This is a genomic window from Nocardiopsis trehalosi NBRC 14201 (assembly GCF_001552555.1).
GTDB classification, from domain to species: domain Bacteria; phylum Actinomycetota; class Actinomycetes; order Streptosporangiales; family Streptosporangiaceae; genus Nocardiopsis_B; species Nocardiopsis_B trehalosi.
In genome coordinates, this window is sequence record NZ_BCRK01000010.1 from 1 (window position 1) to 57,202 (window position 57,202).

General features: G+C 70.1%; 53 protein-coding genes and 1 pseudogene. 19 read left to right on the plus strand and 35 right to left on the minus strand.

Going from position 1 to position 57,202, the window contains the following annotated elements; translation table 11 throughout:
• Positions 1–67: 67 nt before the first annotated feature.
• The 16 genes from NT8_RS29735 to NT8_RS03245 form a co-directional block, all read right to left on the minus strand.
• Positions 68–757: a helix-turn-helix domain-containing protein gene (locus tag NT8_RS29735; RefSeq protein ID WP_067964047.1), complete on the minus strand. Its 690-nt coding sequence runs from the start codon at positions 755–757 to the stop codon at positions 68–70.
• A gap of 113 nt (positions 758–870) precedes the next feature.
• Entirely contained in the window at positions 871–1,488 is a 618-nt protein-coding gene (locus NT8_RS29740) for a hypothetical protein (RefSeq protein WP_067964049.1), read from the minus strand.
• 119 nt (positions 1,489–1,607) lie between these two features.
• On the minus strand, positions 1,608–2,246 hold the full coding sequence (locus tag NT8_RS03175) for a hypothetical protein (protein WP_157515482.1): 639 nt from the start codon (positions 2,244–2,246) through the stop codon (positions 1,608–1,610).
• 92 nt (positions 2,247–2,338) lie between these two features.
• Complete coding sequence (locus NT8_RS03180) at positions 2,339–2,704, minus strand: hypothetical protein (protein WP_067964053.1); 366 nt, start codon at positions 2,702–2,704, stop codon at positions 2,339–2,341.
• 948 nt (positions 2,705–3,652) lie between these two features.
• Positions 3,653–6,271 carry an OmpA family protein gene (locus NT8_RS03190; protein ID WP_067964056.1) on the minus strand — a complete coding sequence of 873 codons (2,619 nt, stop codon included), beginning with the start codon at positions 6,269–6,271 and terminating at the stop codon, positions 3,653–3,655.
• A 24-nt stretch (positions 6,272–6,295) separates the two neighbouring features.
• Positions 6,296–6,694, minus strand: a complete 399-nt coding sequence (locus NT8_RS03195) for a pilus assembly protein TadG-related protein (RefSeq protein ID WP_067964058.1) — start codon at positions 6,692–6,694, stop codon at positions 6,296–6,298.
• Positions 6,691–7,128 (minus strand): TadE family protein, encoded by a 438-nt coding sequence (locus NT8_RS03200; RefSeq protein ID WP_245646011.1) that lies wholly within the window; start codon positions 7,126–7,128, stop codon positions 6,691–6,693. The genes NT8_RS03195 and NT8_RS03200 overlap by 4 nt, the downstream gene beginning before the upstream one ends.
• The gene (locus tag NT8_RS03205; protein WP_245646012.1) at positions 7,125–7,463 is read right to left on the minus strand and encodes a pilus assembly protein; all 339 of its coding nucleotides are present in this window, start codon (positions 7,461–7,463) and stop codon (positions 7,125–7,127) included. Before NT8_RS03205 ends, NT8_RS03200 begins: the two co-directional genes overlap by 4 nt.
• Before the next feature lie 38 nt (positions 7,464–7,501).
• Positions 7,502–7,690 carry a hypothetical protein gene (locus NT8_RS03210; protein ID WP_067964062.1) on the minus strand — a complete coding sequence of 63 codons (189 nt, stop codon included), beginning with the start codon at positions 7,688–7,690 and terminating at the stop codon, positions 7,502–7,504.
• A 45-nt stretch (positions 7,691–7,735) separates the two neighbouring features.
• Positions 7,736–8,620: a type II secretion system F family protein gene (locus NT8_RS03215; RefSeq protein WP_067964064.1), complete on the minus strand. Its 885-nt coding sequence runs from the start codon at positions 8,618–8,620 to the stop codon at positions 7,736–7,738.
• Positions 8,617–9,477 carry a type II secretion system F family protein gene (locus NT8_RS03220; protein ID WP_067964067.1) on the minus strand — a complete coding sequence of 287 codons (861 nt, stop codon included), beginning with the start codon at positions 9,475–9,477 and terminating at the stop codon, positions 8,617–8,619. Before NT8_RS03220 ends, NT8_RS03215 begins: the two co-directional genes overlap by 4 nt.
• Positions 9,477–10,847: a CpaF family protein gene (locus NT8_RS03225; protein WP_084468602.1), complete on the minus strand. Its 1,371-nt coding sequence runs from the start codon at positions 10,845–10,847 to the stop codon at positions 9,477–9,479. Before NT8_RS03225 ends, NT8_RS03220 begins: the two co-directional genes overlap by 1 nt.
• 5 nt (positions 10,848–10,852) lie before the next feature.
• The gene (locus NT8_RS03230) at positions 10,853–11,710 is read right to left on the minus strand and encodes a P-loop NTPase family protein (protein WP_067964068.1); all 858 of its coding nucleotides are present in this window, start codon (positions 11,708–11,710) and stop codon (positions 10,853–10,855) included.
• A complete protein-coding gene (locus NT8_RS03235) occupies positions 11,707–12,246 on the minus strand; it encodes an SAF domain-containing protein (protein WP_169805183.1) in 540 nt (179 codons plus the stop codon). The genes NT8_RS03230 and NT8_RS03235 overlap by 4 nt, the downstream gene beginning before the upstream one ends.
• 184 nt (positions 12,247–12,430) lie before the next feature.
• Entirely contained in the window at positions 12,431–12,922 is a 492-nt protein-coding gene (locus tag NT8_RS31170; RefSeq protein WP_281203373.1) for a hypothetical protein, read from the minus strand.
• Positions 12,923–13,284: 362 nt separating this feature from the next.
• On the minus strand, positions 13,285–13,803 hold the full coding sequence (locus tag NT8_RS03245) for a hypothetical protein (protein ID WP_157515483.1): 519 nt from the start codon (positions 13,801–13,803) through the stop codon (positions 13,285–13,287).
• Between the two features lie 594 nt (positions 13,804–14,397).
• On the opposite strand from NT8_RS03245, the gene NT8_RS03250 reads away from it, so the two are divergent.
• The 9 genes from NT8_RS03250 to NT8_RS03290 all read left to right on the plus strand — a co-directional run bounded on the left by NT8_RS03250 (position 14,398) and on the right by NT8_RS03290 (position 20,085).
• Positions 14,398–14,598: a hypothetical protein gene (locus NT8_RS03250; RefSeq protein ID WP_067964074.1), complete on the plus strand. Its 201-nt coding sequence runs from the start codon at positions 14,398–14,400 to the stop codon at positions 14,596–14,598.
• A 3-nt stretch (positions 14,599–14,601) separates the two neighbouring features.
• A complete protein-coding gene (locus NT8_RS03255) occupies positions 14,602–15,129 on the plus strand; it encodes a DUF6879 family protein (protein ID WP_067964076.1) in 528 nt (175 codons plus the stop codon).
• Positions 15,126–15,968 (plus strand): helix-turn-helix domain-containing protein, encoded by an 843-nt coding sequence (locus NT8_RS03260; protein ID WP_067964077.1) that lies wholly within the window; start codon positions 15,126–15,128, stop codon positions 15,966–15,968. The genes NT8_RS03255 and NT8_RS03260 overlap by 4 nt, the downstream gene beginning before the upstream one ends.
• Positions 15,969–16,193: 225 nt before the next feature.
• Positions 16,194–16,619, plus strand: a complete 426-nt coding sequence (locus tag NT8_RS03265; protein WP_067964079.1) for an ATP-binding protein — start codon at positions 16,194–16,196, stop codon at positions 16,617–16,619.
• 5 nt (positions 16,620–16,624) lie between these two features.
• Positions 16,625–17,074: a hypothetical protein gene (locus NT8_RS03270; protein ID WP_157515485.1), complete on the plus strand. Its 450-nt coding sequence runs from the start codon at positions 16,625–16,627 to the stop codon at positions 17,072–17,074.
• A 279-nt stretch (positions 17,075–17,353) separates the two neighbouring features.
• Complete coding sequence (locus NT8_RS03275; protein WP_084468611.1) at positions 17,354–17,578, plus strand: helix-turn-helix domain-containing protein; 225 nt, start codon at positions 17,354–17,356, stop codon at positions 17,576–17,578.
• A gap of 95 nt (positions 17,579–17,673) precedes the next feature.
• Positions 17,674–18,288 carry a DUF6879 family protein gene (locus tag NT8_RS03280; RefSeq protein WP_067964084.1) on the plus strand — a complete coding sequence of 205 codons (615 nt, stop codon included), beginning with the start codon at positions 17,674–17,676 and terminating at the stop codon, positions 18,286–18,288.
• 124 nt (positions 18,289–18,412) lie between these two features.
• Complete coding sequence (locus tag NT8_RS03285) at positions 18,413–19,270, plus strand: radical SAM/SPASM domain-containing protein (protein WP_067964087.1); 858 nt, start codon at positions 18,413–18,415, stop codon at positions 19,268–19,270.
• A gap of 26 nt (positions 19,271–19,296) precedes the next feature.
• The gene (locus tag NT8_RS03290) at positions 19,297–20,085 is read left to right on the plus strand and encodes a hypothetical protein (protein ID WP_067964090.1); all 789 of its coding nucleotides are present in this window, start codon (positions 19,297–19,299) and stop codon (positions 20,083–20,085) included.
• Between the two features lie 161 nt (positions 20,086–20,246).
• On the opposite strand, the gene NT8_RS28305 is transcribed toward NT8_RS03290, so the two are convergent.
• From NT8_RS28305 to NT8_RS03345, 11 genes are all read right to left on the minus strand, one after another.
• Positions 20,247–20,438, minus strand: coding sequence for a DUF397 domain-containing protein (locus NT8_RS28305; RefSeq protein WP_084468603.1), 192 nt, complete (start codon positions 20,436–20,438; stop codon positions 20,247–20,249).
• Positions 20,439–20,627: 189 nt separating this feature from the next.
• Positions 20,628–21,506 carry a helix-turn-helix domain-containing protein gene (locus NT8_RS03300; protein WP_084468604.1) on the minus strand — a complete coding sequence of 293 codons (879 nt, stop codon included), beginning with the start codon at positions 21,504–21,506 and terminating at the stop codon, positions 20,628–20,630.
• Positions 21,507–22,891: 1,385 nt separating this feature from the next.
• Positions 22,892–23,944: a C40 family peptidase gene (locus NT8_RS03305; protein ID WP_067964096.1), complete on the minus strand. Its 1,053-nt coding sequence runs from the start codon at positions 23,942–23,944 to the stop codon at positions 22,892–22,894.
• Positions 23,945–23,991: 47 nt separating this feature from the next.
• A complete protein-coding gene (locus tag NT8_RS03310) occupies positions 23,992–24,810 on the minus strand; it encodes a replication-relaxation family protein (RefSeq protein WP_067964098.1) in 819 nt (272 codons plus the stop codon).
• A gap of 17 nt (positions 24,811–24,827) precedes the next feature.
• Positions 24,828–27,152, minus strand: coding sequence for a type IV secretory system conjugative DNA transfer family protein (locus tag NT8_RS31175; RefSeq protein ID WP_281203374.1), 2,325 nt, complete (start codon positions 27,150–27,152; stop codon positions 24,828–24,830).
• Positions 27,149–28,945 carry a VirB4 family type IV secretion system protein gene (locus NT8_RS03320; RefSeq protein ID WP_281203375.1) on the minus strand — a complete coding sequence of 599 codons (1,797 nt, stop codon included), beginning with the start codon at positions 28,943–28,945 and terminating at the stop codon, positions 27,149–27,151. The genes NT8_RS31175 and NT8_RS03320 overlap by 4 nt, the downstream gene beginning before the upstream one ends.
• Positions 28,942–29,853: a PrgI family protein gene (locus tag NT8_RS03325; RefSeq protein WP_067964101.1), complete on the minus strand. Its 912-nt coding sequence runs from the start codon at positions 29,851–29,853 to the stop codon at positions 28,942–28,944. Before NT8_RS03325 ends, NT8_RS03320 begins: the two co-directional genes overlap by 4 nt.
• A gap of 2 nt (positions 29,854–29,855) precedes the next feature.
• On the minus strand, positions 29,856–31,706 hold the full coding sequence (locus NT8_RS03330) for a hypothetical protein (RefSeq protein WP_067964103.1): 1,851 nt from the start codon (positions 31,704–31,706) through the stop codon (positions 29,856–29,858).
• A gap of 2 nt (positions 31,707–31,708) precedes the next feature.
• On the minus strand, positions 31,709–32,107 hold the full coding sequence (locus tag NT8_RS03335) for a pilin (protein ID WP_245646013.1): 399 nt from the start codon (positions 32,105–32,107) through the stop codon (positions 31,709–31,711).
• Positions 32,108–32,276: 169 nt separating this feature from the next.
• Positions 32,277–33,092 (minus strand): hypothetical protein, encoded by an 816-nt coding sequence (locus NT8_RS03340; RefSeq protein WP_067964105.1) that lies wholly within the window; start codon positions 33,090–33,092, stop codon positions 32,277–32,279.
• A 406-nt stretch (positions 33,093–33,498) separates the two neighbouring features.
• The gene (locus NT8_RS03345) at positions 33,499–33,780 is read right to left on the minus strand and encodes a hypothetical protein (RefSeq protein ID WP_067964157.1); all 282 of its coding nucleotides are present in this window, start codon (positions 33,778–33,780) and stop codon (positions 33,499–33,501) included.
• Between the two features lie 447 nt (positions 33,781–34,227).
• Here NT8_RS03345 and NT8_RS31525 point away from each other — a divergent pair.
• A pseudogene (locus tag NT8_RS31525) lies at positions 34,228–34,314 on the plus strand (IS5/IS1182 family transposase); the annotation flags it as partial.
• Between the two features lie 269 nt (positions 34,315–34,583).
• Here the strand turns inward: NT8_RS31525 and NT8_RS03350 are convergent.
• On the minus strand, positions 34,584–37,427 hold the full coding sequence (locus NT8_RS03350; protein WP_169805185.1) for an N-6 DNA methylase: 2,844 nt from the start codon (positions 37,425–37,427) through the stop codon (positions 34,584–34,586).
• Positions 37,428–38,138: 711 nt separating this feature from the next.
• Here NT8_RS03350 and NT8_RS03355 point away from each other — a divergent pair.
• From NT8_RS03355 to NT8_RS03375, 6 genes are all read left to right on the plus strand, one after another.
• The gene (locus NT8_RS03355) at positions 38,139–39,731 is read left to right on the plus strand and encodes a site-specific DNA-methyltransferase (RefSeq protein ID WP_169805186.1); all 1,593 of its coding nucleotides are present in this window, start codon (positions 38,139–38,141) and stop codon (positions 39,729–39,731) included.
• The gene (locus NT8_RS03360; protein WP_067964111.1) at positions 39,728–42,151 is read left to right on the plus strand and encodes a DEAD/DEAH box helicase; all 2,424 of its coding nucleotides are present in this window, start codon (positions 39,728–39,730) and stop codon (positions 42,149–42,151) included. Before NT8_RS03355 ends, NT8_RS03360 begins: the two co-directional genes overlap by 4 nt.
• Before the next feature lie 727 nt (positions 42,152–42,878).
• Positions 42,879–43,247 carry a hypothetical protein gene (locus NT8_RS03365; protein ID WP_067964113.1) on the plus strand — a complete coding sequence of 123 codons (369 nt, stop codon included), beginning with the start codon at positions 42,879–42,881 and terminating at the stop codon, positions 43,245–43,247.
• Positions 43,248–43,312: 65 nt separating this feature from the next.
• Positions 43,313–45,181, plus strand: coding sequence for a polymorphic toxin-type HINT domain-containing protein (locus NT8_RS03370; RefSeq protein ID WP_067964114.1), 1,869 nt, complete (start codon positions 43,313–43,315; stop codon positions 45,179–45,181).
• An 86-nt stretch (positions 45,182–45,267) separates the two neighbouring features.
• Positions 45,268–45,741: a hypothetical protein gene (locus NT8_RS29110; protein ID WP_157515486.1), complete on the plus strand. Its 474-nt coding sequence runs from the start codon at positions 45,268–45,270 to the stop codon at positions 45,739–45,741.
• The gene (locus NT8_RS03375; protein ID WP_084468607.1) at positions 45,693–46,217 is read left to right on the plus strand and encodes a CPCC family cysteine-rich protein; all 525 of its coding nucleotides are present in this window, start codon (positions 45,693–45,695) and stop codon (positions 46,215–46,217) included. The genes NT8_RS29110 and NT8_RS03375 overlap by 49 nt, the downstream gene beginning before the upstream one ends.
• An 852-nt stretch (positions 46,218–47,069) precedes the next feature.
• Here the strand turns inward: NT8_RS03375 and NT8_RS03380 are convergent.
• From NT8_RS03380 to NT8_RS03395, 4 genes are all read right to left on the minus strand, one after another.
• Positions 47,070–47,330, minus strand: a complete 261-nt coding sequence (locus NT8_RS03380; RefSeq protein WP_157515487.1) for a hypothetical protein — start codon at positions 47,328–47,330, stop codon at positions 47,070–47,072.
• A gap of 91 nt (positions 47,331–47,421) precedes the next feature.
• Positions 47,422–49,101, minus strand: coding sequence for a polymorphic toxin-type HINT domain-containing protein (locus tag NT8_RS03385; protein WP_067964118.1), 1,680 nt, complete (start codon positions 49,099–49,101; stop codon positions 47,422–47,424).
• Between the two features lie 33 nt (positions 49,102–49,134).
• A complete protein-coding gene (locus NT8_RS03390; protein WP_067964120.1) occupies positions 49,135–49,491 on the minus strand; it encodes a hypothetical protein in 357 nt (118 codons plus the stop codon).
• A gap of 203 nt (positions 49,492–49,694) precedes the next feature.
• The gene (locus NT8_RS03395) at positions 49,695–51,008 is read right to left on the minus strand and encodes a hypothetical protein (protein WP_067964122.1); all 1,314 of its coding nucleotides are present in this window, start codon (positions 51,006–51,008) and stop codon (positions 49,695–49,697) included.
• A gap of 378 nt (positions 51,009–51,386) precedes the next feature.
• Between NT8_RS03395 and NT8_RS03400 the strand changes: the two genes are divergently transcribed.
• The gene (locus NT8_RS03400) at positions 51,387–51,704 is read left to right on the plus strand and encodes an ArsR/SmtB family transcription factor (RefSeq protein WP_067964124.1); all 318 of its coding nucleotides are present in this window, start codon (positions 51,387–51,389) and stop codon (positions 51,702–51,704) included.
• An 89-nt stretch (positions 51,705–51,793) separates the two neighbouring features.
• Here the strand turns inward: NT8_RS03400 and NT8_RS03405 are convergent, their stop codons facing one another.
• Positions 51,794–52,207 carry an arsenate reductase ArsC gene (locus tag NT8_RS03405; protein ID WP_067964125.1) on the minus strand — a complete coding sequence of 138 codons (414 nt, stop codon included), beginning with the start codon at positions 52,205–52,207 and terminating at the stop codon, positions 51,794–51,796.
• A gap of 160 nt (positions 52,208–52,367) precedes the next feature.
• Here NT8_RS03405 and arsB point away from each other — a divergent pair, with 160 nt between their 5' ends.
• Positions 52,368–53,465 carry an ACR3 family arsenite efflux transporter gene (gene arsB, locus NT8_RS03410; RefSeq protein ID WP_067964127.1) on the plus strand — a complete coding sequence of 366 codons (1,098 nt, stop codon included), beginning with the start codon at positions 52,368–52,370 and terminating at the stop codon, positions 53,463–53,465.
• A 72-nt stretch (positions 53,466–53,537) separates the two neighbouring features.
• Here arsB and NT8_RS03415 read toward each other — a convergent pair whose 3' ends face one another.
• Positions 53,538–54,581 carry a flavin-containing monooxygenase gene (locus NT8_RS03415; protein WP_067964128.1) on the minus strand — a complete coding sequence of 348 codons (1,044 nt, stop codon included), beginning with the start codon at positions 54,579–54,581 and terminating at the stop codon, positions 53,538–53,540.
• Between the two features lie 257 nt (positions 54,582–54,838).
• The gene (locus NT8_RS03420; RefSeq protein ID WP_067964130.1) at positions 54,839–56,179 is read right to left on the minus strand and encodes an FAD-dependent oxidoreductase; all 1,341 of its coding nucleotides are present in this window, start codon (positions 56,177–56,179) and stop codon (positions 54,839–54,841) included.
• Positions 56,180–56,272: 93 nt separating this feature from the next.
• Here NT8_RS03420 and NT8_RS03425 point away from each other — a divergent pair, with 93 nt between their 5' ends.
• Positions 56,273–57,124, plus strand: a complete 852-nt coding sequence (locus tag NT8_RS03425) for a helix-turn-helix domain-containing GNAT family N-acetyltransferase (protein WP_067964132.1) — start codon at positions 56,273–56,275, stop codon at positions 57,122–57,124.
• Positions 57,125–57,202 lie beyond the last annotated feature (78 nt).

The window sequence follows — 57,202 nt, forward strand, 5'->3', positions numbered from 1 at the left end:
CGCTTGTGGCGGGCCGTGGATGTGCGGCCCGCCACGAGGGTTAGCGTCCTCGGTGAAGTGCGCGTGGTCAGGTGGTGATGCGGTAGCGGCGCGGGGCCTCGCAGGTGAGTTCGGCTTCGCCGGTCTTGACCATGGAGGTCAGGGCGTTCTGGATGGCGCCGACCGACCGGCGCAGGGTGTGGCCGATCTCGGTGGGCCCGAACTCGAGGTCGGGGTTGTCGCTGAGGACCGCCTTGACCATCAACCGCAGCTCGCCCGGCTGGAGGCGCCGCGTTCGGCTGACCGGGTTGATTTGCGAGGGCACCGGCGCCTCGGGGTCGGAGAAGCTGTCAGGCCGTTCGGTCCGACCCGCAGGGGCGGGGGCGTTCGCCTCACCCGAGGTGGACGAGGACTGGCTCGCGGTTCCGGCCGGTGCCGTCTCGTCGTCGGCGCCGGACGCACCGCTGTTGACCGCCGCGTCACCGGTGGAGACGGAAGGTACCGGGTCGGCGGGGGCGGCACTCTCAACAGCGGCAGCACCGCCGGCCTGGGCGGCCGCCCAGGTGTCCGGCAGGCGCCGGTTGCCCTCGCGGCCGCCGGGGGCCCGATGTGTCGCGCCCTCGGCTTCCAGCGCCGCCAGGTGCTTGGCGACGGTCGAGCGGTTCAGTCCGGTGGCTTCCGCGAGGTCGGCCACGGTCGCCCCGGCGGTGTGCGTGGCCAGAAGGGCAGCGATGCGGGCTCGGGTCTGCGCGGCAGCGGATCGGATGGTCTCGGTCATGGTGGTGCCTTTCCGTGGAAGTCGTTGGCCGGCGGGGCGTCGCGCACGTGTGTCGGCGCCCCGGTGAGGGTGCGCAGCCGGGCGCGGCACGTACCGCGCCCGGCTGCGGCGCGTCAGGACGGTGCGGCGTTCAAGGCGGCGGTCATCGCGGCGCCCATGGCTGCGGTGATCCCGCTGATGTTCCGGGCGCTGAGGTTCAGGGACATGCGCCACAGCAGGGCGTCGGTACCGGTGTCGGCGACGGCGACCTCGACCGGCCTGGTGTGGGCGAAGGTCACGGTGACGATGGCGGCCAACCCGGGGTTGCGTACGGCGCAGAAGTGGTCCCGTAGCCGAGGAAGTCCGTCGCGGCCCGTCAGGTACACCGGCGCCTCGTCCAGGTACACCTCGGCCGAGGCCAGGCGCTTCCGTAGCGGCAGGGCCAGTTGCGTCATGGCCTGGATCTCCGGCCATTCCGCCAGGGACTCCGTGGCGAAGCCGGTCACTGCCTGGGCGAGGTAGGCGTCGTCGCAGGGGTGGCCGCTGGCTGCGGCCATCTCGGTGATCATCACGAGTTCGCCGTGCCCCGCGATGATCATCCGCTCGGTGTCATAGGTCCCCGGAGCGAGGACCGTGACGGTGGCGGACGCGTCGTCCCAGGCGAGGAGGCTTCCCTTCGCGGCACGGCGCAGGCAGGCCACATGCTCAGGGGTGATGCGGATCCGAGGCTTGTCGGGCATAATCGTGCTCACAGCACGCTCCTAACTACAGACGGTTATGTCGTGCGGCCCGCGCCCACCCCGGCTTCGAGGTGGAAGTCGCGCCGGCGTTCAGGCGCGGGCACTTTCGTCGTGGGCGGGCAGGCGCCGGATCAGGGGCGCTGGGTATGTGCGGTGACGAACCAGCCGATCTCAGCGGCGCACATTCCGCCGTTGAATCGGTAGGGGTACTTGGCGATCCAGCTCTTCACATGGCCGTGCCCGTCGAAGACCCGCACGAGGAGTCGCCGCTGCCCGTGCTCGACCAGTTCGAGTTTGGTCGTGACCCTGACCTCGGGGGCGGCGGCGAAGGTGTAGTGGTCGCGGATGGCGTGCCGTCCCCCGACCATCAACCGGTCCGGGCGCCCGTTCAGGTGGAAGCGGTGGCGCGCCATCGCGTCGCGCATCCCCCGGATGCTCGGAGTCGGAGCGGGGTGCTCGGTCCACTCCTGGATGAGGTCGCACGCGGTCTCATCGATCGCCTCCGCCAGCTCAGCCGAGGAGAGGTCGCCGGCGTAGAAGACTTCATCGTGGAGAAGGTCACCGTGCCCGTAGACGATGACCTCGGTCCGCTCGCTGAAAGCGACCGCATTGCCATGGGTGACGCGGTAGCGCCACATCTCCAGGTCGAACACGATGAGCGCCCCCGGTCCGGACTTGCGGAGTTTTGCGATCATCTGCGGGGTGACCTCGTTGTACGGCTCTCCCCGCAGGCAGAGACGGTCCGGAACGAGCATGGGTCCTGTGGTCATGATGTGCTGCTCCTGATTTCGTCGTGGTGGCGTGGCCGCCCCTCCGCACTGTCGTGCGGCGCGGTCCTCTGCTTCTGGTGATTACGTCCAGGTCAGCCCTGTTGGGCGCCCGGCTTGTAGTGGTGGCGCACCGCGATGACCGCCTTGAGCGCATCCCGGAACGCCGACCGGGCCTCGTCGAGGCGTTCGGTGAGTTCGCGGACGCGCGCCTGGGGCTCGCTGACTCCGCCGAAAGGGCCGGTCGCCCATCCCCCGTCGCGCTGATGGCGGGTTTGATGCCGGGCGGTCTCCCGCGCCACTTCGAGGCGCTGCTCGGCGACGCTCACCGCGCATTCCCGGTTGGCCAGGAGCCGTGCGAGCGGGGTCAGTACCGGGTCCTGGTGGTGGACATAGGGGTCATAGGCGCCGTTGAGGTGGGTGTTGACGAGCAAGGCGCAGTACGTGCTGGTCATCGCCATGGGCTTCTCCTTCGGATTGCGGTGTTGCAGGTCAGGCGCGGTAGTCCAGGTCGTGCGGGCATCCGGTCGGGCACGCGTCCGACTCGTCGTCGCGTACGCAGGGCGCGTCTTCGGCTTCCACCGGGCGGGATGGCCGGTAGCCCTCGATGCCGTCGGTCGGGCACAGCGGTTCACCGTCGAGGTGGCTGTGGCGAGGCCGCCGGACGATGGGGTTGATCCAGGAACGGGGAGGCACGTCCCGCGCGGGCTCGCCGCACACAGGGCAGTAGATTCCGGGGCGCAATTCAGGCATGCCGAATAGACCTTTCTTCTCATGGTTGACAATGGCGTCTGATTCACCTTTGCGGTGTCGACCTTCGCTTGGGTTGTCCCGCCCAGTCAAGTCGCGGCGCGCTATTCCTACGCGGCGTCTTTCCGGCGGCACTTCCCGGCGACGAACCCAATAGGAACTTGGGTTCAGCGAGAAGTCAAACGGTTCGGCGAAACTTCTTTGGATTCCGTCCGACAAAGGGAGGAGATGCGCGTGCGCGAGGAAGGCCGGCGGACCGTTCCTTTCTCCGAACACCCGTGAGTTGGGAGATCTCGAAGAATGGAGGATGCCCTTTATGGCCGGTTTGCGGCACCGCGGGCCGGGACGGTGAAGGCGGAGACCAGACGGAGCACGGGGAGAAGGGGAAGGAGGAGAGGACGAGGAGGAGGAAGACGGCAGAGCCAGGCGAGCGGCCGGCAAGGGCAGGCGGGCCACGAGGAGGCCGCCGTCCGCCCTCATACGCGAGCAGGGGACACCTTCCGTGTCCAGTCGGGGTTTCGACCGGAGCAGGGGTCAGCACGTTGGCCTGCGGTGCAACCCCCAGTGGAGCAGCTCCGATTCAAGACCGGAGCGGCAACCGGAGCAGGAACTGGAGCACTGTCCTTCAGGCTGTCCGAGGACCGCGGGCACAAGTCCGCTCAGGGTGTTGCCCGGCGGGCTCCACGCTTCCTGCTCAGGGGAGAGATCGAGGTCAGGTCCTCCAGGAGCCGACCCGTCGCCGGACTCGGGGACGCGCCGATCTCCTGCATCCTCTCCACGAGAACCTGAAACGTGCGCTGGACCGCGTCGTTACGACCGATCAGCGCCTGCCTTCTCATGATTTCCTGGTAGAGGGCCTCGTTGTATTGATCGCAGGCGAGCGCCCGCTCCAGCCACTCGATCGAGTCCGGTTCATCGGAATAGGAGTCGGCGAGTTGGACGCAGATATCGGCCGCCATTCGACGATAGCGCTGGCGTTCGCTTTCCAGCCACATCGCATCGGTCGCCTTGAGAAGTTCCTCTTCGTAGATCCCGATGGCCGTTTTCAGATGGAGGTTCTTGGCGCCCTGGTCACATCCGCTGCGGGATTCCCGAAGGTGCTCTTCGAATTCCCAGAGGTCGACGTCGATGACGCCGGCGTCCAGGCGGTAGCGGTCACGGGTGACGTGGATGACGGCCGCCGTGTCGTCACCGATGGCCTGGCGCACCGTCCTGCGGGCGTTGCTGGTGGCGGAATTGCGCAGTGCCTTGGAGGGGGCCGTACCGGTCTCGTCGGTGAGGACGTCGTTGATCTCGTCAAGTGTGGCGCCCTGGCGTCGCAGGGCGAGTAGGGCGAGCAGTGTGCGGGTCGAAGAGCGCACCCCTGAGGTGATCTCGCGACCGTCGGCGCCTTCGAGGACCACTTGGGGTGCGAAGAGCCGGAGGCGTGCACGCCTGGCGACAGGCGGAGCAGCGGACGACGATCGGCTTTCCGCATCTGATGGCGGACCGTGGAGGTGGTGGACGAGGTCCGCCTCGGATGCGCCCGCAGCGGAGGCGGGGTCCGGCGATGAGGCCGGCGGTTCAGGATCGGGGTCCGGGTCGTCGGAGGGCGCAGCGCTCTCTCCCAGCCCGTGTTCCTCGGGCGTATCCGTCGGCTCCCCCGGGGTCGACGCGGTCCGGCCCTGATGGGCGAAGCGGTGGCTCGGGTGCACGGGGGAGCCTCCGTCCGGCTTTCCTCGGGGGTCGATGGAGACGCTGGGGAGGTCGGGGCATGCTCCGGCGACCACGATCGCGAGCGCGTCGTCTCCGGACGCCACCTCGGTGAGACGCCGAGCCAGCGCAGGGTCATGGAACCCGTCGACGGCCACCAGCGCCGGCGTCAGGGGCGTGGGCTCCGTCGACTCGGCGTTCCTGCGCGCCGCCGACAGGGAGTCTGCCTCCGCGTGCAGCAGGGCTTGAGAAGTGTCGGAGGCGATATGGAGGTGCCCGCCCGTCTCGCGCGGGAGTCCGACGCGGTCGGCGAGTGCCCGGGTGGTGATGACGCGGACCGCCTGGGCGCAGGCGTCACCGAGGAGGGCGGCCACCGCCTCGTCGGCGCCCGCGCCGGTGACCGACAGTCCGGACCCGGCGTCGCGGATCCGTCCGCCGAGAAGGACCTGGCCTTGGGCGTCGACGGCCGCAGGCGTGGCGCCCGCCTGCTCGTGCGTGGTGGGCCGGTCGGGTGCGTCTGCGGTGCCGACCGCCTCCTGATCCCCGTCTTCGTGAGGAGCGGAGTCGCCGGGCGAAGAATCGATGGAGGAACGCCGGCGAGGGCTCACGCCCCCGCGCGGGACGCGGCTGCCGCGTCGTCCGAGGGCGAACCCGACCCCCAGGCCCGCGATGGCGGTGCCCGTGGCGGCGAACACGGCCGGCGAGGGTTGGGAGTCGGGCTCGGCCTGCGCGGACGGGAGCGGCTCCGAATCCGGTGGGGCCGGGGGCTCGGCATCGGCACGCGGAGGTGCCGGCGCGGGGGCGAGGGTGTAGGTGATCTCGACTCGGCGCTCACCCGCGTACCCGAGCCCGGCGTCGTGCCTCGGTCGGGTATCGCCGCGGCCGTGCGTGCTGATGGCGATGTCGGAGCCGAGCCGCTCCCGGAGGTACTCTGCCGCGGCTTCGGCGCGGCGCTCGGACAGTTCCTGGTTGTGTTCGGCAGGACCGGCGGGGTCGCTGTGCCCGGTGACGGTGATTCCGGCGGTGCGGTCACCGAGATGGTCGATGAGGTCCACGGTGGGAGCGAGCCCTTCGCGCATCTCCGCGGTGAGGTCCGCGGAGTCGAAGGCGAACCCGGAGAGCACACGGGTGCGCTCCACCGGTTCGTCCGCCGTCCGCTCGGCTGGGGCCGATCGCGCCGACGACGCGGTGGCCGTCTCTTCGACCGATCGGACAGAGGCGGGGGCGGATGGCGGCTCGGCGGCGGCGGTGCCGACCGTGGCGGCGGCCAGCCCGCTGCCGGCCACGGTCGCGGCGAGGAGGCGCAGCGGTTCCAGTCGCGGGAGATGCCCGCGCAGAAGCTGAATGACGTCGGTGGCGACGATCAGCACGAGGAGGCCCCACGCGCCCCACAACGCCGCGATCAACCCGGCGGCGGCCACGGGGGGTGGAAGCGTGAGCCCGCGCAGGTACATCTCCATCAGCGGCCACGTCACTTCCGTCCCGGCCAGCGGCCACTCCAGCCGGCTCAGGACCACGGGCGGCCCGACGAGCAGCAGGAGGATGCAGGCGCACCCGATGGCCATCCGTGCACGCGCCGCCGCCATGCGGGGCCTCCTTCCTCTCCGGTGCTAGGGCGTGATCGCCGCGGCCTGCGCCCGGGCGCGGGCCATGCCGTCCCCCAGCGGCAGGAACACGGTGGAGTAGGGGACCCGGGCCTCGACCGACACGGTCTGCCGGGTGGCGGTGACGGTGCCGGAGGCTCCGGCCTCGGCCAGGTACGCCTGGGCCTCCCGTTCCGCGGCGCGGGCGTCCAGGACGAGTTTGCTGTCGCCGGTGGTGACCAGCGCCGCCATGTCGACCTGCTGCGCACCCAGGCGGGCCGCTTCCTGGGCGAGCGCCATAGCCCGGGTCCTGTCGATGAGCATGGTGCCGCCGTCGGCGACCAGCCCGAGGCAGGTGAGAACGGCGGTGGCGAGGACGAGCACGAAGGCCGTGACCTGACCGCCGTCGTGCGTTCCGGATCTCACGGCGTGTGCTCCTCGCTCTTGTAGGTGTCGATCGGTGAGGTGGCGCGCGCCGTGATGTCGGTGCTGCCCGGCAGGCCGAGCAGCGCGAGGTCGGCCAGCGCGACGGTGCAGGTGACCTCCGCCGCCGTCCAGGCTCCACGTCGCAGTCCGGCGGTCTCCAGCCGCAACCGGTGGTCGGCGCAGGACAACCCTCGCTGTTCCAGTGCCGCCTGCGCCGCGGCGGAGGCGAAACCGCGCGCCCGGGTGTCGTCGTCCGCGATCGAGGCCGTTCGAGCGGCGTTGTGCGCGGCCGACTCCACGGCCATGCGCGCGGCGACGTAGCGTCCCGCCAGAACCATGACCAGGGCGGCGGCGATCAGAACGGGCGCCGCCATCATCAGCTCGACCGGTGCGCTCCCGGACTCGGCGTCGGCGGATGGGCGCCGGCGCCTCACGGTCCGGGCTCCCGGCGTTCGACGGGGCCGCTCTGGTGGGCGCTGACGGATGGCTTCCAGCCGGGGACCAGGCTGAGGGTGGTGGCCCGCACGTGAACGTCGGTACGGGCCTCCCCCCGTTCGACGGTGACCCGTGGGTCGTCCAGGAGGCGTCCGCCGAGGTGGTCGAGGCTGCGCCGGGCGGCCGCGTGCCCTTGTTTGGCCGTGGCCCCATGGGCGCGGGCCGCGGCCAGGGCGTGGTCGGCCACACTCTGGGCGCGGGCGTGCGCATGGGTCCACAATCCGATCTGGAGGACGGTGAGGATCATGGCGAAGGCCAGCGGAAGGCTGAGCACCAGCTCGACGCTTCCGCGTTCGCCGGCCCGCCCTCGCGTCACTTGGCCAGGCCCAGATCGATCGATTCGGCGGCACCGGTGAAGGTGTCCATGAGGACGGCCCCGACCACGGTGGCGATGCCCACCACGATGGTGATGCCGATGATGAACTCGGTGGTGTGGGAACCGCGGTCGTCGCGACGGGAAACCAGGGCCAGATACGGAAGCAGTGCGTTGAGGACACGCATCGAGGACTCCTTCGGTCGGTGGAGTACTGGGGACGGGAACACGGGTCAGAAGCCGCTGACGATGTGGATGAGCGCCGGGTACCCGATGAGCAGCAGGAAGCCGAGGACGAGGACCATGACCGGCAGGGACATGCGCTCGGTGGCCGCCTGGCAGGCCGCGTCGGCGGCCGCGATGTCGCGGGTGCGCAGCGCTGCGGCCTTGGCGGCGACCGAGGCGCGGACACGCGCCCCATCGGTGCCGGCGAGTTGAAGGGAGGCGGCGAACTCGGCCAGCTCCGGCACGCCGGTGCGGTGGGCGAGGTCCCCGAGGGCCTGCCAGGGCGATTGCCGGTGCATCGCCGCTGCGTGCAGCGCGAGCCGCACCCGTGCCGGCGCCCATCCTTCTCCGTAGGAGGCCGCCTGGGTCAGCGCTCCGGAGACCCCCGCTCCGCCGGCGAGCGCGATGACGACCACGTCGGCGAAGACGGAGGTCGCCGCACGAAGCTCGGCCCGCCGCCGGCGGGCGTGCTCGATGACCGCGATGTCGGGCGCGGTCCAGCAGGCGACCGCGATCCCCGCCGCGACGACCAGCAGAGTGGGCAAGGGAACCGGCAGCGCCAGCGCACCGACAACGGTGGCGAGCACAAAGGGAACGGCTACGGCGGCCACCGCTGCGCTGGCCTTCTCCGCCAGGTAGTCGTCGGATCCGTGGTCGCTGAGGGCGAGGTCGCGGCGGATGCGGCGCGTGGGCAGGCCGACGGCCGCCAGGAACCCGGCGCCAGCACGCCCATAGCGGCGAGCCCACCCGCCGGTGTTCTCCCCCGTGGACTCGACGGCCGCCGACGGGACCGCCAGCAGCTCGGCGAGACGCGGCCTGCGCAGGCTGTAGGCCAGCAACCACACGCCCAGCCCTGTACCGGCACCGGTCAGCGCTGCCGTGAACACTGTCATGCCGGGCCTCCGGCCGACGGCCGCAGGAACCTTGCCCCCTGGACGGGGCGGGCCAGCCGCATCAGCCATACCACCGCCGCCGCCCAGATCGCCCCCACCCCGGCGAGCACGAACTGCCCGGCCAGGGTGTCGAAGGGGGTGAGGTAACCGCGGTTCAGGCCCACCATTCCGACCAGCATGAGCGCCGTCATCGCGATGATGATGCGCACCGAGGAACGCACGCGCGCCCGTCCGGCCGAGGTGCGCACGAGCATGGTGGCGCGATCGCGGGAGGACTCGGCGAGCCGGCTCAGCAGCGCGCTGAGATCGGCCGCGTGGCGCCCGTCGGCCGTGGACAGCGCGACGGCGACCAAGTCGGCCGTCGGGTTGTCGACCCGCTGCGCGAAGACGGCCATCGCCTGATGCACGTCCAACCCCGAGCGCAGCTGCCACGCCAGGTGGGCGACGTCGTCTCGGATCGCCGCCGGGGCGATGTCGGCGGTGGCGGCGATCGCGCTCTGCAGCCCGGACGCTCCGGAGATCATGTCGCGGAGCTGTTCGGTCCAGGCCGCGACGGCCTCCACCCGGCCGGCTTCGTCGGCCATCGCGCGGTCCGGGCCCAGGACCTCGGGCAGCCACCACAGCGCTGCGGCACCCAACAGCCCGGCCACCGGCCAGCCGGTGACCGCCCCGGCGCAGAGCCCGGCCGTCGCCGCGCAGCCCAGCCGCACCGCCACCCCGCGGCCCGCCGGGACCGAAGACACCATGCGCCGCAGCGGTTGCAGTGGTCCTCCGATGGCCAGGGCGCGGGCGAAGGCGAACACGCCCGCTCCGACGAGGGCGCCGGCCGAGGCCGTCGCCACCAGTTCCGTCTCCATCAGCTCCGCCCTCGCATTCGGGGCGGCTGTGCGATGGCGTCGGTGAAGTCGAAACCGTGGGCGGACAGCCGTTCCGCCAGCTCCGGGCTGGGCGGCACCCGCAGCTCCCCCTCGAAGCCGCCGCCGTCGCGCCGGTAGATCTCGTTGGAGACGACCTGCGGGCCTTCGGCCCCCACCACCTCGCGGATGCTGGCGACGTGGCGGCGGCCACGCGGCGGGGCCGCGATGTGGACCACCAGGTGCACCGCCGAGGCGATGAGGAGGTTGGTCGCCTCCAGGCTCAGGCGTTCCGGGCTCTGGGCGGTGTAGGCGGCGATCTTGGTGAAGACCTGCGCCGAGCTGCTCGCGTGGATGGTGGCCATCGACCCGTCGGTCCCCATGCTCATGGCGTTCAGCAGCGCGATCGTCTCCGGTCCGCGCGTCTCGCCGACGATCACCCGATCCGGTGACATCCGCAGTGCGTGGCGGACCAGGTCGGCCAGGGTGATCTCGCCGACTCCTTCGAGGTTGGCCGGACGGCCTTGGAGCACCACGCAGTCGGGGTGCGCCTGTTCGTCGCGGTCGAGGTTGAGTTCGAGGCTGTCCTCGATCGTCACGATGCGCTCGTGCGGGTCGATGGTGTCGGCCAGTGCCCGCAGCAGGGTGGTCTTGCCCGCGCCGGTGGCTCCGGCGATCACGATGTTCGCCCGTGCGGCGACCGACGCCGCGAGCAGCTTGTTCACCGTGGCGTCGACCATGCCGGCCTGGCGCAGATCGGCGAGAGTGAGCCTGTTCTCGGGGTGGCGGCGGATGGCGATCGAGACTCGGCGGGCCACGCTCATCACCGCCGACAGGCGGGCGCCACCGGGCAGCTCCATGCTGAGCAGGGGCGCGGAGGAGTCGAAGCGCCGCTCCCCCGAAGCCGAATCCGCGGCGATCCGGCGCACCAGGGCGATCAGGTCCTCGTCGCGGCCGGCGATCGGCCGGCGGCGTTCGCGCCGCCCGCCGCCGAAGTCCAGGAACACCCGGTCCCCGGTGATGTGGATGTTCTGCACCCCGGGTTCGGCCAGCAGCCCTTCGAGGGGACCCAGGCCGCAGACGCGTGCCAGCACCGCCGAGCGCAGCCACGCCTCCTGCGCGTCGGTGAGGACACCGCGGTTGGCGGCCAAGGCGCGGTGGGCGTAGGCGTCCAGGACCTGGCCGAGCACCCCGTCGACGCGGTTCCGGTATGCCTCCCCGGTGACCGCCGGCCGAGCGAGCTCTTCGTCCTCAGCAGCGGCGCGGACGAGCCGCGCCGTCACCTCGGCGGTGACCTCGCGCACCAGGGGCTCGAACCTGGCGGCCGCGTCTCCCGCCTGCGCGACCGCGGGTGCCGTGGGCAGTACCTCCATCCGGGTCACGCCACCGCCCCCAACGCGTCCGGCCCGTGGGTGCGGGAAGGCACTGCGGCGGACGCCGGGTGGGAAACGGCGCTCGGGGCCATGTCATCGAGGTGTTCGGCGAGCGCCCGCGCCGCGCGCATCAGCGGATGGCCGCCGATCGTCTCCGGGTCGCGCCGATACCGCAGCCAGGCGCCGGCCCGCCCCCACCACGAAGCCCACCGCGCCTCCTCGCCACGGATCACCGCGGCGCCGCCGGGGTCATCGGGGATGCGCGCCCAGATGGGCGGCGCGGTGGCCTCGGCGAACTCGTCGTCGCTGAATCGGCGCCCTCTCACCGCCAACCCCACGCTGCAGCCGCGCTGCTCCAGAGCGGTGAAGACGGCGGCACACTCCACGACGCGTTTCACCTGGGCCACGTCGTCGCCGCAGAGCACCACGACGACCGCGTCCGCCTGCATCAGCAGCCGGGCGCCCGCACTACCGGGCAGAACGCGTCCGACGTCGACGACCGTGAGCGGTCCCCGCGCCAGGCATCCGCGGCGCTCCGCCAGCAGGCGCACCGCACCCGTCACTGCATGCGGGGCGGACGGTGCCGTGATCACATGCAGTCCACCGGACACCTCCACCGCATGGCGCAGCAGCGGGTTGTCCCCGCCGTCGGCGTCCGCAGCCGTTCGGCGGCTCGCCGCGGCCAGTGACAGCAGCCCCCGCTCCGCACGCGTGTTGTGCCAGACCGCGAAGTCGCCACCGGAGGCGTCGGCTTCAACGAGGACGGGCACGGTGAGCGGGGCCGCCGGCCAGCACGCCGTCAGGGCGGCGGCCAGCGTCGACACCCCCGGCGCACCCGATAGGGAACACACCGCGACGATCATGCTTCCTCCTGCTCATGGCCATGGACCAGCACCAGCCGCACGTTCTCGGACCCCGCTGCGGCGACGAGCGGCGCGTCCGCACGCGCCATACCGAGTTCGACGGTCGTCTCGGCCGCTCCCTGCTCGACCGGCCTGCGCACCGTGTGCACCGTCGCCATCACCGGCACGCCGGGGATGGCCGCGGTGGGCTCGTCGCCTTCCTCGTCGTCCCGTGGCGCGGACAACGAACCGGCTTCGGTGATGACCACGCCCACCGCCGATCCCGCCGCGAGGGCGCTCGGCACCGTCGCCTCGGGAAGGGCGACCGCCACCACCGCCCGTCCCCGCTCCGGCCACTCGTCGGCACCCGCCAGCGCCGAACGCGGCAGGGGCGTCCCCGCACGCAGGGGTATGGCGACCCTGCGTCCCAGGACGTCCGCCGACTCCGCCTCGACCAGTTCCAGCCCGTCCGTCCCGTGGAGGTCGGCCGCCCGCAGGTCCTCACTCGTCAGCACGTGCCCCGCGTCGACGTCGCGCGCCACGACGACGATCGGCACCGCCTCTTCCGGCTCGCCAACCCCACTGACGAAACCGCTCCCAACGTCACGAGTACGGCCCCTGCTGCGGTCCACCTCCATTGACGGCGTCGGTGGGGAGGTGCATTCCGTCCGTCCCTACTCTTCCGACTTGATTTGTCTGTATTTGCGGCCACGCCTTCCCCCGCCTGACGAAATGGGGCTCTCACGCCTCGGTGACGAGCGCCCGTACCTCCACGACTTCAGTCTCGGCTTGTGCCGACATCACCAGCGGGTCGAGCACGCCGGACTCCCCCGTTGAGGACTCCCATGCCACCTCCCAGGTCACGTCGACCACCACCGGGAACCGCCCACCCGGCCGATGGGCAGAGGATGAGCGGAACGTGTGGCCGCACGTCGGGGACTCGGCACCCGCAGTGTGCGCCGACGGATCGAACGGCTCACCAGACCCCTCGCACCTGACCGTGCTGCCGTCACCCATCGACCACGCCGAACCGGTCGGCGTCGCCGTCACCGAGACCGATCCGCCCGAGACGGCCGCCTCTGCCGAGACCGGCGCCCACTGCTCCGCTGCCACCCACATCCACATCGGCACGTGCACGACCTGCCGGGCGTTCAACGGCGGCGCGGCCGCCACCTCGGGCACAGGCAACCGGAGCGACGCCCGAGCCTCCTCCGCCAGGGCGGAGAAGTCCACCGGCACACCCCCGCCGACTTCGGCTCCGGCCACCGTCGCCGAGCACTCCGCGATCCCGGAGAAGGGAGTCAGGTCCCCCAGCGCACCGGGGCTTCCCGCCACGAACCCGGGGACCAGAAGGTCTTTGCGAACACACGACGGGCCACCGACCGGAACCGCACCGTCCGGCGAGGAACGGACCGGCGCAGCACCCGAGCCGCTATGCGACTGCCCGCCTCCGCTGGAGCGCGCCGTCACTTCGCAGCCCGAGGCGTCGCACGAGGTGTGTCCTCGGAACTTGTCGCCGACATCTCCGGACGCCGCCCCCTGAGTAGCCGCGAAGCTGCAGAGCACCGCGCTGCCCAGGACCGCGATGCTCCTCCTCAGCATCCGCCGTAGTCCCCGAACCACAGTTCCTGGACCTTCCAGGAGGAGCCGTCCGACGTGACGGTCACCCGGTGCGGACGGAAGTCGTCCGCCTCCGCCGATTCAGGCTCAACCCCTTCGAGCACCCACTGCGAGTCGTCGGCGCAGTCCTCGATCACCACCGTCGGCGGACTGCCGTCCGGATCGCTCTCAACGACCTTGGGCTCCAGCACGGGCTCGCCCGTCGCGGTCGCCCCGTCGAGCATGTCCCTGGCCAGCTCCAGCGCCTGCCCCTTCGCGTAGCGCTGCAGATAGGGATGATCAGTGGCCCCCTGGTGCGACCCCTCCACCACCGCGTCCATCAGCCCCTCATAGGCGGTGATGGCCAACCGTTCCGGTGTCTCCGCCGCTCCGGTCTCGGCCGTGTCGGACGGGCCGGGTGGATGGGACGCCTCCCCCTCTTCCGCCGGCGCGCACGAGACCGCGGTCGCGAGGACGACACACGCGATGGATGAGCTGCGGAGCAGCACGAACACCCCCACCATGAACACGGAGAGTAAAAGAGATGTTACTCGTTGGAATGCGGCTTGACTCTAACGATCCCCACCCCGCGCCACAACCCCAGTAGGGAGAAGGGGAATGTCAAGAAACCCACAGCCCACCGATGTCGCACGAATGAGAGTCCCCGCGCCGTTCCTGGGACACCAATCAGCAGCTCAAGCACATTGTGAGACGCAGATAACTGGTTTCGGCGCATATCTCGTGAACGCCTCTTTCTCCACAAACGGCGGAGCATTAGCGAATTACCTGAACCGCAGATATACCTCGATCGCGATCCATCAGGAAGAAGACCCACATCACGCGCTTCGGCGCCCACACCGCCGACGAACCCGGCACCGCTCGAGGTGTTCAAGCCATAGCCACACCAGGCGCGCGCTGCCCCCGACGCTGTGGTGGTGGCGCACGGCAGGCATCGAAGTCCCCGGACGCGCGGAGGCTCCCTCAGCGGACCGCGGCCCGCCGGTAAACGGTACGGACCGCTGACCCGCATGCCGGTTTCGTGGTGCCCGAAGCCGCAGTCGGCTTAGTGTTGTGGGTACCCGCCCGCCCCCGACTGCGGAGAGGCCAACATGCGACTGCGAATGCTCGGTACGACGTCAAAGGACGGCGACTGCCCCACCCTGTACGAGACTGAGACCGGCGACATCGTCGTCCAGGGGGACCGCCTCACCGATCCCGAAGCCCTCGCCCAACTCGAAGACGTGAAGCCGGACGAGACGTTCGTCGTCGTCCCCCGGGCGCTCCTCACCCAGTACGCGCCCAAGGAGTAGGCGTTGCCCGACCTCATCAGCGGCCCCGCCATCACCGAGTTCTTCGCAGACGGCTTCGAACACACCGCCTGGCGCATGGAGACCAGACGCGCCTACGGAGTCGCCTCCGAGACCGAGGACTTCCAACGGTGGCTGAGAGGCGAGCATGTCCTGTCCGACCCGGGAAGGCCCTGGCTCCGCACCATCCGGAAGCTGACCTCCAGCGGGAAACGCGTGGAACGGGTGCGCCTCCTGGACGATCCGCCCACCGACTACCAGCGGTGGATCCTGGAGGACGTCTCCGACAACATCGACGCCGGCGAGGACATCCGGTACCTACCGCGTGCTGAGGCGGTCCGCCTTCCCCACGCACCACACAGGGATTTCTGGTTGTTCGATTCGCGCATGGCGGGGGTGTTCCACTTCGACGGAGACCGGTCGCTCGGCATGGAGCTGACCGATGACCCCGCCACGGTGCTCGCCGGGTGCCAGATCCGGGACGCCGCTTGGCACTACGCTCGCCCCGTCGCAGCACTCAGCCTCAGCACATGAGCACGGATTTCCAACAGGCTCGTCTCGCCCTCGGAACGCGGCTTCGCGAACTGCGTTCCGAAGGCAGTCTCACCGGCCGAGAGATGGCGTCGAAACTGGGGTGGCCGCACTCGAAGATCTCCAAACTCGAGAACGGCAAGCAGACGGCCACAGCGGAAGACGTCATCGCTTGGGCGGAGGCGTGCGGGCGCCCAGATGCAGCGAAGGAACTGAAGGCGCACCTTCGCGGCATGGAGACCCGGTACAGGACCTGGCGCCGCCAACTCGCCGGCGGTCACCAGGCACGCCAGCAGGCCGGGATCGCCGAGTCACAGCGGACCCGGCTGTTCCGGGGGTTCCAGGAGTCGGTCATCCCTGGGATCTTCCAGACCGCGGAGTACGCGCGGTGGATGTTCACGGTGAGCGCCGACTTCCACCAGTCACCGCGCGACACCGACGAGGCCGTCCGGGCACGCATCCGTCGCCAGGAGCTTCTCTATGAGCCCGGGCGGGAGTTCCGCTTCCTCGTATGGGAGGCGGCCCTGCGTATGCGGGTATGCCCTCCCGAGGTGATGGCCGGGCAATTGGATCGGCTCACCGGATTGATGGGGTTGAGCACGGTTTCGCTAGGGGTCATCCCGTTCAGCGCGCAGTTGGCGCTGCCGCCCTCCCACGGGTTCTGGATCTACGACGACCGGCTGGTGATCGTGGAGAACCTCAACGCGGAGATGTGGTTGGACGACGCGGCCGACGTGGCGCTCTACGCCCGCGCCTGGAACAAGTTCCGCGAATCGGCCGTCTACGGGCGGCCCGCTCACGCTCTCGTCGCCTCAGCGCGCTCCCTACTCGAAACTTCATAACGAACTTCGGGAAACCTCTTGTTTGACCTGAGAAACTTCTAGAAACACACCTGCCGGGGAGAAACTTTCGGCCGTAGCGTCTCATCACCAGCTCTCAAGGGGTGATGACATGACGCGCATCCTGGCCTCTTCCCCTGCATCGCAGGGTGCCGGTTCTTCCGCAACTTCTCGACGCCACAGACTGCCGGCGGCCATCCGTCCGCTGGGATCGGCACGGTGAGCGCCATGCTGCGCCTGGAGCCGGGCCCTCGGAGCGAAGGCACCACGAGCGAACTCAACGCCGACCTGAGTGCTCCTCGGGAAAGCCGACGCTTGCTGTTGCGTGCTCTCACCGACCATCCCACCTTGGACGATGCCCTTCTCGTCGTCTCCGAGCTGGTTACCAACGCTGTCGAGCACACGCTCAGCGGCCGCCCTGGCGGAACCGTCACCGTGACCACAGCTGCGACCGCCGCCCAGGTGTACATCGAGGTCACCGATGACGGCCCGAGAGCCGACGCCCCGAGCGTCCCCGCCCTCGTCGACCCGCTCGCCTGGGCGGAACACGGGCGTGGACTGCACCTGGTCGCCCGCTGTTCCTCCCACTGGGGCGTCGACCACCACGGCGACGGCCGCACCACGGTGTGGGCCGTCGTCCAGGGCGCAGGGTGATCTCGGTGGCCAGCCCCGCCGCGTGCTGGCCCGGCCGGGCCATGATCCACGCCGACGATCCCGACGGGGCGGTGCCGCTGACCGTGGAGCGGGTCCTCCCCCCGGAGCACGTGCTGGTGCGCGAGCCCCGCACCGAACAGGTGCGGCAAGTGCTGCTGAGGGACTTGGAGCCGCTGCACGCCGGCCACCTGTGCGCGCTGGCGCGGGCCTGGCCCGAGGGCACCCAGGTCCTGACCGGCGGCGGGCACATGTGCGAGGTCATCGGGTGGGAGCCCCACCGCTCGGCGTTCGGGCTGCTGTACCTGCGCGACATGGGCACCGGGCGCTTCACCGTCGCCCACTGCCGCGACGTGGTGCGCACCGTACCGGTCAACGCCGTCTCCCCGCCGCCGCTGCAGCGGGTGAAGTCGCGCCCCCACCCCCTGGTGGCCCGAACGACAGGAGCCGCCAGGTGACCGGCCGGGCTCCTGCCTCCGACTGCCGCCCCGGAGGTGTGGTCCCCTCCCGGGCGGCCCGGGCCGCGGGGCACTCTCCCCCGCCCCGCGGCCCCTCCACCCCTCGACCGCACCCCTGGAGCCTGCATGACCCCCGTCCGCCTGGCGCTGCTCACGCTCGTCCTGGCCGTGCTCGCCATCGGCCTCGGCCTGGCCGCCGCCGTCCTCGACACCGCCTTCGCCGTCCGCTGACGCCCGCGCTAGAACGCCACCGCGAAAGGAACCGTTCGCATGCTCCCGATGCCGAGCCCCCTACGCCCCACCGCCAGGAAACGGGCCCCGATCACCGACGACGACCTCGTCGGCGGCCTGCTGACCACCGGCGAGGTGGCCCGGCTGTTCCGTGTCGACCCCAAGACCGTCTGCCGGTGGGCCGACCAAGGCCGGCTTCCGGCCATCCGGACGCCGGGTGGCCAGCGCCGCGTGCCCGCCGGCTTCGTCCACCGCCACCTCTCCCCGCCATGACCCACCGGCCCGCCTCGAACCGACGCAGCAGCGCAACCCCGCCCACCACACGGGGGGCCGCGCACCCGCCGACCGACCCGACCAAGGACCCCGTTGTGCACGTGTTCGAAGCCCTGATCAACGCCCGCGGCCGCGAACTGGACCGCGACGCCTACCGCCTCGACGCCGCCGCGGTGCGCGCCGACCCCGAGGCCACCGGCCCCTGCTACCGGCTCCAGCGCACCCAGGACGTCCCCGACCCGCGCGACCCCGCCCGCCCCACCCTGCTCAGCGGCGACCTCGCCGCAGCGCGCAAGGCGTTCGCCGCGGAGCGTCCCGCGCTGCGCGAGGAGGCGCACCGCCTGAACTACCAGGGCATCGCCTACCACCGGCTCCGCATCATGGAGTACCCGTTGAGCGACTACGTCGCCTGGGAGGCGCTGAGTCTGGCCGAGTTCGCGGCCGCCGGCCATCCCATCCGGGTCCTGGACGCCGAACGGCTGGCCTCGTGGGAGGAACGCGGACGTCTGCCCGACGTCGTGGTCTACGGCCGCCGCGTGCTCTACCTGCTGCGCACCACCGCCGACGGCCACCCCGCCGGCGCCAAACGCATCGACAACCCCCCGCTGGCGTCCATGGTCACCGAGGCCATGGCCGCCCTCTACGCCCAGGCCCAGCCCTTCCCCGACTGGTTCGACCGCGAGGTGGCGCACCGCCTCCCCGCTCTCTGACCTCGGGCGGCGCTTCGGGCCGCCCACATCGCGGCCTCAAGCGCGCGCTTCGCCCGCTCGCCGAATCGAAGCCACGTCATCTGCACCGTCTGACCGTCGGACAGCCACGAGAAAGGAAAACGTCATGACCAGCCTCCTTCCCGAACGAGTAGCCACCCCGCCTGTGGACATGCTCTGGCTCGACATCACCCGCAAATGCCAGTTGGAATGCGGCCACTGCTACAACGAGTCCGGCCCCGACGGCGGGCACGGACAGATGTCCAGCAGCGACTGGTGCACCGTCATCGACCAGGCCGTGCTCAGCGGGGTGCGCCGCATCCAGGTGATCGGCGGGGAACCCACCCTGCACCCGGACATGCTCGCCATCGTGGGCCACGCCCTCGACGCCGGCCTGGACGTCGAGGTCTACTCCAACCTCGTCCACGTCACCGACCGCATGTGGAAGGTGTTCCGCCGCCCCGGCATGTCGCTCGCCACGTCGTACTACTCCTCCACCGCCGCGGAACACGACGCCATGACGAACCGGCGCTCCCACGCGCGGACGCGCGCCAACATCGCCAAGGCGGTCTCCCTGGGCATCCGCCTGCGAGTCGGCATCGTCGCCGCCGACGACACCGCCGAGACCCGGCGCGACCTGGAAGCCATGGGCGTCGCCCCAGAACGCATCCGCGTCGACCGGATCCGCGAGTTCGGCCGGGCCGGGCAGGACCACGCCCCGGCGGTGGAGAACCTCTGCGGCAACTGCGGCACCGGCAAGGCCGCCGTCGGCCCCGACGGACGCGTCTCCCCGTGCGTGTTCTCCGCCGGGTGGATGACCGTGGGAACCGTGCCCGAGACCCCGCTCGCCGATATCCTGACCGGACCCGAGATGGCGCAGGCCACCGCCACCATCCGGACCACCGTCCGCGACGCGCGCGGGTGCGACCCCGACGAGGAATGCACCCCCGGCGGCCCCCTGTCCGGGTGCAACCCGCGCTACTGACCCGCTCCCGACGCCGAGGACTCCTCATGCCCACGATGGCCCCCGGGCTGGTGGAGCTGATCCGGCCGCACACCGGGCCGGTGACGGCCGCACGCTCCGCCGGCGGCCACTCCTCCGACCTCGCGGCCATCGTGGAGGCCGAGCAGGGGCGGTTCTTCGTCAAGGCGATGAAGAACCGCCCCGGCGGCCGCCGCGACTCCCTCACCCGCGAACGCCTGATCGCCCCCCACCTGGCAGGGGTGGCGCCCGCCCTGCTCTGGCACGCCGAAGACGACGCCTGGCTCGCCTTGGGCTTCGAGGTGGTAGAGGGCCGCCACCCCGACATCACCCCCGGCTCCCCCGACCTGCCGGTCGTGGCCGACCTGATCGACCGCATCGGCCACCTACCGCTGCCCGACGTGGCCCGCGACTGGCCCGAGACCCGGTGGGACCGGTTCACCTCCGAAGCCGACGCCGCCCTGTTCGCCGGGGAGACCCTGCTCTACACCGACATCCACCCGAGCAACATCATCATCGGAACGTCCGGGGTGTGGGCGGTGGACTGGGCCTGGCCCACCCGCGGCGCCGCCTTCATCGACCCCGCGATTCTGGTCGTCCAACTCGTCGCGGCCGGGCACCCGCCGGCCGACGCCGAGGACTGGGCTTCCCGATGTGCTGCGTGGGTGAAGGCGGATTCCGTGGCGGTGGACGCGTTCGCCGCCGCCTCGGTTCGCATGCACACCGCCTTCGCCGAGAAACGCCCATACGCCGCCTGGCTCCGCGCCATGGCCGACGCCGCCACCGAGTGGGCCGGCCACCGCGGAGTCGACGTGTGATCAGCCGCGGCAAGCGGAGTTGCACACTCGTCGTGATCCCAGCCGCTCGCCCGACCGCCAGACGATGAGCACATTGAGGCCTTGACGACCGAAGGCCCCGGCCGGATCATCCGGCCGGGGCCTCTGCATGCTTATCTCCACGCGCGCGGGGAGGAATACGACTATACGCGAGAGTTCACCAACGCAACGAAGCCCGCCCATTCGGTTTCCGAGAAGCAGAGCACGGGTCCGCTCCTATTCTTCGAGTCGCGCATGAGTGTCCGCCTGTCATGGAGCGCGAACTCTACACAGTCTGCGCTGTGTGTATATGAGCTGGTCCGCCAGTTGGGAGCGGAGAGGGACACATCGCTCATCTCGATCCTTTTCTGCAGCGGGGTCGACGGCTGACCAATCGAGCCCGTTGATCAGCGCTTCGAACAGCCTGCCGTGGGGGCCAGCGGACTGAACTGCCGATCATTCTAGAGCCGAGACAACAGATGCACCAGGCGATGTCCGACTCCCGCCGTTGTCATCCTCAGGATAAGCGAGCCGCGAACATCCCGTCATTTCCCCTTTGGCCGCAAATCTTCCAGGACCTGCTTCAGCTTGGCCCGCGAGCGACCACAATCGAGCGCGTGATTCTCGATCAGGTCACCGAAGACTTGCTGGCATGCAGCCACAGACTTCGGATCGAAGGTGATCTCGCACGTCCTGCGAGACTCCATGTAAAGCACGTCCTCGAGGTCTCCATGAAACCCGAGGATAGTGAACGGCCCCTTGAGGCCACCATGAAATCCGCTACCGAAAGGTATGACGTGCAGGCTTATGTTTGGCTCTTCCGAGATGCTGATCAGGTGTTCTATCTGCTCCAGCATGAGGTGGAGCTTCTGTTCACCTCCGACCCATCGGTGGATCACCGCCTCGTCTAGTACGTACACCTCTTCGGGAGGGTTGCTGCGTTCACGAATTTTCCCCTGCCGGGCCATCCGGATGTCGACCACCGACTTAGAGCGATCGGGCGCCCATAGCCGCGCAACCTCCTCGGCATAGGGGCGCGTCTGCAGCAATCCAGGTATGACCGCGGTTTGAGAGTGCTTTATGGTGGCTGCCCCTGCTTCGTATCCGACGTACCGCAAGTACCCTTCAGACACATCTTCACGATACTTATCCCACCATGCCCTTGTTTTAGATAGAGTCGCCAGCTCTTTGAGGTTTCGACCGATTTTGTCCTCATCTGCACCGTACAGATGAAGAAGGGCCATGAGGTCGGCCTTCTTGATCCCCTGCTTGCCGCTCTCCAGCCGCATGACCTTCGCATGCGACCAGTCGAGGCCATGCGCGACGGCCTCCTGAGTCATTCCATAGCTTCTGCGAAGTTTGACGAGTTCCCGGGTCAGAAGTGCGCGCTGTATCACAGGTCCGTACTCGGATGCTGATTCCATCGCCTGTACCCCTTCCCATCGGTAACCTTGGCATATGGAACCTTACAACGAGTTGGGCCGCAGTATGCTGACACCGTCGGAACCTCCCTTACTTCCAAGAAGAGGCTTGGGAGAATGATGCCCTAGCATGCGACATGGCAGCCCGTCAGATCGAACTGCGCGAAAAGCAAGAAGCCCCACGAATCCACCAGATCGATCAGATTGGGACACATGGGGCGCGACAGAGAGGCAACGCGCAGGAAGCTGACGTCAGGCCCGTGGCGTCGCGACGGTATTATCGCTTGTCCGATACGCCGTGCGAGTGGCACATAATCAAGTCCGGCGACGCAGAAGATCACCGAACCGGCCTTCATGAGGCCGTTCCCCTCCGGCCGGGGGGAACAGTCGGGCGCAATGCCCCATCATGAAGGAGGCAATGTGAAAAAATACGTTAGAAGGCGGTACGTTGGCCGCCACCGAAAGGAGGAAGCGCCCGCCAAGAATCACGGTTGGATCTGCCTGGTCCCCGCGCTCACATACCCAGCCAAGGCCATAATCGCCACCGCTGCGTGGGACGCCCTGTCAGCCGCATGGGAGGTTCTCAAAACGATATGGGACGGACTCCGAGAGGGCCTTTAACAGCCCCCCCGGAGCCCATCTAGCGGGAGTCGCGTTAGTCTCGCAAACGGGCGCGGCTCCCGCCGTTTTCCGCGTCGACAAAAGGGATACACCCAGTTCAGTCGACGCCCGTTCACTTTAGCTCGGACCCAAGCGCTATAGCCGAGGAAGTGGTGCCTCAACCACGGGGACGTTACCCCCGGCCGCGTCTCGGGACATGCGCAAACTTCGCGTACGGGAATCGAGAACCCAAGTACGGCTAGACATATGCGGACAAAGCTCAGATATCGTACCAAAAAGTATCTGTTGGTGGGTTACAGCATCCTGGCCGACGTGGTTGTAGTTTAGGCCGGTCGACAACCAGCGCAAACTGCGGCCCGGAAACCGCGTGTGGACGGTGGGCGCCGACGCGGCAGGCTGCTGGACCCCGGCTTTTCGGACTCACGGCCTTAGCGAGACCGGTAAGCAGAGACGGTGGGAGCGGCGCCTCCTTCGGACCGCTCAGGGGGTGGAACGCCATGCGCCGTCAGACCTGTACGACCATGAGCTGGGGGGATTCCGCAGCAACGTCGGCCGGCACATTGCAGAGCGATCCACTCCTCAGGCTCCACCGGGAGGCCGGCGTGCACGGCGTCATGCTCCGGAGGCGCGCCGCCTACCGGCCCAGTAGGTGCCTCAGAGGCCAATACCATCCCCCGGCGACAAGCCACAATCGAAATGTCTTCGCCGACTATGCGTCCCTACATCCGGGACAGAGACACACCCTGCTCGAGAGGTGCCAACGAGGGTCAAGTCGGTCGAACAGCCCCCATGAACAAGGGGCCGTAGAAGTCGCCGACCACGGGTTCGGTGCGGATGGTCTTGCCGGTGGAGGGGGCGTTCACCATCCGGCCTTCGCCGATGTACATGGTGACGTGGGTGGGGGCCGGGCCGGGGGCGTACTGGCTGGTGTCGTAGAAGAGCAGGTCGCCGGGTTGCAGGTCGTCCAGGGCGACGGGGGTCCCGGCGCGGTACTGGTCGGTGGTGACCCGGGGGATGGTGACGCCGGCCTCCTGCCAGGCCCGCATGACAAGCCCGGAGCAGTCGAATCCGCCGGGGCCCGTTCCGCCCCACACGTAGGGTTTGCCGACCTGCTTCAGCGCCCACTCCACGGCTGTCCGGCCCTGGCGGCTCCCCGCCTTCCCCGATGCGGCGGCGAGGCCCGAGGCAGTGTAGGCGTCGATGTGGTGGATGACCTCGTCCACGTAGGCGTGGGAGCGGTTGTATCGGTACAGGGCGGCGCGCAGCTGCGCGCGGTCGGTGAAGTCGACGGTGTGGTCGGCGTCGCTCAAGCACAGCAGGACCGCGGTGGACAGGGCGGCGTCGTAGGCGTTGTGGGGGTCGGCCCGGCCGTCGCCGTTGGCGTCGGTGCCGTAGGCGGCCCAGGTGGCGGGCAGGTGCTGGGTGGGGCCGACGGCGCGGTCGTAGTGGGTGTCGTGGTCGAGTTCGCCGCCGTCGGTGTCGAAGTGCGGGGTGGTGTTGCCGCCGGCGCCGCTGCCGTCGAGGCGGGGGCCGATGATGGGCGGGACGATGTCGCCGTTGCGCTTGATGGTGCTTCCGTGGGCGTGGTGGGATTCCACGCGGCCGATGCCGGCGAGGACGGCCCAGGTCATCCCCGTGCAGTCCGGGTGCAGAAGCGCGAGACGGCCGGGAGCGCGCGCGTAGGCGTCGAGAAGGACGTCGGGGATGCCGGGGACGTTGGCGGGGACGCCGCCGCGTGACAGGGAGCCGGTGGCCATGGCGGTCAGCAGCACCGGCAGCAGTAGGAACCCGGCGGTCAGTGCGACGGCGGTCTTGAGCACGGGTGAGCGCTTCCTCGGAGGGGTTTCGGCCGCCGGGCGGCGGCGGTTCAGGTCGCGAGGTCGGCGAGGCGCTTTCGGGTGTCGTCCCGGGTGCCGCGCCAGACGGTGCGGGCGGGGCCGGGGCCGTCGAGGAGCGCATGGGTGCTGAGGTGGATGGGGACCTCGGCGGTGTGGTGGGCGTCGAGCGTCCGGGCGAGGTTGCGTTCGCGGGTGTGCCCGGGGGCCACGAACAGGAGCCGGGAAGGCAGTCCGGTAGCGGATGCGAGATCGGCGTAGCCCGCGATCTTGTCCTCGACGCGGGCGAGGGTCTCGGTGCCGTTGTCGTATTCGAGGAAGGCGTCGAGGACCACACCGTTCTGCTTCCACCGCAGGTAGGCATCGGGGCGGATGTAGCGGCCCCAGCGGCGGGCGGACTCGGTCTCGCCCCGCCACCTCTGGAGTTCGGCGCCGGGGGTGGTACGGGCGGCGTGGGCGAAGGCGACGTAGCAGCCGGTCAGGCCGACGATGTGGCGCAGGCGGCTGGAGGCGGCGACGCCGATCGCGGTCGCGTAGGTGTAGCCGAGGTCCTTGACGGTGGTGCCGTGGTGCTGGGCCAGGACGTGGGCGCCGGCGGGGGCCAGGACCCAGTGGGCGGGGGCGCTGCCGGTGGCCGCGAGAGGGCGGAAGCGCACGATGGCGTGCAGCCGGTGCAGCAGGAGGAGCCGCCTGCGGGCGTTGCGGGCGTGGGGCCCGCTGAACAGCAGGCGCCCGACCTGGGTGGTGGTCATGACGCGGTGGGTGTGCAGGGCCTGGAGCAGGACGCGGTCGCGGTCGGTGAGTCGGGCGGCCAGGGCCGCGACGGCGGCCGGGTGCGGGGTGCGCTGCACGCTGGTGTCTCCCTCGGTCAGCGGTCGTCGTGGATGAGGCCGGTTGCGGGCGAGGAGGGGGCGTGCCTGCGGGCGGCGGTGCGGACCTGGGTGGCGCGGCCGGGGATGAGCGGGGCGAGCGGCCGGGTGCGCAGGGTGGCGGCGGGTTGCTCCTTGGCTCCGACGAGGGGACGCACGGCGGCCTGGTACGCGCCCAGGTGCGTGAGGTCGTAGGCGCGCAGCGAGGGCAGGGTGTGGTCTTCGAGCTGGGCCGCGTCGTCCGGCGAGCAGGTGAAGTAGATCTTGGTGCGGGCGTTCGCCGACAGCGCCTTGCGCAGGTCGCCCGGGAGCTGGCCGAGTTCCTGGTGGGCCAGGGTGAGGCCGAGGTGGTAGCCGCGGGCCTCGGCGAGCATGTCGGCGAGGCTGCCCGGCATGTTGAGGAAGTTGTGGCACTCGTCGATGTAGGCGGCCACGTCCGCCCGCCGCTGCTCCTGCTGGTGGACGCGGGCGGTGACGGTCTGCCACGTCGCGGCCAGGGCGAAGGAGCCGATGAGCGAGCTGGTGTCCTCGCCGAGGCGGCCCTTGGGCAGGCGCATCAGCACGAGGCCGCCGGTGTCGAACAGCTCGGCCAGGTCGATGGTGGAGGGCCCGGAGGCGATCACCTGGCGGACCCAGGGGCGCAGCAGCGCGGTGCGCAGCTTGTTGAGGACGGGGCCGGTGGCGGCGGAGCGCGCGGAAAGGCTCAGGCCGCTGTACCAATTCCAGAAGTCGTTCAGGGCCTCGTCCCGCCGGCATCCCGCGGTGAGGCGGCGGCGGAGGTCGTCGTCGGTGAGGAGCCGGGGGATGTGGCCGAGGGTGAGGTGGGGATCCCGGGCGCGGGTGAGGGTGAGGGTGGCGGCGCGCAGGATGTCGTCGGTGCGCGGCCCCCACCACTGGGCGTAGATGCGGTGGAAGATGCCGGTGACGGTGTCGCTGGTGACGTCGGGGTCGCCGCCGTGCAGCAGGTTCAACCGCGGCGGCGGGGCGTTGTCGTCGGGGTCGAACAGGACCACCCGGTCGACGGCCTGCTCCGGCAGGCGGGCCAGGACGTCGCTGATCAGGTCGCCGCGCGGGTCGATCACCAGCGCGGCGCGGCCGGCCTGGGCGTCTTGGAGGACGAGGTTGGCGAGCAGCGTGGACTTCCCGGAGCCGGTCTTGCCCAGAACGTGGGTGTGCTGGCGGGACTCGGCCACACCGACGGCGATGCCGCGCGCCGCCCCGGTGTCGGCTTCACCGAGAAGCCGGGTGTGCTCTCCACCGGAAGGGATGGTTGGCGAGGGAGCGATTCGTCGGGCTCCCGCGCGAGCAAGCCCCGGAACGCACGTGTCGGTGGGCAGGTGGGCGACGGCGGCGAGTTCGGGCACCGACAGCAGGTAGCCGCGGGCGAGGTAGCGGTGGCGCGCCCACAGCCGGGGCTTCCACATCCGGACGCGGCGCAGGTGGTTGGTGCCGGAGCTGAAGGCCGCGAAGGCGCCGGCGACGCCGGCGGCGCGTCCGCGCAGCCGTTCGCGGGCCTGCTCGGTGCCGGTACCGGTGCTGAGGAGGTAGCTGATGTGGCAGGCCAGTCGGGGGGAGGCCGCCTTGGTCAGGATCTGGCGGATGTTGTCGCCGGCGTCGGGCCACGTGTGGCCCGGGGTGCGGGCGGGCTGGGGGGCGAGGGCGTCGAGCAGCAGGGCGGCGCTGCCGGTGGAACGGCGGATGTGGGCGGCGGCCTGGCGGGCGCGGGCGGTGCGTCGCCCGGTGGCGGGCCGGGCGCACACGCGCACGCTCACCTGCTGGTCGGGGTCCAGGTCGGTGACCGCGCCCAGCAGCGCGCGCAGCGGGTCGTCGGTGAAGCGGGTGCGCAGCGGGTACTCGTCGCCGCGGGCCAGGCGCAGCCACCCCCCGGTCTGTGCCGCACCGGTCTCCAAGGACGGAGCGTCGGGCCTGGTGCGGGTGGTGGCGCCCGGCCAGGCGGCGGCGACGGCCCGTTCCACCACGCCGGGCGGGACCGCGCCGGGAACCCAGATGTGGACCCGGATACCGGCGGCGGTGGCGGTGTACTCCCACGCCAGGTGCGGTTGGTCGAAGGGGCGGCGCCAGCGGGGCCTGAGCAGGCCGATGGTGTGGGTCCAGAAGGCGTGCGCGGAGTCGAGGGTGGCCTCGGGCGGCGCCAGGATCTCCACCAGGCGGGCGTCGCGGTGCAGGCGGCGATGGCGCAGCAGGCGGACCCCGAGGACGCCGACCACGTACCCGATCGCGGTGAGTGCGGCGGCGGTCAGCACCGGTTCCCAGAGCCCGGCGAGCACCTGCCCCGGGACGGCGGTCGGCCACGGTCCGTTCACCGCTCCGGCCCGTCGAAGAGCGCTTCCTCGCCGTCGGGGCCGCCGGCGTGGCGGTGGAGGGCGGCGAGTTGGGCGGGGTCGGAGGTAATGAGCGCGTCCTCCTGCGGGGAGGCCAGGGCGCGGAAGCCGACCCGCTGGTTCCCGGCGAGCAGGAGGGCTTCACCGCGTTGGGCGGTGGAGACGATCTGGCGTTCGCCGTGGGAGAGCTGGAAGGCGTCGGTGACGGCGTCCAGGTTCTGCGGGGCCTGCCTCAAGAGGATCTGGGTGGCGGCGTTGGCGGCTATGGAGCGCCCCAGGTCGGTGGCGAGGACGTCGCCGACGTCCTGGGTGACCAAGGTGAGTCCGGCCCAGTGCTTGCGGGCGGCTTTGGCGAACCGGTAGAGGTACTTCGCCCCCACCGGGTTCTGCAGGAGCAGCCACCCCTCGTCCACCGTGATCATGCGCGGGCGGCGCTGGGCCGGGTCGGTGATGGTGCGCCACAGGGCGTCCAGGGCGAGCAGCAGTCCGGCGGTCTTGACCTCGTCGGGCAGGTGGCGCAGGCACACCACGCTGAGGTGGCCGTCGAAGCGGCCGGTGGTGGGGCCGTCGAACAGGTCGGCGTGGGAGCCGGTGACGTAAGGGGCGAGCTTGGCCGCCAGCTCTCGCCCTTCCTTGTCGGTATCGGCGTCCAGGGCGGTGGCGAGGTCGGCCAGCAACGGCGGGGTGCGGTTCCAGGTACGGGGGTCGCGGGTGATGCCGACGGCGGCGTAGGCGGTGAGGATGGCCCGGTCCAGGGCGCCGGTCTCGTGGGGGGTCAACGCGCCGACCATGGCCGCGATCAGGGTGTGCAGGAACAGGGCCCGGTGGGTGAACGCCTGGGCGTCGCCGTCGGCGGGCAGGTCGAGGGGGTTGATCCGGCCCTCCGGCGTGCCGAGCGGGATGCGGACGCCTCCCACGGCTTCGGCCAGGCGCGCGTACTCGTCTTCGGGGTCGATGACCGCGACGTCGACGCCCGCCATGAGGGAGCGCAGGATCTCCAGTTTGGCCAGGTAGGACTTGCCCGCCCCGGAGCGGGCGAGGATCACGGCGTTGTGGTTGTCCAGGCCGCCGCAGAACCGGTCCCACAGCACCAGGCCGGTCGAGTGGGTGTTGGCGCCGTAGACGACCGCGGTCTCGCCCAGTTCCGCGTCGAGTTCGGGGGAGGTGAAGGGCAGGGCGGCGGCGATGGCGTCGGTGTCCATGGTGCGGCCCATGGCCAGGGTGTCGGTTCCCAGCGGGAGGGTGGCGATCCAGCCCTGGAGGCTGCGGAACGTCGCCGGTGCGGTGTCGACCAGCATGGACGACGCCAGCGCTCGGACGTAGGCGAGCTCAGTGTCCAGGGCGGCGGGGTCGGGGGCGTGGACGGTGAGGTAGAAGGCGAGGCGGAAGAGTCGGGAGCACCCGGTGGCGATGCGTTCGGCGAGGTCGCCGGCGTCGGCGGTCGCGGCGGTCTGGAGGGGGTCCTCCACCCGGCCGCGGGTGGCGTCCAGGCGCCACGCCGATTCCAGGCGGGCGCGGCGCTTGCGCAGGCGGGAGGCGGCGATCCCGGCGGGCACGGGCAGGATGTGCAGGGCGGCGTCCATGCGCCCGGGGTAGTGCAGCAGCGGTTCCGCCCACCCGGCGTGGACGTCGCGGGGATATCCGGTGACGATGAGCGTCTGGCACACCCCGCCCTCGACGGACAGGCGCCTCGCGCCGATCTCCACGGCCGGGCCGCCCAGCTCCGTCGACTCCCCCTTCGCGGGCTTCCACAGGCGGTGCACGGGTCGCCTCACCCCTCTTCCGGGGCCGTGTCGGCGGGCGTGCTGTAGGCGGGGGCGAAGCAGGAGCGGATGACCTGCTCGCAGGTCTCCCGGTCGCAGACGTCGGCGCGGATGCCGATCCCGCCCAGGGCCGCGGCCAGGGTGTCCGCCGCGCGGATCGCACCGGCCGCGGAACGCGCACCGCGCGCGCCGGTGGTCACCACGACCAGGACGCGGCGCTGGGTGAGTTCCCGGTGGTCCTGGAGCTCGTCCAGGAAGTCCGCGTGGTCGAGGGCGGCCTCCTCCAGGCCGGGGTGGGGCAGGCGGGGGGCGTCGGCGCGGAGTCGCCGGGTGAGAGGGGCGAGGTCGAAGGCGCGGCCTTGGACGATGATCTGCACGGGGTCGCTCAGCGAGTCGAGGACCGCGGCGAAGGCGGTGATCATGGAGTCCTGTTCGCGGCCGGAGGCCAGGTGGAAGTTCACCGTGGAGCAGGCGATGATCGCCGCGTGGCGCTCCCCGAGGTCGATGGCGCCCTCGTCGGTGATCGCCGAAGCGGGCAGCCGCAGCGGATGCAGCCGTGGCCCGCGAGGGGCCTTGGGCGCCCACCACGGGATGTCCGGCAGCCCGTCGGGGGCGCCCACCCGGCGCTTTCCCGAGCCCGCCCACCGCAGAGCGGACCAGGCGAGGCGGTCGATGCCGGTGCCGTCGCGCTGGGCGAGGGCGACCACCAGCGCCACGGCGGCGACCGGGACCGTGCACCCGGCCAGCACCGCCGGCTCGACGGTGTCCTTGAGCAGGAGGAAGCCGGCCCACAGGGCGAGCAGCACCGGGGTCAGGATGAGGAGCTGGCGTCCGCTCAGCCCGAAGGCGAGGGGTTCGGGCCGGTCGATGTCGGCGGGGATGCGGGCCCGCCACTGCGAAGCCTCGTCGGCTGCGACCACGGTCAGTCCTTCCTGCGCGGTTTCCGGGTGGAGGTGGTGAAGGGCAGGCCGCGTTGCACCCAGTGCTTCCTGGGGTTGGGGAACAGGCTCCGCTGCCCTTTCAGCCGCGGCGGTGCCGTGGGCGGTGGCGCGTCGAAGACCTCACCGAGGCGCTGGCCCCGGGGCCGACCGGGGTGGCGCTGGGGTGGCGGGGTGGGCAGGACGCCTTGGCGCCACCGCTGCGCCACCGGCTGCTGCTGGGCCGGGCCGGGCGGGGTGATGGGGCGGAACAGCTCCTGCTGCTCACCGCGCGGTCGGCGGGGGAACCGGCCGTCGCCGAGCGACGGACGGGGCGGAGTCCCCGGGTGGGGGCGGGGCGGCGGTGGGTCGCCTGGGTCGGGGGCAGCGGGCAGCGCGCGGGGTCCGGTGATCTGGCGCCTCGCCGAGGTGGGCACCGCCCCGGGAACGGGCGGTTCGGAGCGATGCCGGTACCACCAGATGTTGGGCTGCAGCGGCTGCACCCCGGTGCCCGGGGCAGCGCCCACGGCGGCGCGGGGGCGCCCGCCCACACCGGTCGGTCGTAGCCGGGTGAGGGTGGCCCGCGCGCCGGGGCGCCGGGCGGCTGAACCCATGTGGACCGGTTCGCCGCCGCGCAACCGCAGCCCCTTGATGCCCCGGTACAGCAGCATCATCGCCACCGTCCGCCCCAGCCCCACGATCGGCGAGGCCCCCAGGCGCGGCGACCACACCAGTTTCCAGATCCAGAACGGTATGCGGATCTGCAGGTAGAGCATCACCAGGAACAGGATCAGGCTGTAGAACACCCCGCCGGTCCCTGTGGCGCCCTGCGCGGTGGCGACCATCAGGCGCGAGGCCACCATCGCCGAAGGGCCCACCGCCGCGCCCGGAACCGGGCCGGCTCCGGCCTCCAGGCCCTCGAAGCTGCCGAAGTAGGTGAACTGGCCTTCGAAGAACAGCCGCATGAACGCGATGAAGGCGATCGACTGGCAGATCGGCACCGCGCACAGCCCGACCATCGACCGCCACCACAGCTCCGCCAGCCGGTTGGTGGCGGGCACGGCGTGGAACATCAGCAGCAGCGGCGCGGCGATCACCAGCACGATCGACAACACGATGCGCACCATGTCCATCACCGCCCACACCACCAGAAGGACCACGGCGGCCACCAGCAGCAGCAGGATGAACACCACCGCTTCCATCAGCAGCACGTCCATACGCTCGTGCAGGTTGCGCGCCGCCTCCTCGGGATTGACGCCGTCGGAGGCCACGGCGGCGGAGACGCCGTTGGCCGCGGTGAACATCTCCTCCACGATCCACAGGGAGAAGTTGGAGGCGGCGAAGGCGAACACGATCCGGCCCAGCACCTCGCCGGCGCCGGAGCGTTTCTGCCACGTCTCCTGGCCCATCACCACGGCGCCGCCGATCATGACCAGCAGCACGAACAGGGTGTTGGAGGTGATGAGGACCCCGCGCCACAGCTCTTCGACGCCATCGGTGGGCATGGGGACGCGGAACGCCTGCTTCGCCAGCCATCCGAACAGCGGGTTCAGCGCGTCGGAGACCAGGTCGTGGAACCAGTTGGAGACGTGGCAGGACACCTCCAGCATCCCGCAGTCCAGCGGGCCGCCCTCGGCCTCCTCGGCAGGCTCCGGCTCCGGTTGGTCCTCCGGGTCGGGAGGTGGCGGTCCCGGGGACGGGTCGGGCTCGGGGAACTCGGGTTCGGGTTCGGGCGGTGGGGGCGGGGAGGGTTCGGGTCCCGGTTCGATCGGGCCCGGCTGCGGCGGCTCGGGCTCCGGCGGCCGCGGGGCCGGGCCGGGCTGCACGTCGGGCTCGGGGAGGGCGGGCAGCGGCATGCTCACTTCCCCGCGCCTTTGACGATGTAATCCAGAACCACCATCAGCGCCGTGGCCAGGATCGCGATGCCGTAGCCCACGGCTGCGCCGCCCAGCGCCTTCTTCGCCCGGTCGATCTCGCTGGGGTCGCCGCCGGCCAGCATCCACCGCAGTCCCCCGACGGTAAGCAGCAGCGTCGCGAACGCCGAAGCCAAGGCGATGATGACGTTGCGCAGGCGCTCCACCACCTCTTCGAGGTCCGCGGTGGACTGGCCCGCCGGGTCTTCGCCTTGGGCCCAGGCGGCCTCCCCCAGCCCGGCGGCCACCCAGCCCGCGGCGGCGATACCGGCCACGGCCGCGACCACGGCGGCCCGCCGCCGCGCCTCCGGCTTCGGGTCCGCCCGCCCGTTCTCCACCGCCACGCCCCACCCCCGCTCTCGCCGTGCCGTCCAGGTGAGTTCCGGGGCCGCGCCGCTCGTGCAGCGGGCGGGCTTCCCCCTCTCGGCATTCGGGTGACAACCGACCGATCCCGTCAGGGCGAGTGACGAGTGGTCCCCCGTCGACCGCGGAGCGGCCCCGGAACTCAACCCCCTATGAAGCCCGCCCCAGCCCCGGGTGCGACACCGGCTCCTCGGAAGGCTGCAAGCCGACCACCTCGGCGCTTGTTGGCGAGTCCTGGGCGTCAGCGGAGCCGGCTGCGGTCACCCGGCCTTCACGCACGGCCCGGGCCAACCGGGACTCGGCGCGTTCCCGCCGCTTGGCCGCGGTCTTGTAGGCGACCCCGAGGTCGGTGGCGATGCGGTGCAGCTCGGCGCCGTCCAGCCGGGACGCGCCGATCAGCTCCGCCTCGGACGCGCTGAGCACGCCCTGGTGGACCGCGTCGGCCAGGACCATGTCGGGGTGGCCCCACGGGCGGCGCGACATCCGCGCCTCCGGGACCTCCGCGCAGGGCTCGGGGCGCTCCGCCTCTCGGCGGCGGGCCTTCAGGCCGGCGCGCTGGGCCCGGCACCGCAGGTAGAACGCCAGGCGCGCGTAGGCCGGGTTGATCGTGCGCACGGCCTCCATGAACCCGATGAGGATCTCCGCCTCCACCTCCTCGACCCCCGAGGTACCGAGCCCACGGGTGGTCCGGGAGGCGACCGAACGCAGCCCCGGCATCCCCAACCCGATCGCCCCGACCATCCACTCCTGCGACACCCGCGCCGAGGCGAGCACCCGCCGCCACACCCCGTCGCGCACCGCGTGCGGCGTCGCACGGTGCATCAGCACATCGCGCAGCTCCAGCAGGCTGAACTCCCGGTCCGCCAACCACCCATCGGCCTCCCGCCCCTGCATGCGAAGCGCCTCCGGTGCCAGCCGCAGGAACTCCCGCTCGGCCGAGCGCAGCGGCGACGACATCTCCCCCATCGCAGACTCCCCCTCGTGGTGACGTCGAACGTTCGTCGACGCCGACCACGGAAGACGGGCCCGCTATCACCGAGCAGACGGGCGGCTGCCGCGCGACGACCCGAGAGCGGTCACACGGCTGACACGAAGCAACCGACCGCCGCCCGCGAAGAACCAGATATTCGCGTCGGCACCGCCGCCGCTGACAGCCTCATGACCACCCCCGTGTCAGCCCCGAGCACACCCGATGAGCTGCAAGAACACCCCAGGACCGCTGGCCGCGCACCACGCAGAAGCACCTCACTGCCACCGTCCCGCCATCCAGCTCGCTGAGACGCCCGGGGAAGAAACCCGAAAAGTGCTGGAGAAAAGCAAAGGGGGCGGGCCCCCGCCCGCCCCACATGCTGCTCCGCTACCCCCGTTAGCCTCAGGCCGCCACCGCGCGCCCCACCTCAACCTCCGCCGAAGCGACCTCGGCGAGCAGCCGCGACGCCGCCCCCACCGGATCACCCGCCGCCCAGACCACCTCCCGGCCATCCCGGCCGCGCCAGGTGAACGCCCCACCCCAGCACCACACCGTCACCCCGCCGGGCAGCGACAGCACCGACACCTTCGCATGCACCGCCCCGTACACCCGGACCAGCCCGCGACGCCGCAACTCCGCGAACAACGCCTGCGCCGACCCCACCGGATCGGACGGCCCAGCCATCTCCCGCCGAAGGGCAGACGACGCCCGCCCCGTCGAAGCCGCCCGCCACCCTCCCATCGCGTCGGCGGCACCGCGCTGCGTCGGAACGGCCGCCACAACCGACCCCGCACCCCTGCGACGTCGCCCGCCGGCGCTGTAGGCACCCGCCGCCCCGCTAACGCCCCACGCCCCCGCCGACCGCGTCTCTGCCACCCGCATGACGTCCCCCGTCCTGCCCAGCGCCGCCGAACGCAGCGCGACCAGAACCATCAACCCGCAGGTCAACGAGAACCTTCAACCCCTCGCTCAAAAAACCTTCGGTCATTGTGGCCGCCAAACCTTAGACAGCGAAGACCCGGCCGCAGCGCCGCCACATGCATCATCATTGGGCCCTTCCCAGTCTGGCCGCTGGACAGGCCAGTTGGACTGGCAGACAGGTGATTTCCCTGGTGAATGTGTCCCCGAGCTGAGAAGGCTGTCAACCGGTCTCACGCCAGGATCCGGGCCCTGGTCGATCAAGACGTCGCCACCGTCAAGTCCTGGCGACCCCTCCGCTAGCTGCGGTGCCCGGACCCTCGCGTCACAAGCCTCGTTAGGACCATCTTGACCTCCCGTTAGGCCACCTCAGGCCCATGAAAGAGAAGGCTCGCTGACAATCAGCCACGACTCTAAGGTCGCTATCTGAGCCGCGGAGGGAAGTTGCCGCTGGCGGTGCGGCAACCCTCGTGAAGCACTGCCGCCCCAGCAGCCTCACGAAGACTCGCCACCGGAGCGCCACCAGACAACAACTGTTGTACAAAGCGCTTCCTTCAGACGTGTTCCGTCTACTGGGATTCGTCATTGGCGGCCGTCTCGCCGGAAGCCAGGGCAGCAGCGAGAGCGGCGGTGGGTGGAGCGTTCTCGGTCCGCTCCGGTTCAGCTGCTTCGTGGTAAGCAACGAATCGCACACCTCCAGATTGGAGGCGGTTGTAGTAGTAGCAGCCGCTGTACGAGCCGAACGCTGCAGGGTGCATCACGATAAGCGGTGCGAGGGGGAGCGCACGGCCAGCTTCTCGTGAGAGGAGGTACAGTCCGCTTTCCTCCATGGCCATGTTGATCGGGATTTGCTCCTGCCTGAAGGGAGTGTTAGGCCCCATGGCTAGTTCCACCTCATGGTGAAATACCCTGTTTCTAATCCGTGCGGCGCCGGCACGTACGAGAGCAAAGTCGTGCCAGCCGGCACCGATCAGGCTGCGCAGGGTGTGGACGTGACCGGTCAGGATGACGAGCTGCTCCTTGAGTGAAGCGTCGGTTGTCGTACCTGAGTGGCCTTTCCAGACATTTCGCTGTTGGTTCACCTCCCCGAACAGCTTGGTGAGATCGGCGCTGAGGAGGGTGTCCAGGAAATCTGGTGGCGCATCAGCAAAGGCGGCTCGTGCTCGTGCCTGCTCGTCGGTGTCGGTTCCGGTCAATGCGGTGCAATATCTCTTGTTGAGCCGTTGCAGGATTATGTTCCAGACACCGAGGCCGGCGTGCTCGGGTTTGAGTCCCACGGAGCTAAATTGCTTGGCGAGTTCGGGAAGTTCCTGCTCAATCCGTGAACGGTCCTGGAGTAGGGCTGACACGCTCACGGTGGCGTGGAATTGGATGGTGGCTTCCCAGAAGTGGAACATCTGAGCACTGCGGGCGTGCAGGTTGATATCACCTTTGGACTCGTATGTCCAGAGGGCACTGGCCATGGGGAAGGGCAGATTGATCGCCCATTGAGCGAGATCTGCTGACGGAACAAGGCCGCTGGCTTCGCGGTAGATGTCGGATCGCTTTTTGGGTTCGTTCCAGAGCTCTCGGTGGGAGGCGCCCAGGTGACGGCGGGCTGCGACAAGCGCCCGTTCCGCGCGGGCCATTTCCCTCTGGACGGGGAGGTCTGGCAGGACGACGAGGAGATCGTCAGCCATGCGCCAAGCCTGCGTGAGGCTGACGGCGCGGGGGCTGACATAGCTGTCGCCTCCGGAGCCGACAGCTGTCGAGCGCAGGTTCCTGCCGAGAGGGGAATTGAGCCACCCTGCCAGGTATTCGCCGTCCGTGTACGCGCTCCTGGGCCGAATCACGAGCACCCGGTTGTTGGGAGCGACTTCGCCAGGGTCCCCGGCCACCGCGTCCAGGTGCGGCTCGATGGGGACGACAACAGCCTGCTCCCCGGTGACGGCCGACAGCATGGCGGCTCGCCCGGCGGCCTTGGCCGAGGGAATGTAGCAGAAGTGCTCGGTGAGCTCGGTGAGACGGGCGGTCTTCCAGCCGAGCTGAGTGAGTGCTCGCAGCGCACGCGGAGTTCGGTCTGTGGCGAAGACGCGCTCCACGTCGAACCGTGCGAACGGTGGTCTGGCCACCTCCGTCACGGTCGGTGACACAGTGGCGTACCGAGTGTCGCGCCAGGCTTCGGTGGTGGAGGTCGCCGGCACGAACTTGGTCAGACGCGGAACATCGCCCGGCTCGCACCTGCTGGTGACCGCGGTGGCGTGATGGGTGACGTTGACCTGCCGAAACGACAAATCCCTTGCTGCGGCTGTTCGGCTGTAGGTCGTCGGGCCCGCATGCCTCAGGCTGCGGGACAGCTCATTGAGAGCTGCCTCGCTGATCGTGCGGCGTTCGAGTCGACGGCCGTCCCCCTCCTGATACAAACCGCGGAGATCGATGAACTGCACCTTGTGTCGACGTGCCGCAGGCTTCCGGTTGGAAAAGACCAAGGCATACAGCCGAACTTCGGTGTTGGTGCTGAGCCCTTCGGGCAGCACGACCACGGCGTCTAAAAGATCCTGATCGAGCAGCCATGCACGGATGGCGCTGCCACCCGCGTCGTACAGCGTTCCGGTGGTGGTGAACATGATGCCCCGGCCGCCGCCGTCCGCCGGATCCCGAAGCTTACTGACCATAATCTGGGCGAACAGGAGCGAAGCGTCGTCGAGCTGTGGAAGCCCGGCGGGGTAGCGGCCTTCCGGTCGGGCGGCGGCCTCGGCTGCGCATTCCTCGTAGCTTCCCCGCCAGGACCGGTTGTACGGAATCTCGGCCACCGCGTAGTCGAATCGGCGGTCGGGGAAGGCGTCCTGTGCGAGCGAGTCAGCATGGCTGAACCTGGAATCGGCACCCAGGAAGAAAGCGTGGGCACGGGCACGCTGGACAGGCGCCGCGTTGATGTCCTGGCCGTTGACGGTGACAGCCGTTCCGGTCTGGTCGGCCAGCGCCTGCGCCGCGTCCAGCGCCAGGGTGGCAAAGCCGCACGCCGGATCGTAGAGACGTACCGCCTCCGTTCGGCTCTCGTGCGCGTCCGCGGTAAGGGCGGTTTTGGCAACCTCGACGAGCGAGGCCGACGTGGTGAACTCGCGGTGGCCCGAGGACAGGTCGGGACGGAGCAGGAGACGGGCATAGCGACGCAGCTGGGTCGGCGTGTAGTTGTTCAGTTCCTGTTGCTCACCGTCCAGCAGTGAGTCCAACTCAGGGGTTCTGTGTCGTGCATACTCCGCGGAACGCTGAAGGTCGTCGAGTTCTGGTGCAGGCAGGCTCGTGGTCCGGGTTCGCCATTCGACAGCGTTCCACAGCAGCGCGTCGGCCATGCCGCCGTGATGCGGGTGTCCCCGGAGCGAATCCAGAAGATGCCACAGGCGCTGTTCGACCGTCCGTTGCTCGTTCGCCATGCGGAGCCCCCTGGGTGGTCGAGTGCGTCCCCGACTGACCGGGGGCTGCCCTCTGACCGTGAACGTCGGCATTCAGCATAGGGGAATAAACCTACTAGCGGTTGCTGCGACCTTGACAAATGCGTCGAACAGGGCGGGTTGGACACTGAGCCTTTTCCATCATCGGTCTGATCTGGGCCAAATGCAGGGACGGGACGGCTCGGACAAGGCGTAGTGCCATAGCAGACGTCTTCGGGCAACCTCGGCGCCGGCGTGGTGAGTGAGGTGATGGCGGTCGTGGTTGGTGAGCAAGTCGTGCACGGACTACTGGCAACGGCGGGGTGGGCGGTGATCAGGCGGGCGGCGGCCAGGTCCTCCAGCGCGTCCTTGGCATCGTTGGCGTCGATCCGGTTAGGGCGGCGGCCGCGGTGGAGATGTCGGAGCCGGGGGTTGAGTCCCAACGGGGCAAACTCGGGTCCGGTCGGGGGTGAGGCGCTGGAGCGACAAGCCGAAGACCGCCTCCACCGTGCGTTCGCCATCGTCTAAGCAGTCCAGGCGCCGACCGTGGTCGCCAGGCGACGCGCCAGCTAGGTCGGGGGCCTACTGGCCAGCCCGCAGCACCGGCGACTCGAGACCGCCCGTCGCTGTCGGCGGCGGCCGGTACCTTTGCAGTGAGCGTTGTGGTCCGCGTCTGCATCGCGGGCCGATCGAGGTGCATGGGAGTGGTCGCGGGTGACGAGTGGGCGCCTGACCCTGTCGTGGGTCGGCAGGGATGAGGCCCTGTGGATCACGGCGGACGGCGGATACGAATGGGTTTCACGGCAAGACCCACGGGTTACCGAAGTGCGACTATTGCAGGAAACCGGCAAGGCTGGCGATGTGAGCGGCACCGCGGCGGACAACCTTTTCATTCACGGCGACAGCTATGATGCCCTGCACGCTCTTGTTCGTAACCCAGAGTACGGTCATCAATACCGTGGCAAGGTAAAACTCGTCTACATCGATCCGCCATTCAACACGGGCCAGGCTTTCCAGCACTACGACGATGCGCTCGAGCATTCTGTCTGGCTCACGATGATGCGTGACCGACTTCTGCTTATCCGTGACCTTCTTGCACCTGGCGGATCGGTCTGGGTGCATCTGGACGATGCTGAGATGGCGTACTGCCGTGTTCTCATGGACGAGATCTTCGGGCGTGGCAACTTTGTCGGGACTGTCGTCTGGCAGAAGATCCACGCTCGCAACAACTCCGCCCAGCATCTCTCCTCGGTGCATGACTACCTCCTCGTCTACGCCCGCTCCAAGAGCGATCTCGTGCTCAACAAAATCGATCGCACCGAGCTGAGCGACCAGGAGTTCTGGAACCCGGACAACGACCCTCGTGGCCCCTGGCGCAGGTCGGACCTCACGGCCTCCCACGCATACGAGGACGGCCGCTACGAGGTGGTCGGCCCACACGGCGATGTGTTTTCCCCGCGAGGCAACCGTTGGTGGTCGTGCTCAAGGGAGACATTCGACGCACTGCGTGAGGATAACCGGATCTGGTGGGGGAAGACTGGGCGCACTTTCCCGTTCCGAAAGCGTTTCCAGTCGGAACTGGGTGGCCTCGTGCCAACCACTTTCTGGACCCACGATGAGGTCGGCGACAACCGCCAGGCGAAGACCGAGGTGACCAAGCTCTTCGACCGGTCGCGGATCTTCTCAACCCCGAAGCCTGAGGCGCTCTTGAAGCGCGTTATCCAGATCGCCACTGACCCGGGCGACGTTGTCGTCGATGTGTTCGCCGGCTCGGGCACGACCGCTGCCGTAGCTCACAAGATGGGACGTCGTTGGGTGACTGCCGAGATCCTTGAAGAGACGGCTGAGACCTTCACCCGTCCCCGTTTGGAGAAGGTCGTCGCCGGCGACGACCTGGGAGGCATCACGAAGACCGTTGGTTGGGAAGGCGGAGGCGGCTTCAGGAGCCTCAAGGCATCGCCGTCCGCGTTTGATTTCGCTGATGGCCGAGTCTTTCTCGCGGATTGGGTTGAAGGCGAAGACTTTGCTGCCGTCGTCGCAGCCCAGTTGGGCTTCATGTACGACAGCGCCGACGGTGGGCCGTTCTGCGGCACGAAGGGACGTGCTCGGCTGGCGGTTGTCGACGGGGTTGTGGACGAGGTTGTGGCCCGAGGCGTTATTGGGAGATTGGACGAGGGAGAACGAGCGGTGATCGTCGGCAGGGGCGCCACGCCGGAAGCTCAGAGTCTCATTGCCGAGTTGAGCCCAGGGTCCAAGGTGCTTAAGGCGCCTCGCGACCTGGTGCGTCGCGGAAAGGCTGTGCGATGACCTGGATCGACTATGACTCCTCGCTCGTGGACGACATCGCGGCGAGGTTGGACCTTCGGGCACCCAATGCGTCGGCCGTTCGTGCGGTTGCAGAAGCGATCGCGGACGGGGACGGCCGCGAAGTGGTGTGTGACCTGGCGACGGGCGTCGGTAAGACATACATCCTTGCCGGCCTGGTGGACTACCTGGCAGCACAGGGAGTTCGGAACATCCTGGTCGTCACGCCCGGCACGACGATCCAAGATAAGACGGTTGCCAACTTCACTCCCGGGCACGCGAAGTTTGTGAACGGTAGTGACGTCGAGCCGTTGGTGATCACCTCGGAGAACTTCTCGCGAGGGCAGGTGGGCGACGCCCTGCACGACGACACGGTCACTAAGCTATTCGTCTTCAATGTGCAGCAGTTGATCCGGCCCAGCGACAAGACGTCTAGACGGGTCCGGGCCCAAGACGAGTTCATCGGCACGGGTCTCTACCAGCACCTTCAGCAGGTAGAGGACCTCGTCGTCATCGCGGACGAGCACCACGTCTACAGCTCAAGGGCCAAGTCGTTTAAGCAAGCCATCGAGGACCTGGGCGCGCGGGCAGTCGTCGGGCTCACCGCAACACCTGCACCAGGTGTCAAGCCGATCTTCCAGTACTCCCTCGCCGAGGCCATTGCCGACGGCTTCGTGAAGATCCCTGTGATCGTCTACCGCCCGGATGGCCGGAAAAACGAGAGCACAATCCTTGCCGACGCTTGCCACCTGCTGCGGATAAAGGACGCCGCCTGGACTTCCTGGGCAGAAACACAGGGCAGGACCCCGGTGCACCCTGTGCTGTTCGTGGTATGTCGAGACATCCCCGATGCCGAGCGTGTCGCGAACAGGCTGACAGCCGACGACATGTTTCCCGACGAGGGGCAGGTGCTCACCATCACCTCGCAGTCGAGCGACACCGCACTGCGGGCCCTGGCTGAGGTGGAAGAGGCCGACTCGCCGGTTCGCGTCGTGGTCTCAGTGAACAAGCTGAAGGAGGGCTGGGACGTCAAGAACATCGGCGTCATCGTCGGCCTGCGCGCTCTCGCGTCGGAGACCCTGACGGAACAGGTCCTCGGCCGAGGGCTGCGTTTGCCTTACGGTCGCCGGGTTGGTACCCCCATGGTGGACACGGTTGACCTTGTTGCCCACGAGTCCTACCGGCAGTTGCTGGCCAATAAGGACGCGCTGCTGCAGCAGGTTCTGCCCGCTGATGGCGGTGATCTGGACAAGGACCGTCCGCAGCCGGCCCCTGTTGCGAACCACCCGAGCGGCGGCGATGGACAGCAGATCCTGACCTTTACGTCCCATCCGCGTGTCATCGGTGACGACTTGGTGGACGGCTCTCCGTTGCTCCACGTGGAGTCGTTTGACGCGGCCATGGCGCAAGGCGAGCGTGACACGAAGGCCGTTGCAACGCTTCGTACCAAGGTCCCCGGCGCGCCGACGATCCGCTTCCCCAGGCGTGAGCGGGAAATACTTCCTGTGCGTTTCTCCTTCAGCTACATCGACAACGCGGCCGCGCGGTCTGAAGGTGCCGCGTATAAGCACGAGTTCAAGGTCCCGTTGGTGCGACAGGCGGTCGACGCCCAGCGCGGCATGGACAGCAAGGTGGACACGTTTGTAACGGCAGCCGAATCGGTTGACGCCACCCAGAAGTTTATTTCAATCTCCGAACTCCGCAACGATCTTTTCGATCGAATCTGGAACAGCGATCACGTGGAGGAGACCCTTGCGGAATCCCGAGCGGCCGATCGTGTTGTCCGCGAGTTCTTGGCGGGAGCCGGCGTCACCGCGGAAAATCAGGAACACGAGTGGAGTGAACTGCGTGCCGCCCAGGCAGCCGCTGCCCTCGGTAAGTTGGTCAAGACCGCCTACGACAACCGTAAGTCTCAGCCCACTTACGCCTTCCGTCCGGTGAACGTCCCGACTGTACCCCCACCGCCCATGCCCTCAAACATCGTCAGTAAGTGGGCAGATTTCCGTAAGGACTTTTGGTACGAGGGCTGGGAGCACTCGGTCGAACCGGTTGCCTCCTTCGACGCCGGCAGCACCGAGTACGCCCTGGCGCACCTGTTCGACGCGAGCCCCAGCGTCCAGTGGTGGCTGCGCAACTACGACCCGGGGCCCATCTGGATCGAGCGGGACAACGGGAAGAAGTACTATCCGGACTTCATCGTCCTCGACACCGAGGGAACGTACTGGGTCGTGGAGGGCAAGGCCAACGACCGAGCGAACGATTCCGAGGTGCTGGAGAAGCGGCGAGCTGCCGAGGATTGGGCGCGCTTCGTCCGGGATCATGGCGAGTTCGGCACGTGGCGGTACATCTTCGCGACCGAGAAGATCATCAAAGATGCCAAGGGATCGTGGGAGTCTCTGATCGCGTTGGCCAAGCCGGAATGATCGGCCCTGCTGCGAGAGGGGCAGAGCGCACCGGACGGGCTTCCTGAGAGGGTGCGTTCTCTCTCGATGTCCCCCAACCCATGGATCCCTATCAGGGTGCGACCACAATTGGTCACGCAGTGCTTTCAGATATAGGGCTGGCTTCGGCGTTACTTGCAGCCGCGCTACTGCCAGCCTCCCTGGTCCGAGCCGCCCCCTCGTGTGACGCCGACGCCCATCTTCCCGCGTCCGCGGCAACGCCGGCCGGATGCCCAAGCGCCAGCCTCCGGGTCCACACCCTCCCACCGCAGCCCCAGCGCCCCCCTACGCCCAGGCCGATGCCGAGCGTCACCCCCCACAGCGAGACAACCGGTCGCCTGTCGCCACCGCGAACGGACCGTCAAGCGCAGGGACGTGGTCACGCTGCTTCCCGGCATAGCGATCCGCCCGCTCCCCGTAGGGGCCACCGCAGCTTGCCCGTCCTCGGCATAGCCCACAAACACGGCGCGGCCGTTGGACAGCTGCATCCTCTCGGGTCGACGTGCGGAACCACACGGCTTCAGTCGGCATCGCGGAAAGCGCCGCCCGGAGCCGGACGCCGGCGCAGACCGGACCTAAAGCCACCGAACGAGATGTCCTATATGGAGCTAATCACTTCACTCGCGCATTGTGTAACGCTACGGTTGGTCACCGACGAAATGTGACGAACCACCGTCATCCCACCATGCCGTGAGGAGCCCACGCCCCTGTGTCCCGAGCCCTGCCCACCGAACTCAAGGCCGCCCGCGTCCTGCTGTTCCTCACCTCGGCACTGGCGTTCTTCCTCTTCTACGTGCTCATCGTCGCCGACGCCGACCAGCCCACCCTCTACCTCGGCTTCTTCGCCTACATCGGGCAGGGCACCGCCGCCCTCGCCCTCGGCCTGCTGCTGCCCCACGGCGGGTCCCGCGTCCTGTACGCCCTGTGGGCCTACACCGCGGTGATCCTGGCCTGGAGCCTGCTCACCCTGATCCGCGGCGACCTCAACGGCCTCACCCAGGCACTACTGCCCGGCATCGTCCTGGCCCTCTCCCTGCGCCCGGCCGCCCGCACCCACCTGCGCACCCCCACGACCTGACCCCCAGGCGCCCCCACCGCCCCACCCCCCACGGCCACCTTCTCCCCCCGAGGTGAACCCCCTCCGTGCTGCGCAGCATCCACGACCCTGACCGCGGCGCCGGCTACGTCGAGTACGGCGCCGTCATCCTGCTCGTGGCCGCCATCGCCGCCACCGTCATCGGCTCCGGCATCACCGGCCGCATCCAACAGATGATCACCGGCGCCGTCGACTCCGTCGGTCAACCCCAGGCCGACGACCGCGACAGACCGGACAGCACCGAAGCGCCGGACGACCCCGCCGACCCACCCAGCGCGCCCGACGCCCCGGGGATCACGCCCGCCTTCTCCCAGGACACCCGCCCGTCCTTCGCCCCGTTGGGCCTGGGCAGCCTGCTGCCCGGCGTCGACGGCTCCCGCCTCACCTACGCCTACTCCACCGGTGACCTGCGCGAGGACGTCACCGGACTGTTCGACGACGCGCTCGCCTCCCAGCACCGCGCGTTCGGCGAAGGCCTGGAGATCGGCCACGAGACGATCACCGGGCCGATCAACCTCGCCGAAGACCTCATCGACGACCCTCTGGGGACGGTGCAGCGCGGTGTGGACGGCGCCGCTGAGCGCTTCACCGGCATGGGCACCGCCGCCTGGTCGACATTCCAGGAGTCCACGGACCTCGCCTTCCAGGGCTACCAAGACGGCCAGCTGCTCGGCGGCATCTTCGACAGCGGCCTGCACCTGGGCGGGTGGGGGCTGCGCCAGGGGCTCGAGCTGGGGTTGGGTGACGAGGCCGTCGAGCACTTCGCCAACGGCGAGATCGAGCAGGGCGCCGCACGGACGGGTGTCACGGTCGCGTCCTGGCTCATCGCCGGGCCGGCCGGAAGGATCGGCCTGAGCGGTCTGCGGCTGCTACCGGAATGGACCGGCTCCGCACGCGGCCCGGAACCCGGCAGCAGCCCTCTAGCGAACGGCCCCGACCGCGACCCGCCGGGCGAGGACACCTCGACCACCGCAGGAGAGGACGAGGACACCGACCGCGGCAGCGAACCCTGCGCCCCCAGCAACAGCTTCATCCCGGGCACCGCGGTCCTGCTGGCCGACGGCACCACCGCCCCCATCGAGGACGTCGCCGTAGGCGACGACGTGCTGGCCTTCGACCCCCTCACCGGGGAGGAAGGACCGCGCGAGGTCACCGACACCATCACCGGCGACGGCCACAAGCCCCTGGTCACCCTCACCATCGACACCGGCGACGGCACCGACACCCTCACCGCCACCGACGAACACCCCTTCTGGGTCCCCGAACAGGCCCAGTGGGTCGACGCCATCGACCTCACCCCCGGCACCTGGCTGCGCACCTCCACCGGCACCTGGACCCAGATCACCGCCGTCGACGTCCACGAGACCCCCGACCAGCGCGTCCACAACCTCACCATCGCCGATCTCCACACCTACTACGTAGGGGTCGACGGCGTCGGTTGGCTCGTCCACAACGACAACGGTCGTGAGAGCAGCTGTCCTGATTGGCTCCGCGACCGCCTGGAGGCGGGGAATAACTTCAACCGGGAGAGGGAAGCCCACTACACCAGACTCGGAGGCGCCAACGAGGTCCACGTCGGCCCCCGAACCTCAGGCAACCAGTACCAGCGTGTCGATTCCTACATACCTGGTAGGGAGATCGTCTCTCGTAAGTACACTCAACTGTCAGAGATCCAAGAATCCACCGCCTTCAACTACCTGCGGGAACTCGCAAGAGACTACGGGCCGGGCACCCCGATCGCCGACACGCCGACCAACCGGCGGGATCTTCCGGAGGACCTGATCGGCGAAGAGCTTGATGGCCAGATGTACCTGGAGGTTCCGGTTCAGAACAGCACCGTTCCGGACTCGGTCATCAGCGAAGCCAACCGTTTGGGCATCATCATCCGAGACGAGAACGGCCACATATGGAGATGATGCGGGAGCGGTGGCCAGCACGGACACGGAAGTGAGATGCGATTATGGAAACATCTGAAGTCACTTACTGCTATCGGTGGAACCCGATGGACGCGAAGCCGGGAAGCCCCATTACAGTGGATGAGGCGCGCGATCGGGATGCGGTCGGCGAGGAATACACCGCTGTCGTACCCCGATCCGGTCACCCCTACCCGACCCTGGTAACGATCGTATGGAAGAACGACTACTGCAGCACCATATTCTTGGACGAATATGGAAGACAAGCAGTGAAGTACGTCTTCAAGAAGATGGGGGACCAGCTTTTTCTTAGCCGCATCCTCATGCATACATACCCCAACAAGAAACGCGGACTCGTCGTATCCGATGCAGTACGCATGGAGGATGTCAAAATGCGCCCCGATGGATATTCCAAGCGCGTAATCACGGACGACGAGAAACAGGAAAGAATCACAGACGAATACTCGGATGTTCCGACAGACGCCAACTGGGAGCCTATACCGAAATTCGGCGAATGGGACTCTATCGCCCGATTCGAACGGTCCGGCCGCGCGAACGCGTAATCTACTGGAAGCACCAGCACTATAGCGAAGCCAGGATCAAAGGGAATTTTCCTATCTCGCCCGACCACGCCTGGCCGTGCCCCTGCTGTGGGTACCTCGCGCTTCCTTATGGACCGGGTCAGTACGAGATTTGTCCTGTGTGCGGGTGGGAGGACGACCGCCTTCAGCTCAGGTGGCCATCGATGACCGGCGGCGCCAACAAGCCCAGCCTGATCGAGGCCCAGAAGAACTTCGCCGACTTCGGGGCGAGCACCAGGGCACGTCTCACCCGAGGCGCACCGAGCCGTGCCTCCGACCATCCCCGCGAACCCTTCTGGCGGATGATCGACCTGCGGGTGGATGATTTCGAGCAGCCCGGGGAGCACGAAGCACCCCTGCCGGCGGACTTGGCGGTCCTCTACTGGTGGCGACCGACGTTCTGGCGTCTCGACCGACGAAACAGTCAGGAGAACGCGCAGCGGAAGCCCACGGGGTGAAGTACGGCCATCCACCGTGAGCTGCGGTGAATTCCGGGAGGGGGTCCTTGGGCTTCCGCGGGAGCTGCGCCGCTGGGACGGCCGGAAGCGCAGAACGGCCGTGGGGCCCGAGGTCGGCCACGAGTCCGCCGGATCGGGGGCCAGCCGCCGCGTGATACCGCCTGCGGGCCGTGACGTGCGCCCTGTGTGCTCCGATTGTGCTCGGTGGTCTTGGTCCTGGGCGGGGCGGTTCGGCATCGGGTGGCAGCGGCTGGCGGTGCGTGGGGGATACGGCGGCAGGAAACGGCACATCCCACGCCGGGGCGGCACTTCTCCAGGGCACTTTTAATCCGCGGGTTCAGGGTTCGATCCCCTGGGGGGCCACCAGGCAAGACACCCCTTCCGGTGGTGGTCATCCGGGGGCGCCGGTTGCAGTTCTAGTTGCAGTTCCTGCCCCAGGGCGGTCACGCTCACAGGGCCGCCCGTCCGTTCGGCGGCCCGCGCCTCCCGCCGTGCGCGACTCGCGGGAGTATGACCTCGACCAGGAGGAATACACCTCCGGCGGTCCCTGTACGGGTGCCACCCGTGCTACTGAAGCGGCCCGACGCCGAGGGCTCCTCATACAGCGCCGAAGGCGGTGCGAGAGGGCGTGTCCGCGGGTGCCCACGCAGGTGGCGTGCCGTGCCGAAGAGTGCGGCTGCTCGCGACCCAGGTGTCGAGCGGGAGCGACGCACCGGAGGACGATCCGTCGTCACAAGGGTGACGGTCGGTTTGTGCCCGGACAGGCGTCTCCCGCGGCCGGGCCCGACGCGCCTGTCCGGTGTCAGCTCGGCCGGGGTGAGGAACCGGGGGCTGAGGGACGACGGAGCGGGGTCATCCGGAGAACGCGTCCGGGCGGCCGTCGAGGAACTCGTCCAGGAGGGTGAAGAACGTGGACACGGCACGCGCGTCGTCGTCGCCCGAGAGGGCGTGCCAGTCCACCCCTGACCAGGGTTCGAACCCGGCTTCACGGAGGACGAGCACCGGCCAGACCAGGTTCCACCCGCCCTGGTCGGACCGGCTCGCGATCCATTCGCTGAAGCCTTCGAGAAGCTGCTTCCCGCTCCCCAGATCGAGGCCGTTGAAGAACGCCACGTACTCCCCGAACGACCCGTCGAGCCCGCAGGAAGAGGGCCGGAGCCTGGCGTTTCTGACGATCTGCCCGGTCGGCGACATCGTCCCTCCCTCACTCCCCCGGGGTGAACGTGTAGCCGCCACTGTCCGGATTCGGCGCCAGTGAACCACGGGTCGTCACCGTCGTCTCGCCCGCGTCCTCCCACTGCGACATGTACGTCTCCAGGGGTTCTCCCGTCCTGTCGGTCCAGGCGTCGTAGACCCGCCCGTCCTTGATCACGGCGTAGTGGACGTTCCACTGCACCTCCTGATCACGGTACTTCCAGAGCTGGCGCGCGTAGGGCGGAGGGGCGATCCGCAGCACCTCGCCGCCGCCCAGGCGGTCGATGATCTCCAGCGCGCAGGCCTCGCACCCGCCCCTGTCGCCGGGGATTTCCGAGGGGTCCCTGGGCTCCCACGAGTCGCCCAGGTCGCCGCATTCCGGCGGCGTGTTGTGCACCAGCAGCGAGGTGTCCCCCGCCGACACGTAGTAGGTGTGCAGGTCGGCGACGGTGAGGTTGTGGACGCGTTGTTCGGCGACCCGCTCGGTGTCGACGGCGGTGGCCTGGGTCCAGGTGCCGGCCGAGGTGCGCAGCCAGGTGCCCGGCTCCAGGTCGGCGGCCTCGACCCACGCGGCCTGTTCCGGGACCCAGAAGGGGTGGGCGTCGGTGGCGGTGATCGTGTCGGCGCCGCCCTGGCCGTCGTCGACGGTGAGGGTGACCAGCGTCTTGGCGCCGCTGCCGGTGATGAGGTCGGTGACCTCGCGGGGCCCCTCCTCCCCGGTCAGCGGGTCGAACGCGAGGACCTCGTCGCCGACGGCGACGTCCTCGATGGGCAGGGTGGTGCCGTCGGCGAGCAGGACGGGGGTGCCGGGCACGAAGCTGGACGGGCGCGTGCACGACGGGCTGTCCTGGTCCTCCTGGTCCTGGTCGTCGGCCTGCTGCTGGTCGTCGCCGTCCTCGTCATCGTTGTCGCTGCCGCGGTCGCCGTTGTCGCCGTCGGCGATGTCGCCCAGGCGGTCGAGCTTCTTGCCCCACCCGAAGTAGGGGATGAGCGCGACCGCGTTCTCGGCCACGCCCTGGCCGACGGCCTCCAGGTAGTTGCCGTTGCTCCAGTTCTCCTGGGTCTCCTCACTGAACAGGGCGTCGGTGACCCACCCGAGGGGGTCCTCGGTCACCTGGTCCCAGGTGCCGGTCACCCCGTCGACCAGCCCGTTCCAGGTGTCGGAGGCCCACTGGCCCGGGTCGTCCCACAGGCGCTGGGCGCCGTCGACCAGGCCGTCCCAGGCGTCGACCACGCCGTCCCAGGTGTCGGTGGCGGCGTTCCAGACGCCGGTGCCGAAGTCGGCGAAGCCGCCGCCGATGTCGCTGAGCCCGTCGCCCACCGAGGACCAGAACCCGCCGCCGTCGTCACCGCCGTCGTCGCCGCCGTCGTCGTCGGCGGGCGGGTCCTGGCCGTCGTCCTCGTCGGAGACCTGCGTGATCTCGGGGCCGGCCGGGGCGTCCTCGCCCGGTTCCCGCCCGTCGTCGCCTTCCTCGCCGCTGTCGCCCTCCGGCCCGTCGTCGCCCTCCCCGTCACCTTCCCCGACCTCGCCGCTGCCGACGGCGTCGACGGCGGAGGCGATGAGCGAGGACACGCGGCCGGGCAGGCCGCCGGCGATGACCGCGGCGGTGATGGCGGCGACGAGCAGGATGACGGTGGCGTACTCGGTGAAGCCGGCGCCGCGTTCGGGGTCGTGGATGCGTCGGAGCATGGGGGCAGCCTCAGGCAGCGGGTCGGCGGGAGGTCAGCGGAGGAAGAAGGCGCGCGCCGTGGGTCGCAGGAGCAGGACGAGGATCACCGCGGGCAGGATGAGCTGGGTCCAGCGCCCGTCGCCGCCGAGGGTCAGCAGGGCGTAGAGGCAGAGCAGGGCCTCCACGGCGAGGATCGACCAGAACACCACGCGGCCGTTGCGGCGGATGAACACCGCGAGCAGGATCTGGGCCACCCCGGGCAGCGACGCCATGGCGTTGTAGCCGAGTTCGTAGGCGGAGATTCCGGTGAGCATGAGCATGGACAGCGCGATCAGCAGGGTCAGCCCACCGGAGAGGTAGAGCAGTGCGCGCAGCCAGCGCACGGACGCGGGCAGGGGACGATCGGGCATGGCACCGCTTCTGGGAGAGGAGTCGCTCGGTCAGAACCGATCGTTTCAAAAAGCTTATCCCCGGTAAGCGCTTTTTGCCGGACCCGGCCAGTCCGATTCCGGACAGGATCGGTGGACGGCCGCTGAAACCGCTGCCGGACTAGTGAGCCGTCAGGCGAGCGGTTGAGTGCCCCGCCTACGCCGACGGACTGCGCCCGCTGACGTCAGGTACCGGCGGCGCGCATCCCCTCCGGCCACCACGAGTCCGGCATGACCAAGGACGTGGGCTTGCCGTCCGCGACCATCATCAGCAGCCCTGCCGGTCGCTTCCCCGTGGCGTTCTCGAAGGAGACCTCGGTGCCGGAGAGCGTGGCGTCGGTGAAGACGACGCCGTCTCCGATCGCCGCGTCGTGGAAGTCGAGCACGCCGCGGGTGAACTCGGTGTTCTCGAAGGACAGCGTTCCATCGCCCTCGAACGTCGAGTAGTACGCGCCGATGCTGCTGTGGAAGAAGCGGGTGCGGAAGAAGACGACGGCGCCGCCGGTGAAGCGGGCGCGGCCGAAGCCCACCAGGGTCGTTGAGAACTGCGCGCGGGAGAAGAGGACGGTGCCGTGGGCGAATTCGGCGCCGTCGAAGAGAACGGAGCCGTCCTCGAAGACGGCACGGCTGAAGTCGCCGCCGTCGAAGACGGCACCGCGGAAGTCGTAGTCCTTGCCCCGCCAGCGTCGGCTGGTGCGCAGTCCGTTGGCGACGGCGCGGATGGTGGTGTGGCGGACCTCCCGGCTCGCGGCGAAGTCGCGTTCGCGCCGGCGGTGGTCGGCGATCTGGTCGGGAGAGGCGTCGGAGGGCAGGGGGCCGGGGGCGGGTTCGTAGGGCATACGGAGATAGGAGCAGAGGACGTCGATGACGGTCTGCACCAGGTCGTCGCGGCCGGCGGGGGCGTCGTCGGCGAGGCGGGCGAGGGCGTGGACACCGGCCAGGCGCACGGCGGGCTGCTCGCTGCCGAGCTGCTCGGCGGCGGCGGTGAAGCGCTCGCTGAACAGCCGGACGTCCTCTCGGACGGCGTCGGCCTCGGTGGCGCGCTGGCGGCGGTAGCCGATGACGAGGAAGGCGACGCCGCCGAGTCCGGCGACGATGGCGAAGGCGCGGGTGGCGATGGCGTCCAGGGCGCGGGGGGAGAGCCGCTGGGGCGCGTCGAGGGGCGGGGAGCCCAGGGCGGCCCAGGTGAGGGCGACGATGGCGGCGACCGCTGCGGCGGCCGCGATCCAGGCGGCGAGGATGAGCCAGCCCAGCCGGAACGGTGCTCGCCGCCGGGAGCGGATGACGGCGAGGGCGATGGCCAGGATGACCGCGTTCACCGCCACCGACCTGATGTGCTCCCACGGAAGGGGATCGGGAAGGGGGAGGAGGTCGGCGAGGGGGGCGAACAGCGGCCAGGCGGTGACGGCGAGCAGGAGCACCGCGAGGACGGCGGTGGAGTACATCGCCCGCGGCAGGCCCTCGCGGACGAGGAAGCGGGCGTAGCGGAGGAAGCGCATAACCGGCACGGTAGGCCGCTGCCGCCCCGAACGGCCCGGGGCCGCCGGTTCCGGCCTCACGCGGCCACGCCGACGTGGTTCAGGGCACGGGCCCGTCTGTCCACCTGTCACCGAAGTGGTGACGGCCCCGGCAGGGCGACGGAAGACGGTCGGCGGCCCTGGCGGCCCCGGCTGCCACGGATGTCCCACGGATGAGAGTTCCCGAGCCGTTCTCGGGTCCCTCGGCGCCGTGGTGGTGACGCACGGCGGGCATCGAGGTCCCCGGACGCACGGAGGTTCCCTCAGCGGACCGCGGCCCGCCGGTAGCGGTACGGACGGCGGCCTCCTGTCCGCACCGGGGCGTTTGACGGCGCTCCGGCGCCGTGGTGGTATCAACGCATGCTGATGTCACCGAAGGACGACGCCGCCGAAGCAGCCGTGCAGCTCTTCGGTGATCCGCTGCGGGCGCGCATCGTCCGGCTGCTGGCCACGGAGCAGATGTGCACCTGCCATCTGATCGAGGAGACGGGCGCTCGGCAGCCCACCATCAGCCACCACCTGAGGATCCTCCGCGAGGCCGGCCTGGTCGAGACCGAGCCCCGCGGACGGTTCACCTACTACCGCCTGCGCCCGGACGCCGTCTCCGGACTGGCCGACGCCCTGCGCGACCTCGCCGCCGGCGCCGAGCAGGCACGCGGGAGGTACCGCCCGTGCTGAACTCCGCGGACCCCGGGTCCCCGCTCTCGGGTCCGCCGGGCGTGCGCGGCGCGGGCGGCACGGGGTGAGCGGGCCCGCTCGGGAACGCCTCAGTTCCGGGCGGGCACGCCGAGTTCGGCGAGGAGCCCTTCGACGCGGCGGCGGATGTCGTCGCGGATGGGACGGACGGCGTCGATGCCCTGGCCGGCAGGGTCGTCGAGCCTCCAGTCGAGGTAGCGCTTGCCGGGGAAGATGGGGCAGGCGTCGCCGCAGCCCATGGTGATGACCACGTCACTGGCCTCGACGGCGTCGGTGGTGAGGACCTTGGGCCGCTCGGCGGCGATGTCGATGCCCAGTTCGGCCATGGCCTGGACCGCGACCGGGTTGACGGCGTCGGCGGGCTCGGATCCGGCGGAGCGGACCTCGACGCGGTCGCCGCCGAGGTGGGCGAGCAGGCCGGCCGCCATCTGCGACCGCCCGGCGTTGTGGACACAGACGAACAGCACACTCGGTTTGCCCGGCACGGGACGGCCTCTCTCTGCGACCTCGGATGGAGCGCTGCGGCGCGGCCGCGCGGGCGGCGCCGCATCGAAACCTATCAGCCATGATTGATATCAATCAACGTCGATGTATGGTGTGCGAGGTCGTCACCCCGCACACCTGGACACATCTGGAGGAACTTCCATGGCTCAGCCCGAGGCCGAAGCCGCGGCTCCGATCGCCGCACGCCCGGCACGGCTGTCGACGCTGGACCGCTTCCTGCCCGTCTGGATCGGCATCGCCATGGCCGCGGGGCTGGTCCTGGGGCGCTGGGTGCCCGGCCTGCAGTCCGCCCTGGACGCGATCCAGGTCGGCGGAATCTCGGTGCCGATCGCCATCGGCCTGCTGGTCATGATGTACCCCGTCCTGGCCAAGGTCCGCTACGACCGCCTCGACACCGTCACCCGCGACCGCCGGCTGCTCGCCTCCTCCCTCGTGCTGAACTGGCTGGTGGGTCCGGCCCTGATGTTCGCCCTGGCCTGGATCCTCCTCCCCGACCTGCCCGAGTTCCGCACCGGTCTGATCATCGTCGGCCTGGCCCGCTGTATCGCCATGGTCATCATCTGGAACGACCTGGCCTGCGGTGACCGCGAGGCGGCCGCGGTCCTCGTCGCGCTGAACTCCCTGTTCCAGGTCCTCGCCTTCGGCGTGCTCGGCTGGTTCTACCTCGACCTGCTGCCCGGGTGGCTGGGCCTGGACCAGAACGGCATCGACGTCTCCCCGTGGCACATCGCCGCGATGGTGCTGGTCTTCCTCGGCGTCCCGCTGGCCGCCGGCTTCCTGACCCGGGTCCTGGGCGAGCGCGCCAAGGGCCGCACCTGGTACGAGGAGCGGTTCCTGCCCCGCATCGGCCCGCTGGCGCTGTACGGGCTGCTGTTCACCATCGTCATGCTCTTCGCCCTCCAGGGCGGGGCCATCACCTCCCGGCCCCTGGACGTCGCGCGCATCGCCGTCCCGCTGCTGGTCTACTTCGTCCTCATGTGGGGGCTGTCCATGCTCCTGGGGCGCGCCATCCGCCTGTCCTACGAGCGGTCGACCACGCTGGCCTTCACCGCGGCGGGCAACAACTTCGAGCTGGCCATCGCGGTGGCGATCGGGGTGTTCGGGGTGGCCTCGGGCCAGGCGCTGGCCGGGGTCGTGGGCCCGCTCATCGAGGTGCCGGTGCTGGTCGGGCTGGTCTACGTCTCCCTCTGGGCACGGCGCCTCTTCCCGGAACGGGCCGGGGTGCGCGGTCCCGCCTGAGCCGGTCGGCGGAGGGGCGGGGCCATCACCGGCGGCGCGCCCTACCGGGATGCCGGGACGGCGCGGCCCCGGTCACCCCCGCACCCCCAAGCGCCGCAGGACATACCGGGCATCGCGGCCGACCCCCCGCAGCGTCGCCGAGGCGAAGCCGCGCTGGAACTCCAACCCCACGTAGCCCAGGCCGGGGACCGTGGTGGAGACCCCGCCCCGGTGCAGCGGCGCCCTGTTCGGGTCCAGGGCGCCCGTGTCCTCCAGGTAGTCGAGCGCCGGGCGGTAGCCGGTGGCGAGGATGACCGTGTCGACGCGCTCCACACCGCCGTCGGCCCACTGCACCTTCTCGCCCTCCAACCGGGTGAACATCCCACGCCGGTCGGGGTTGCCGGAGGCGAAGGCGGCCCGGTAGCGGCCGCGGTCGTTGACCAGGGTGGGCCCCTTCTGCCAGAGGCGGCGCAGGGGCGCGGCGTCCAGGCCGGTGCGCACGAACCACCAGTGCACGTCCCGGCCCAGGATGCGCGGGTTCTGCCAGGCCACGGGGGTGCGGGTGGCCAGGGTGACCCGGGCCACGCCGGCGAGTTCCGCGGCGATCTGCACACCGGAGTTGCCGCCGCCGACCACCACGATCCGCTGCCCGGCGAACGGCTCGGGCGCGCGGTAGTCGGCGGTGTGCAGCACGGTGCCGGTGAAGGCGTCCAGGCCCGGGATCTCCGGCCGGTGCGGGCGGGAGAAGCCCCCGGTCGCCGCCACCAGAGCGGTGCCGGTGAAGCGCTCGCCCGTGCTCGTGGCGACCGCGAATCCGGCGCTGCCGGCCGTGACGCACCGCACGCGCCGCCGGTAGCGGATGTCGGCGTCCAGGCCGGCGGCGTAGGCGCGCAGGTAGTCGACGACCTCGTCGCGGTGGGGGTAGCGGTCCGGCGCACCGGGCAGGGCGCGGCCCGGGAGGGCGGAGAACCGCGCGGGGGAGAACAGGGTGAGGCTGTCGTAGTAGTGCGGCCACGACCCGCCGGGGCCCTCGGCGGCGTCCAGGATCAGCGGGCGGACACCCCTCTGGGCGGCGGCGTGGGCCGCGGCGAGGCCGGACTGGCCGCCGCCGACGATGATCAGGGGGGATGCGGGCATCGGGGAACTCCTGGTACACGGGGAATCGGGCATGCGGAAGCCGGGTGCGCGGCCCATGGGGCCGTACACCCCGGCAGGGGTGGAGCAGGGTCAGGCAGCAGCGGGCCCGTGGCGGGCGGGTCAGCGGCGCGGCGGGCGCGCCGATGCCCGTCGGGGGTGGCGGACACGGCGGGGGTGGCGCACAACGGCCAGGGCCCGGCGCGTCCGGCGCCGGTCGGGGCCCGCCCGCGCGGCGGGTCCCGACCGGACCCGCTGTGTCACCTCAGCAGGGAGGCGGAGGGCTGGACCAGCTCGATGGTCTCCGGGCCCGTGCCGCAGCAGCCGCCGGCGGACTCCGCGGCGGGCGCGTCGAAGAGCCCGGAGCCGCCGCACACGCCGGTCTCCGGCAGCGTCAGCTCCACCCTCGCTGCGGCCTCGTGGTCGCCCGCGAGCTGCGCGGCGATGCTGCGCACCTGCTCGAACCCCGTCAGCGCGAGGAAGGTGGGCGCGCGGCCGTAGGACTTCATCCCGGCCAGGTAGAACCCCGGCTCCGGGTGGGACAGCTCCCGGACGCCGTGCGGGTAGACGGTGCCGCAGGAGTGGACGTTCGGGTCGATCAGCGGCGCCAGTTCCACCGGCGCCTGCAGCGCGGCGTCCAGGCCCAGGCGGATCTCCGACAGCGGTGCCAGGTCCGGGCGGAACCCGGTCACCGCCACCACCTCGTCCACCGGCTCCAGCGCCCGCCCGCCGTCGTCGGTCAGCACGACGCCGGCGTCGGAGAGCCGGACCTCTGCGGTGCGGAACCCGGTGACGACCTCGATGCGCCCGGCCTCCACGGCCCTGCGTGCCCGCTCGCCGAGAGCGCCCCGCGCCGCGAGCTGGTCGGCGGCGCCGCCGCCGAACGCGTCGCCGACCTCGCCGCGGCGCAGCACCCACACCGCACGGGTGTCCGGCGCCTCTTCGGCGAGTTCGGCCAGCGCCACCAGGGCGGTCAGCGCCGAGTGCCCCCGGCCGGCCACGGCCGTGCGCCGACCCGCGTGGCGGGCGCGGACCGCGGGATCGGCCAGGTCGGGGACGCGGTAGGAGATCCGCTGGGCCGCGTCCGCCTCACCGACAGCGGGGAGGCCGTCGCCGCCCAGGGGGTTGGGGGTGCCCCAGGTGCCGGAGGCGTCGATGACCGCGCGGGCCAGGACGCGCTCCTCGCGGCCCTGCGCCGTTCGCACGTGGACGGTGAACGGCTGCTCAGCACGCGCGGCGTCGACCACCCGGTCGCGCCCCCGGCGGCTCACCCCGGTGACCTCCGCGCCGAAGCGCACCCGATCGCCCAGGGCCGCGGCCAGCGGCCCGAGGTACGATTCCGCCCACTCCGCGCCGGTGGGGTAGCCGCCATCGGCGGGGCGCCGCCAGCCGGTGGCGGCGAGGAGCGCCTCGGCGGCCGGGTCGACCAGGTCGCGCCACATGGAGAACAGCCGCACGTGGCCCCATTCGCGCACCGCCGCGCCCGCCGCCGCGCCCTTCTCCAGGACGACGACGGGCAGGCCCCGCTGGTGCAGGTGCGCCGCCGCTGCCAGCCCCACCGGTCCGGCCCCGACGACCGCGACCGGAAGTCCCTCTGCCATGACGCCACCTTTCATCGATTTCCGTCGATCGATGCCGACTTTATCGACTGGCGTCGATCGATACAACCATCGATCATGGTCGATACTGAGGACATGACCGTGACGCCGACCGCCGCCCCGCTGCCCACGCTCCCGTCGACCGAAGCCGAGACCTTCGCCGCCTGGTTCGCCTGCCTGGCCGAACCCACCCGGGTCCGACTGCTGCACACCATCGCCGCGGCACCGCGCGCGGCCACCGTGGGCGAACTGGCCGACTCCCTCGGCATCGGCCAGCCCACCGTCTCCCACCACCTGCGCAAGCTCGCCGAGGTCGGCTTCGTCACCCTGACCAAGCACGGCACCTCCACCCGTGTCATGGTCAACCCCGCCTGCTGCACCGGCCTGCCCCACGCGGCCGACGCCGTGATGGGCATGCTGGCGTCCCGCCCCTGCTGCCCCACCGACCTCCCCGCCGACGTGGCGGTGCGCACCATGGAACCGGGCGACCTGGAGGCGGTGCGCCGCGTCTACGCCGAGGGCATCGCCACCGGCGACGCCACCTTCGAGACCGAGGTCCCCGACGCCGACGCGCTCGCCGCGCGCTGGCCGGCCGGCCACCGGTGGGTGGCCGAGATCGACGGCGAGGTGGTCGGCTGGGCCGCGCTCTCCCCCGCCTCGCCCCGCGAGGTCTACGCCGGCGTGGCCGAGACCTCGGTCTACGTCGCCGAGGCCGCCCGCGGCCGCGGTGTCGGCAAGGCGCTCATCCACCGCCAGGTGACCGCCGCCGACGCCGACGGCCTGTGGACCCTGCAGACCTCGATCTTCCCCGAGAACAAGGCGAGCCTCGCGCTGCACCACAGCGCGGGCTTCCGCACCGTCGGCGTCCGTGAACGCATCGCCCGCCACCACGGCGCCTGGCGCGACACCGTCCTGATGGAGCGCCGCCGGACCGACCGCGGATGCTGACGGAGCCCGCAGCGGCCCGATGAGCGCTGGGGCCAGGGGGCCGCGCGGGTTCCGACGGCCCCGGCGCGGACGGCCGCG

Excerpts from the sequence above, each read along its gene's own strand:
- NT8_RS03425 (WP_067964132.1), top strand. The coding sequence starts at position 56,273 with ATGACCGTGACGCCGACCGCCGCCCCGCTGCCCACGCTCCCGTCGACC.
- NT8_RS29735 (WP_067964047.1), bottom strand. The coding sequence starts at position 757 with ATGACCGAGACCATCCGATCCGCTGCCGCGCAGACCCGAGCCCGCATC.
- NT8_RS03275 (WP_084468611.1), top strand. The coding sequence starts at position 17,354 with ATGCCGAGCCCCCTACGCCCCACCGCCAGGAAACGGGCCCCGATCACC.
- NT8_RS03190 (WP_067964056.1), bottom strand. The coding sequence starts at position 6,271 with ATGGCGGCGGCGCGTGCACGGATGGCCATCGGGTGCGCCTGCATCCTC.
- NT8_RS03175 (WP_157515482.1), bottom strand. The coding sequence starts at position 2,246 with ATGACCACAGGACCCATGCTCGTTCCGGACCGTCTCTGCCTGCGGGGA.
- NT8_RS03215 (WP_067964064.1), bottom strand. The coding sequence starts at position 8,620 with ATGACAGTGTTCACGGCAGCGCTGACCGGTGCCGGTACAGGGCTGGGC.
- NT8_RS03360 (WP_067964111.1), top strand. The coding sequence starts at position 39,728 with ATGACCTGGATCGACTATGACTCCTCGCTCGTGGACGACATCGCGGCG.
- NT8_RS03330 (WP_067964103.1), bottom strand. The coding sequence starts at position 31,706 with ATGCCGCTGCCCGCCCTCCCCGAGCCCGACGTGCAGCCCGGCCCGGCC.
- NT8_RS03400 (WP_067964124.1), top strand. The coding sequence starts at position 51,387 with ATGCTGATGTCACCGAAGGACGACGCCGCCGAAGCAGCCGTGCAGCTC.
- NT8_RS03415 (WP_067964128.1), bottom strand. The coding sequence starts at position 54,581 with ATGCCCGCATCCCCCCTGATCATCGTCGGCGGCGGCCAGTCCGGCCTC.
- NT8_RS03385 (WP_067964118.1), bottom strand. The coding sequence starts at position 49,101 with ATGCTCCGACGCATCCACGACCCCGAACGCGGCGCCGGCTTCACCGAG.
- NT8_RS03350 (WP_169805185.1), bottom strand. The coding sequence starts at position 37,427 with ATGGCGAACGAGCAACGGACGGTCGAACAGCGCCTGTGGCATCTTCTG.
- NT8_RS03340 (WP_067964105.1), bottom strand. The coding sequence starts at position 33,092 with ATGGGGGAGATGTCGTCGCCGCTGCGCTCGGCCGAGCGGGAGTTCCTG.
- arsB (WP_067964127.1), top strand. The coding sequence starts at position 52,368 with ATGGCTCAGCCCGAGGCCGAAGCCGCGGCTCCGATCGCCGCACGCCCG.
- NT8_RS28305 (WP_084468603.1), bottom strand. The coding sequence starts at position 20,438 with ATGAGCGATGTGTCCCTCTCCGCTCCCAACTGGCGGACCAGCTCATAT.
- NT8_RS03375 (WP_084468607.1), top strand. The coding sequence starts at position 45,693 with ATGGGACTCTATCGCCCGATTCGAACGGTCCGGCCGCGCGAACGCGTA.
- NT8_RS03230 (WP_067964068.1), bottom strand. The coding sequence starts at position 11,710 with ATGATCGTCGCGGTGTGTTCCCTATCGGGTGCGCCGGGGGTGTCGACG.
- NT8_RS03420 (WP_067964130.1), bottom strand. The coding sequence starts at position 56,179 with ATGGCAGAGGGACTTCCGGTCGCGGTCGTCGGGGCCGGACCGGTGGGG.
- NT8_RS03250 (WP_067964074.1), top strand. The coding sequence starts at position 14,398 with ATGCGACTGCGAATGCTCGGTACGACGTCAAAGGACGGCGACTGCCCC.
- NT8_RS03210 (WP_067964062.1), bottom strand. The coding sequence starts at position 7,690 with ATGCGTGTCCTCAACGCACTGCTTCCGTATCTGGCCCTGGTTTCCCGT.
- NT8_RS03395 (WP_067964122.1), bottom strand. The coding sequence starts at position 51,008 with ATGCGCTTCCTCCGCTACGCCCGCTTCCTCGTCCGCGAGGGCCTGCCG.
- NT8_RS03260 (WP_067964077.1), top strand. The coding sequence starts at position 15,126 with ATGAGCACGGATTTCCAACAGGCTCGTCTCGCCCTCGGAACGCGGCTT.
- NT8_RS03180 (WP_067964053.1), bottom strand. The coding sequence starts at position 2,704 with ATGGCGATGACCAGCACGTACTGCGCCTTGCTCGTCAACACCCACCTC.
- NT8_RS03390 (WP_067964120.1), bottom strand. The coding sequence starts at position 49,491 with ATGCCCGATCGTCCCCTGCCCGCGTCCGTGCGCTGGCTGCGCGCACTG.
- NT8_RS03300 (WP_084468604.1), bottom strand. The coding sequence starts at position 21,506 with ATGGAATCAGCATCCGAGTACGGACCTGTGATACAGCGCGCACTTCTG.
- NT8_RS03290 (WP_067964090.1), top strand. The coding sequence starts at position 19,297 with ATGCCCACGATGGCCCCCGGGCTGGTGGAGCTGATCCGGCCGCACACC.
- NT8_RS03345 (WP_067964157.1), bottom strand. The coding sequence starts at position 33,780 with ATGGCTGGGCCGTCCGATCCGGTGGGGTCGGCGCAGGCGTTGTTCGCG.
- NT8_RS03285 (WP_067964087.1), top strand. The coding sequence starts at position 18,413 with ATGACCAGCCTCCTTCCCGAACGAGTAGCCACCCCGCCTGTGGACATG.
- NT8_RS03220 (WP_067964067.1), bottom strand. The coding sequence starts at position 9,477 with ATGGAGACGGAACTGGTGGCGACGGCCTCGGCCGGCGCCCTCGTCGGA.
- NT8_RS03225 (WP_084468602.1), bottom strand. The coding sequence starts at position 10,847 with ATGGAGGTACTGCCCACGGCACCCGCGGTCGCGCAGGCGGGAGACGCG.
- NT8_RS03265 (WP_067964079.1), top strand. The coding sequence starts at position 16,194 with ATGCTGCGCCTGGAGCCGGGCCCTCGGAGCGAAGGCACCACGAGCGAA.
- NT8_RS29110 (WP_157515486.1), top strand. The coding sequence starts at position 45,268 with ATGGACGCGAAGCCGGGAAGCCCCATTACAGTGGATGAGGCGCGCGAT.